Annotated in this window: 40 protein-coding genes; 14 read left to right on the top strand and 26 right to left on the bottom strand. The window is 69.8% G+C overall.

Features of this window, described 5'->3' with window-relative positions; translation table 11 throughout:
* The first annotated feature begins 147 nt into the window (after positions 1-147).
* On the top strand, positions 148-1890 hold the full coding sequence (gene polX / locus ACTIGN_RS26015; RefSeq protein WP_439629355.1) for a DNA polymerase/3'-5' exonuclease PolX: 1743 nt from the start codon (positions 148-150) through the stop codon (positions 1888-1890).
* A 286-nt stretch (positions 1891-2176) separates the two neighbouring features.
* On the opposite strand, the gene ACTIGN_RS26010 is transcribed toward polX, so the two are convergent.
* From ACTIGN_RS26010 to ACTIGN_RS25920, 19 genes are all read right to left on the bottom strand, one after another.
* Positions 2177-2785, bottom strand: coding sequence for a Uma2 family endonuclease (locus ACTIGN_RS26010; RefSeq protein ID WP_439629353.1), 609 nt, complete (start codon positions 2783-2785; stop codon positions 2177-2179).
* Positions 2786-2806: 21 nt separating this feature from the next.
* On the bottom strand, positions 2807-4057 hold the full coding sequence (locus ACTIGN_RS26005; protein WP_439629351.1) for a pyridoxal phosphate-dependent aminotransferase: 1251 nt from the start codon (positions 4055-4057) through the stop codon (positions 2807-2809).
* Between the two features lie 83 nt (positions 4058-4140).
* Positions 4141-4956, bottom strand: a complete 816-nt coding sequence (locus ACTIGN_RS26000; RefSeq protein ID WP_439629349.1) for a hypothetical protein — start codon at positions 4954-4956, stop codon at positions 4141-4143.
* A gap of 120 nt (positions 4957-5076) precedes the next feature.
* Positions 5077-5676 carry a hypothetical protein gene (locus ACTIGN_RS25995; protein ID WP_439629347.1) on the bottom strand — a complete coding sequence of 200 codons (600 nt, stop codon included), beginning with the start codon at positions 5674-5676 and terminating at the stop codon, positions 5077-5079.
* Positions 5677-5687: 11 nt separating this feature from the next.
* The gene (locus tag ACTIGN_RS25990; protein ID WP_439629345.1) at positions 5688-6431 is read right to left on the bottom strand and encodes a hypothetical protein; all 744 of its coding nucleotides are present in this window, start codon (positions 6429-6431) and stop codon (positions 5688-5690) included.
* A 243-nt stretch (positions 6432-6674) separates the two neighbouring features.
* On the bottom strand, positions 6675-6947 hold the full coding sequence (locus ACTIGN_RS25985) for a hypothetical protein (protein ID WP_439629343.1): 273 nt from the start codon (positions 6945-6947) through the stop codon (positions 6675-6677).
* Positions 6948-7070: 123 nt separating this feature from the next.
* On the bottom strand, positions 7071-7298 hold the full coding sequence (gene infA / locus ACTIGN_RS25980) for a translation initiation factor IF-1 (protein ID WP_144952313.1): 228 nt from the start codon (positions 7296-7298) through the stop codon (positions 7071-7073).
* Between the two features lie 149 nt (positions 7299-7447).
* Positions 7448-7864: an RNA recognition motif domain-containing protein gene (locus ACTIGN_RS25975; RefSeq protein WP_439629341.1), complete on the bottom strand. Its 417-nt coding sequence runs from the start codon at positions 7862-7864 to the stop codon at positions 7448-7450.
* 439 nt (positions 7865-8303) lie between these two features.
* Positions 8304-8591, bottom strand: coding sequence for a co-chaperone GroES (locus ACTIGN_RS25970; protein ID WP_439629339.1), 288 nt, complete (start codon positions 8589-8591; stop codon positions 8304-8306).
* 120 nt (positions 8592-8711) lie between these two features.
* Complete coding sequence (locus ACTIGN_RS25965) at positions 8712-9218, bottom strand: response regulator (RefSeq protein WP_439629337.1); 507 nt, start codon at positions 9216-9218, stop codon at positions 8712-8714.
* A gap of 487 nt (positions 9219-9705) precedes the next feature.
* On the bottom strand, positions 9706-10911 hold the full coding sequence (locus tag ACTIGN_RS25960) for a DUF1571 domain-containing protein (protein WP_439629335.1): 1206 nt from the start codon (positions 10909-10911) through the stop codon (positions 9706-9708).
* A 75-nt stretch (positions 10912-10986) separates the two neighbouring features.
* Positions 10987-12687 carry a GH3 auxin-responsive promoter family protein gene (locus ACTIGN_RS25955; protein ID WP_439629333.1) on the bottom strand — a complete coding sequence of 567 codons (1701 nt, stop codon included), beginning with the start codon at positions 12685-12687 and terminating at the stop codon, positions 10987-10989.
* Between the two features lie 66 nt (positions 12688-12753).
* On the bottom strand, positions 12754-13755 hold the full coding sequence (locus ACTIGN_RS25950) for an alpha/beta hydrolase (RefSeq protein WP_439629331.1): 1002 nt from the start codon (positions 13753-13755) through the stop codon (positions 12754-12756).
* Positions 13756-13800: 45 nt separating this feature from the next.
* On the bottom strand, positions 13801-15096 hold the full coding sequence (gene fabF, locus ACTIGN_RS25945) for a beta-ketoacyl-ACP synthase II (RefSeq protein ID WP_439629329.1): 1296 nt from the start codon (positions 15094-15096) through the stop codon (positions 13801-13803).
* A gap of 1 nt (position 15097) precedes the next feature.
* Positions 15098-16384 (bottom strand): beta-ketoacyl-[acyl-carrier-protein] synthase family protein, encoded by a 1287-nt coding sequence (locus ACTIGN_RS25940; protein ID WP_439629327.1) that lies wholly within the window; start codon positions 16382-16384, stop codon positions 15098-15100.
* Between the two features lie 248 nt (positions 16385-16632).
* The gene (locus ACTIGN_RS25935; RefSeq protein WP_439629325.1) at positions 16633-17124 is read right to left on the bottom strand and encodes a 3-hydroxyacyl-ACP dehydratase FabZ family protein; all 492 of its coding nucleotides are present in this window, start codon (positions 17122-17124) and stop codon (positions 16633-16635) included.
* Positions 17125-17167: 43 nt separating this feature from the next.
* Positions 17168-17557 carry an acyl carrier protein gene (locus ACTIGN_RS25930; protein WP_144952290.1) on the bottom strand — a complete coding sequence of 130 codons (390 nt, stop codon included), beginning with the start codon at positions 17555-17557 and terminating at the stop codon, positions 17168-17170.
* 26 nt (positions 17558-17583) lie between these two features.
* The gene (locus ACTIGN_RS25925; RefSeq protein ID WP_439629323.1) at positions 17584-18345 is read right to left on the bottom strand and encodes a 3-oxoacyl-ACP reductase family protein; all 762 of its coding nucleotides are present in this window, start codon (positions 18343-18345) and stop codon (positions 17584-17586) included.
* A gap of 9 nt (positions 18346-18354) precedes the next feature.
* Entirely contained in the window at positions 18355-18840 is a 486-nt protein-coding gene (locus ACTIGN_RS25920) for a hydroxymyristoyl-ACP dehydratase (protein ID WP_439629321.1), read from the bottom strand.
* Between the two features lie 379 nt (positions 18841-19219).
* On the opposite strand from ACTIGN_RS25920, the gene ACTIGN_RS25915 reads away from it, so the two are divergent.
* The gene (locus ACTIGN_RS25915; RefSeq protein WP_439629319.1) at positions 19220-20545 is read left to right on the top strand and encodes a patatin-like phospholipase family protein; all 1326 of its coding nucleotides are present in this window, start codon (positions 19220-19222) and stop codon (positions 20543-20545) included.
* Between the two features lie 41 nt (positions 20546-20586).
* Positions 20587-21936, top strand: coding sequence for a patatin-like phospholipase family protein (locus ACTIGN_RS25910; RefSeq protein ID WP_439629317.1), 1350 nt, complete (start codon positions 20587-20589; stop codon positions 21934-21936).
* Positions 21937-22252: 316 nt separating this feature from the next.
* Here the strand turns inward: ACTIGN_RS25910 and ACTIGN_RS25905 are convergent, their stop codons facing one another.
* On the bottom strand, positions 22253-22993 hold the full coding sequence (locus ACTIGN_RS25905) for an SDR family NAD(P)-dependent oxidoreductase (protein WP_439629315.1): 741 nt from the start codon (positions 22991-22993) through the stop codon (positions 22253-22255).
* 128 nt (positions 22994-23121) lie between these two features.
* Between ACTIGN_RS25905 and ACTIGN_RS25900 the strand changes: the two genes are divergently transcribed.
* Positions 23122-23586: a hypothetical protein gene (locus ACTIGN_RS25900; protein WP_439629313.1), complete on the top strand. Its 465-nt coding sequence runs from the start codon at positions 23122-23124 to the stop codon at positions 23584-23586.
* A 197-nt stretch (positions 23587-23783) separates the two neighbouring features.
* Here ACTIGN_RS25900 and hemF read toward each other — a convergent pair whose 3' ends face one another.
* Positions 23784-24662 (bottom strand): oxygen-dependent coproporphyrinogen oxidase, encoded by an 879-nt coding sequence (hemF, locus tag ACTIGN_RS25895; RefSeq protein WP_439629311.1) that lies wholly within the window; start codon positions 24660-24662, stop codon positions 23784-23786.
* A 125-nt stretch (positions 24663-24787) separates the two neighbouring features.
* On the opposite strand from hemF, the gene ACTIGN_RS25890 reads away from it, so the two are divergent.
* The 4 genes from ACTIGN_RS25890 (at position 24788) to ACTIGN_RS25875 (ending at position 30697) form a co-directional block, all read left to right on the top strand.
* Entirely contained in the window at positions 24788-26479 is a 1692-nt protein-coding gene (locus tag ACTIGN_RS25890; protein ID WP_439629309.1) for a hypothetical protein, read from the top strand.
* Between the two features lie 23 nt (positions 26480-26502).
* On the top strand, positions 26503-28197 hold the full coding sequence (locus tag ACTIGN_RS25885) for a hypothetical protein (protein WP_439629307.1): 1695 nt from the start codon (positions 26503-26505) through the stop codon (positions 28195-28197).
* A gap of 169 nt (positions 28198-28366) precedes the next feature.
* Entirely contained in the window at positions 28367-29101 is a 735-nt protein-coding gene (locus tag ACTIGN_RS25880; RefSeq protein WP_439629305.1) for a 3-keto-disaccharide hydrolase, read from the top strand.
* A gap of 138 nt (positions 29102-29239) precedes the next feature.
* Positions 29240-30697, top strand: coding sequence for an MATE family efflux transporter (locus ACTIGN_RS25875; RefSeq protein ID WP_439629303.1), 1458 nt, complete (start codon positions 29240-29242; stop codon positions 30695-30697).
* Between the two features lie 452 nt (positions 30698-31149).
* Here ACTIGN_RS25875 and ACTIGN_RS25870 read toward each other — a convergent pair whose 3' ends face one another.
* On the bottom strand, positions 31150-32001 hold the full coding sequence (locus ACTIGN_RS25870) for a tetratricopeptide repeat protein (protein ID WP_439629301.1): 852 nt from the start codon (positions 31999-32001) through the stop codon (positions 31150-31152).
* 252 nt (positions 32002-32253) lie between these two features.
* Between ACTIGN_RS25870 and ACTIGN_RS25865 the strand changes: the two genes are divergently transcribed.
* Complete coding sequence (locus ACTIGN_RS25865) at positions 32254-33192, top strand: FKBP-type peptidyl-prolyl cis-trans isomerase (RefSeq protein WP_439629299.1); 939 nt, start codon at positions 32254-32256, stop codon at positions 33190-33192.
* Positions 33193-33511: 319 nt separating this feature from the next.
* On the opposite strand, the gene ACTIGN_RS25860 is transcribed toward ACTIGN_RS25865, so the two are convergent.
* Positions 33512-34597, bottom strand: coding sequence for a sugar kinase (locus tag ACTIGN_RS25860; RefSeq protein WP_439629297.1), 1086 nt, complete (start codon positions 34595-34597; stop codon positions 33512-33514).
* A 405-nt stretch (positions 34598-35002) separates the two neighbouring features.
* Entirely contained in the window at positions 35003-37177 is a 2175-nt protein-coding gene (locus tag ACTIGN_RS25855) for a protein kinase domain-containing protein (protein ID WP_439629295.1), read from the bottom strand.
* A gap of 117 nt (positions 37178-37294) precedes the next feature.
* On the opposite strand from ACTIGN_RS25855, the gene gnd reads away from it, so the two are divergent.
* Positions 37295-38767 (top strand): decarboxylating NADP(+)-dependent phosphogluconate dehydrogenase, encoded by a 1473-nt coding sequence (gene gnd / locus ACTIGN_RS25850; RefSeq protein ID WP_439629357.1) that lies wholly within the window; start codon positions 37295-37297, stop codon positions 38765-38767.
* A gap of 12 nt (positions 38768-38779) precedes the next feature.
* Here the strand turns inward: gnd and ACTIGN_RS25845 are convergent, their stop codons facing one another.
* Together ACTIGN_RS25845 and ACTIGN_RS25840 are read right to left on the bottom strand one after the other, a co-directional pair.
* Entirely contained in the window at positions 38780-39247 is a 468-nt protein-coding gene (locus ACTIGN_RS25845; RefSeq protein ID WP_439629293.1) for a hypothetical protein, read from the bottom strand.
* Positions 39244-40080, bottom strand: a complete 837-nt coding sequence (locus ACTIGN_RS25840; protein WP_439629291.1) for a hypothetical protein — start codon at positions 40078-40080, stop codon at positions 39244-39246. The genes ACTIGN_RS25845 and ACTIGN_RS25840 overlap by 4 nt, the downstream gene beginning before the upstream one ends.
* An 86-nt stretch (positions 40081-40166) precedes the next feature.
* On the opposite strand from ACTIGN_RS25840, the gene ACTIGN_RS25835 reads away from it, so the two are divergent.
* From ACTIGN_RS25835 to ACTIGN_RS25820, 4 genes are all read left to right on the top strand, one after another.
* Complete coding sequence (locus ACTIGN_RS25835; protein ID WP_439629289.1) at positions 40167-40883, top strand: DUF6882 domain-containing protein; 717 nt, start codon at positions 40167-40169, stop codon at positions 40881-40883.
* 37 nt (positions 40884-40920) lie between these two features.
* Entirely contained in the window at positions 40921-41871 is a 951-nt protein-coding gene (locus ACTIGN_RS25830) for a DUF6882 domain-containing protein (RefSeq protein WP_439629287.1), read from the top strand.
* Positions 41871-42227 (top strand): YidH family protein, encoded by a 357-nt coding sequence (locus tag ACTIGN_RS25825; RefSeq protein ID WP_439629285.1) that lies wholly within the window; start codon positions 41871-41873, stop codon positions 42225-42227. The genes ACTIGN_RS25830 and ACTIGN_RS25825 overlap by 1 nt, the downstream gene beginning before the upstream one ends.
* 164 nt (positions 42228-42391) lie before the next feature.
* Positions 42392-45040: an AMP-binding protein gene (locus ACTIGN_RS25820; RefSeq protein ID WP_439629283.1), complete on the top strand. Its 2649-nt coding sequence runs from the start codon at positions 42392-42394 to the stop codon at positions 45038-45040.
* The last annotated feature ends 109 nt before the right edge of the window (positions 45041-45149 follow it).

The following is a 45149-nucleotide window of genomic DNA, read 5'->3' as shown; positions in this document are numbered from 1 at the left end:
CCTCACCCGCTCGCAAAGCCTCGCTGCCCTCTCCCGCAAGGGGAGAGGGCGAAGAACCACGACGCCCCGCTCGCCATTTCCCTCCGCACATTTCTCGCCCGCCCCGGCTCGGGTATCCTGACCAATACCAGCACCCGGAGCCACACCATGACGAAGGACGAAGTCGCTGCGGCGCTCGACGAAATGGGGACGCTGCTCGCGCTCAAGGGCGAGAACGCCTTCCGGTGCAACGCGTACCACAACGCGTCGCGCACCGTCTCTCAACTGGAGGGCGACCTGAAGCAGCTCGTCGCCGACGGCAAGCTGTCCGAGGTCCGCGGCATCGGCGACACGCTCCAGGAGAAGATCACCACGCTGGTGAAGACCGGCCGGCACAAGTTCCTCGACGAGCTGCGGGCGTCGGTCCCCGAGGGGCTGGTGCAGATGCTCCGGCTCCCGGGCATGGGGCCGAAGAAGGTGAAGGCGCTGCACGACGTGCTGGGCATCGACACGATCGCCAAGCTGAGGGCCGCGTGCGAAACGGACGAGGTCGCGAAACAGAAGGGGTTCGGCGCGAAGACGCAGCAGAAGATCCTCGAAGGGATCGCGTTCCTCGGCACCGTCGGGAACCGCGTCCGCGTCGACCTCGCGCTGCCGCTCGGGCTCGCGCTGCTGGAGCAGATCAAGGCGCTGCCGGGCGTGGTCCGCGGCGAGCTGTGCGGGAGCCTCCGCCGCCGGCGCGAGACCGCGAAGGACATCGACATCCTGGTGAGCAGCACGAACCCGCAGCCGATCATGGACGCCTTCGTGAAGCTCCCCGAGGTGGTGCAGGTCGTCGGGAGCGGGCCGACCAAGTCGAGCATCGTCGCCGCGATGCAACTCGACGGCACGAAGGTCACGCTCAACGCCGACCTGCGGGTGGTCGACGACGCGCAGTTCCCGTTCGCCCTGCTCTACTTCACCGGGAGCAAGGAGCACAACATCCGGCTCCGCCAGCGCGCGATCGAACGCGGGTGGACGCTCAACGAGTACGCCCTCGGGTCCGACGCGCACCAGGTGAAGGCGAAGACCGAGGCCGACGTCTACAAGGCTCTGGGGATGGAGTACGTCCCGCCCGAGATGCGCGAGGACACCGGCGAGATCGAGGTCGCCGAGGCGAAGAAGATCCCCGCGCTCGTGAGCGACGCCGACATCCGCGGCGTGTTCCACAACCACACGACGTACAGCGACGGGACCGCGTCGCTCGAGGAGATGGCCCTCGCAACGAAGGCGCTCGGGTGGGAGTACTTCGGCGTCGCGGACCACTCGCAGTCGCTCACCATCGCCCGCGGCCTGCCGCCCAGTGTTGTGCGGAAGCAGTGGGCCGAGATCGACCGCGTGAACGCGAAGCTCTCGGGCGTCACCATCATTAAAGGGACGGAGGTGGACATCCTCGCCGACGGCTCGCTCGACTACGACGACGAGCTGCTCGCGGGGTTCGACTACGTCGTCGCCAGCGTCCACTCGCTGTTCAACATGACGGAAGAGGAGATGACCGCCCGGGTGTGCAAGGCGCTGGCGCACCCCGCGGTGACGATGCTCGGCCACAGCACCGGCCGGCTGCTCCTGAAGCGCGACGGGTACCGCATCGACCTCGAGGCCGTGCTGAAGTGCGCCGCCGCGCACGGCAAGATGGTCGAGATCAACGCCCAGCCGTCGCGGCTCGACCTCGACTGGGTCCACGTCAAGCGGGCGAAGGCGCTCGGCGTTCCGATCGTCATCAACCCCGACGCGCACAGCCCCGGCGAACTCGCGCTCACCCGCTTCGGCGTCGACGTCGCCCGCCGCGGGTGGCTCACGACGGACGACGTGTTCAACACGCGGTCGCTGAAGGACGTGATGAAGGAGCTGAAGCGCCGGAAGGGAAAGTGAGACGGGTTCTGTTGGATTGGTATTGGTCCGAGCCCGAGCGCCGAGCGAGGGTCAGCGTGAACCCTCGCTCGGCGCTCGGGCTCGGACCGGTCCACCAAGGGTCCGGTTCCATCGGACCTGGTCCGAGTCGATCGCCCTCACCCGGTCGGCTTGAGCACGTCGTCGGGGTCGATGCCGAGTTCGCGGAGCTTGGCCGCCAACTGCTCCTTCATGGTGCGCTCTTGCTCGGCCCGCTCGTGCTCCTCCGCGGCGCGCTCGCGCTCCTCGTCGAGTTCACGCAGGGCACTCAGCGCTCGAACGCGACCGCGGTCTTGTGCAGTTCCGCCTGGATCTCCTCGACCCGCTCCTCGCGGGTGCGGAACTCGCGGCCGTCGGGGGCGAACAGGCGGACCTCGCCGTTCACGTCGAACCGCACGCCGAGCCGCGGGCTCACGAACCCCTTCATCGGGTACACCGGCTCCAGCTTACCCTCCTGCCGCACCCAGCCGAGGAGCTGGTCGCCGTAGGGGTCGATGAAGTAGTACTCCTCGACGCCGTGCCGGTCGTACCACCGCCGCTTCGCGTCCATCTCCTCGCGGGTGTTGCTCGGCGAGAGCACCTCGAACACCACCTGCGGGGCGACGCCGCCCTCTTCCCACTGCTTGTAGCTCCCGCGGTAGCCCGGGGGCCGGCCGAACGCGACGAGCGCGTCGGGTGCGGTGACGGTGCCGGGGTCGCCCTTCACCGGGTACCAGAACAGGTCGCCGGCGACGAACACCTCCCGCCCGGCGAACACCTCGCGGAGTTCGCCGACGATCTTGACCATCCAGTCCCACCGGAGCGTGTTGTCGGCCCTCGGCTTCCCGTCGCTCTCGGGGTAGACCACCGTGTCCGTCTCGGCCGCAGGCGTGCTCAAGGGTTGTCTCCTGAGACGCGCTCAGCTTAACCGGTACTCGGGCTTCGCGTCGAGGTACGCTTTGACGCGGGCGGTGCGGGTGACCGCGTCGGCGAAGAAGCGGACCGCTTCCACGAGCCGCTCGTCGGGCTCGGCGCAACTGAACCGCAGGAACCCGGCCCCCGCCGGGCCGAAGCACTCCCCGCCGAGGCACCCGACGCCGCGGCGGTCGTCGGCCCCTTCGAGCAGGTACATCGCCAGCCCGTGCGACGTGATCCCGAGCCGGCGGCAGATCGGCTCGACCTTCGGGAACACGTAGAAGGTGCCCTTCGGCACCAGCACGGTCACGTCGGGCACCGTGCGCAGCTCGGCGACGATCAGCTTCACCTTCTCGTGGAAGGCGCGCATCGCGGTGTCGCGCTCGGCGGCGTCGTGCTCGAGTGCCGCGAGGCCGGCGAGTTGCACGAACGGCGGCGCGCACGACAGCGACGTGTTGATCATCTTGCCGATCAGGTCCGCGTTCGTTGGCGACGCGACCGCGTACCCGCACCGCCACCCGCTCATGCTGTAGCTCTTCGAGAACGTGTACGCGGCGACGACATGGTCCATCATCCCCGGCTCGGCGAGCAGGCTGTGGTGCCGCCCCTCCCACACCATGTGGCAGTACGGCTCGTCGCTCAGCACCGCGATGTTTGTGCTACGCACGAGGTCGGCGATCGCCCTCAGGTCGTCCTTGGTCGCGACGCCGCCGGTCGGGTTGTGCGGCGAGTTGAGGAAGATCGCCTTCGCGCGTGGGGTCCACCGCACGAACTGCTCGATGGCGGCGAGGTCGGGCCGGAAGTCGTTCTCTTGCGTGAGCGGGCGGTACACTGGCACGGCGCCGCGGCGGAGGATGTTCGGCTCGTAGGTCGGGAACGCCGGCTGGAACACGAGGACCGCGTCGCCGGGTTCGAGGAACAGCTCGCAGAAGAACTGCTCGAACGGCTTCGCCCCCGGTGCGACGACAACATTCTCGGCCGTGGCGTGGATGCCGAACTCGGCGCTCACGGTCGCCGCGAGGGCGGCGCGAAACTCCGGCAACCCGAGCGACGGCGCGTACCGCGTGCGGCCGGCGTCGATGGCGGCCTTCCCCGCCGCGGCCGCCGATGCGGTCGTCGGGAACGGGCTGTCCCCGATCTGGAGCGAGATCACGTCCTTCCCCGCGGCCTGGAGCTTCCGTGCGAGGGCGAGCACGTCGAACGCCGCTTCCGTGGTCAAGCCGCGAGCGAACGCCGACAGCGTGGGGGAAAGCATGGATCCTGCTCACGGTGCGAGTTGGAGTTGGAGAAGTCGTCAAACGAAGTAGCGAAGTGCGTGGCCACACAGAAATTGGCACTTCACCAATCCTGCTTTGGCGGAGAGATCGGAAGATCAGTTCTGGCGAGAATGAGGTGAATCGCTGGGAGGACGTTTGGTTTGGAAGTCGATAACTTGAGGCAGGCGCGTTTTTCTCCATGAACCCATAGCCGAAACACCTCTTCTTCGATTCGCATGAGTCTGATGTCGGTCCAGCCCACCGACCGTTCCCCGTTGCGTCCGGAAATCAGCAAGCCTGTGCTCACCAAGGTGATGCCTCTTGCCAAGTCGATTGATTCCCCTCGTTCCAATGTGGTTTCCATTCGTGAGGCGATCAAGTGAGTGATTCGCTCCATAACCCGAAGCACCGTTTCGATTTCATCGGCAGAGCGAGAAGCACGGTAAAAAGTACAGTCGATGAGTGAATCATCACTCAGTATCAGTCGGAGTCGAACGATACCACCAACGGGAATGGTTGAATTATATCCTTGGTATACAATTAGATTACGGCATGACATTGTCTCGATATCTGAATACAAAGAGATGCTTATGTTTCCGCGGCGGTTTGATACAACCCCATGCTCATGAAAAGTGTGGACGACGCCGTAGGATTGCCAGAGTTCTTTGATCCCGAGGCAGAATGCGACTGAACACGCAGCAACCAAGGCGAAGCAAAGAACGACGTCACCACTCTTTGAGAAAATTTGGCCTGGTCGGAGTGGGACCAGAATCACAAACGAGACCATAAAGACGCTGATGCCGATGCAAATGAGACTATCGATAATTCTGACCTCTTGCTGGATAAACCGCTTGCCGAGTCCGGAGCTGTCTACTTTGTCGGAGTCAGAATTGCTCATTGCGTTGCCTCGGTGGAATTTGCCCCTGAGTGCCTTGACGTCAGGCCAAACGACGCAATCATGAAACAAACAACGCCTGCGGGCCGCCACCCGCGGGCGCTTCGGGAGCCTGCGGGACCGTCACCCGTTCGCGATGCCGACGAGGATGCCGAGGATCTTGGGCAACTCGCGGAGGTGGTACTCGGCGGTGTCGATGAACAGGGTGTTGCCTTCAAGTTTCAAAAACTGCCAGACCATGCCGGTCGTCACGCACCCGTATACGCACGGCCGGGGTGCTTGCTCTTTCTCATTGAAGAGGCGGATGGCGACCATCTCGGCCGCACACTGCCCAAAGCCCCCGACCAGATCTTCCCGCTTCCCCTCGACCACGGCGAGCAGTGGCGCGCGGACGAAGTAGAGTTCCGGCGAACCAGACACGAGGTAGTCGCACACGCCACTCAAGCCGCGGCCCTTGTCGACTTCAAAGGTCACACCCGGGAGCACGTTGAACGTGTTCTGCGCGAGCCGCCGCGCTTCTGCGAAGATCGGGGTGATGAGGTACTCGCTCCGCGCCTTCTCGGAACCGACGCCGACGGCGAGGCGGGCGTACTGATCCAGCCACCACCGGAGGTGCTCGCCCGGCTCGACCGGCGGGACGTCCGCGAACAGGTCCGTGGCCTCGCTCGTCACGAGGGAGAAGTCGATCAGCACGCGCTTCAGGTCGAAGTCGCTGTACTCCACCGGCCCGCTCCTCACTTCGCGCTGATGGTCTTCGCCAGCGGGTTGATGACGTTTGGGATCAGGTAGCTGTTCACCAGTTCGTCGAGGACGCGGCGCTGGTTGTGGTACGACTCGGTGTAGGTCTTGAACGGCTGCTTGCCCCAGAACTGCCGCACCGTGAAGTACACCGAGATCGGCGACTCGGAGTAGTTCCCGGTCCGCACCTGGTACGCGGTCGTGCGGGTCTCCACGCTGAGCCGGCACTGGAGCTGGCACGCGTCGTCGAGCGACATCATGAGGTTGGGCTGGTAGTGCAGTACGCGGGCCGCGGGCATCTGCGCGAGCCCCTCGAGGGGCGTGCCGGTCGCGAGCGCCTCGGCGACCACCTCGTCGTGGTTCCCCTGGTAGAGGAAGTCGAAGTAGTACAGCACGTCCATCGACTCGGTCTGCATCCCGGACAGGTCGAGGTGGAACGGGGCGAGTTCCAGGATGCGCTCGTTGTGCGCGTCGGCGTCCTCCAGGCTCGGCGGGTTCACGAACCCGGAGCACAGCCGCCGCTTGTCGAGCGACGCCCACCGGTAGCTCCCGGCGTCGCGGTCCTCTTCGAGCAGGTACTCCTCTTCCGTGCGCTTCTCGAAGTCCGTCATCTTCGGGAACGCCTTCTGGATCGCCTCGAAGAAGTGCAGCACGGTCTCCCGCGCGGTCGGCATCTCGAGCTTACTGTGGACGTACGTGGAGACCCCGAAGTCGTCGCACAGGGAGGCGTAGGAAGTCATGGTCTGGTCCTTCGTGTCGGCGCGCGGCCGGGCGTGATCGTGTCCCCTGACGCGGGCAGAGGGGGGACACGGCCCACGCACTCATTGTTCGGTTCGGGGGGGTGAGTTGCAAGCCCGGTGGGATGGGCGGGATGTGGCGGACGAACCGTTTCGAGTTTCGAGGTTCAATTTTCGAGTTCCACACGCCACACCGGGCGGCCGGAAACCCGAAACGTGAAACTCGAAACTCGAAATGGGTTTCGGTCAGGCGGCGAGGCGGACCTTGAGCGGCGTCGGCACCTTGAGGGTGTTCTTGAGCACCCACCGGCCGGCGTCCGGGGCCCCGCTCCACTGCTGGAGCTGGATCGCGGTGGTGTGCTCGCGCTCCTCGTCGTCGAGGAGCTCGTTGAACGCCTCGACGTACTCCTGGCGGACGTGGGTCGAGGAGCGGCCGACGAAGATCAGCGCGTCGGGGCGGTCGTCGAACACCGCCACCGCACGCCAGCCCTGAGCCTTGGATTCCGTTTGGATGAGCATCGAAGTGACCCTCCCTGGCCACGAGTGATTTGGGTGCCGCCCGTCCAAAGGCGACTGCTGAATAGATTGCCCGGCGGGGGGTCAAACGTCAACGAAAATCTCCGCGATTCGACCGACTTTGACTCAAGTCCCGAACCGGCCGCGGTAAACGATTCGACCCCGGGTGAGGTCGTACGGCGAGATCTCGACCTTCACGCGGTCGCCCGGGATGATGCGGATGAAGTTCTTCCGCATCTTGCCGGCGACGTGCGCGATCACCTCGCCGCCGATGTCCAGCTCGACGCGGAACTGCGTGTTGGCCAGGGCCTCCTTCACGCGACCTTCGACCTCGATTGCCTCTTCTTTGGCCATACTTTGCTGGGAACCTCCGCGAGAAAGAACAGTCAGGGCAAGTGCCGTGTTGTGCGACGCTCGGTAAGCAACAGCGCCCGGGCGGGTCGGGTGACCGCGGCCGGGCGCAGTGAATTGTATGCGAACGCGGGGGCAATGGTGCCGCGATCTCAGTAACGGTCGCCGCCGCCGCCGCCGTAACCCCCGCCGTAACCCCCGCCGTAGCCGCCGCCGTAGCCGCCGCCACCGCGGGGGCCGCCGCCGCCACCGCCGCCGCGACGGGCACCGCCGCCACCCCCGCCGCCGTACCCGCCGCCACCGGCACCGCCGCCGCCGCCCTCACGGGGCTTGGCGATGTTCACGGTCAGCGGGCGGCCGTTCATCGGCTGCTCGTTGAGCGCGGCGATGGCCGCGTTGGCCTCCGCCTCGTTCGGCATTTCGACGAACCCGAAGCCCCGCGACCGACCGGTCTCACGGTCCGTCACGACTTGGGCCCGGGTCACCGCTCCGTACTGCTGAAACATTGCGTACAGCTCGTCCGTCGTGGTGGACCAGGGGAGATTACCGACGTAGATGTTCGTGGCCATGCGAGAACCGAACTCATCGTGCCGTGTGCCGGCAGCTTCCCTGGCCCTGTCCGACCACTCGAACTGGTACTCACCGCGGGAAAGACCGAACACTTATAATCCCGGCCGTGGCAGGGAAAGTGGCTTCAATATAAACCCGGCAAGTGGCATCGCAAGAGTTTTTTCGCGCGAACGGCGCGGAATTCGGACGGGAACACCGTAAAGTGTTCGTGTGAAAGCAATTGAGTTGTCGTGATCCCACCACCCGCGGGTTCGGGGCGGCGTATGTGGTCGCGGTCGGAAACCGAGGTGAGGGCGAAACCACGACCCATCACAGGCATTTTATGCGTGGCGAGCGAAACGGCGACCCGCCGGCTTGATCCAACTTGGCGAACCCTGAGCGCCAGCGAGGGGGTAGGGTGCACCCCCTCGCTGGCGCTCAGGGTTCGCCAGGCCGCACTCAGCCCACGACCGCGAGGACGTCGTCCTCGGTCATGATGAGGTACTCCTTGCCGTCGTGGACGACCTCGTTGCCGCCGTAGGTCGTGAACAGGACGCGGTCGCCGACCTTCACCTGGAACGCGGCCCGCTTGCCCCCGTCGAGCGGCTTGCCCTCGCCCAGCGCCAGCACCTTGCCCTGCTTGGGCTTCTCCTTGGCGGCGTCGGGCAGGATGATCCCGCCGGCCGTCTTGTCGTCGGCTTCGAGGCGTTCCACGAGGATCTTGTCGTTCAGCGGGACGATGCTCATCGGTCGGTGCTCCTGAGAGTTCGAGTGGGAAAGTCAGAGGACAGAGGGCAGAGGTCAGCAGGGTACAAGAAGCCGATCCGACTTCTGACTGTCTGTCCTCCGACCTCTGCCCTCTGGTCTTCAGTCCGAGGTCCGGGGCTTGTCCCCGGGGTCTTCCGCCGGTGCGGGGGCCGCGGGCGGGTTCGCCACGGGCGGCCACTGCACGCCGTACACCTTGGCCAGCGCCCGCGACAGCGTGTTCAGCACGATGTTCTTGTTCACCGGCTTCGGGATCACGCTGAACACCTGGGCCTGGAACGCGCGGCGGATCAGGTCGTTGTTCGCGTCGGCCGTCATCAGGACGGCCGGCATGATCCGGTCGAGCGTCTGGCGGATGACGGCCATCGCCTCCAGCCCGGTGAGCCGGGGCATGTGCATGTCGAACATGACGAGGTGGATCAGCTCCACCCGGACGAGTTCGACCGCCCGCCCCCCGTCCTCGGCGAGAACGGTGCGGAACCCCTGGCTCTCGAGGACCTCGCCGAGCGCCTCGCGGTTCCCGCGGTCGTCGTCCGCAATGAGGACGGAGAACCGGTGGGTGTGCCCGGGGGCGTCGGCGTTATCGGGTTCGTGCGTGCTGGTGACCATACCGCCCTCCCGCGTCGCGGTGACGGTCGGATTCGGACCACACACGCAGCCAGCGGAGGCTATTCGGAAATTGGGAACTGCAAAGGAGGTGCCGGACCGGTGGGGAGCGACGGTTCGCGGCGGTAACCTATGAAGGATACGCCAGATGCGAGGGGGAAATCAAGCGCGACTTGCGACCGACCGAACCAATTCCGCCTGCCACGGGGTCAGACTCGGCTGACACCCTGGCAGGTAAGGCAATTGCAAGTGGTGATCCACTGCGGGGTGCTCAAATCGGAGCATTCGCGCCAGACAGAAGCGACTGGCGACACAGTTTATCGCACTTGAACGACACAATCTTGTCGGCGAAATAATGATTGCAGTCTCCAACTGCATCTGCACTTGTGTTAATCTGATACAAATTTGTCCGCAAGAATTAGGTTGATTTGGCGAAATTGAAGTTCATCGGGGACGGGTGGCGCACCTGCCCCGAACCAATGAGAACGGCTCACTTTTTCTTGTTGAGGCGGTCGGGGTTGAAGTCGGCTTCGGGGTACGGCGTGCCGAACTTCAGCTTCTCGAAGAGGTAGTACTCGACCGCCTTGCCGTCAGGCTCAGTCGCGATGATGAGCAGCGGGAGCCCGAACGACGGCGAGGCCTGGTCGCGGTCGAAGAACCACTGCCGGGTGCCGCCGTTGGGGAGGAGCGGGTCGTCGCCGGGGCGGAGCTTGAGCTGCACCCCCGCGACCGGCTTGGCGAACTCGGTGCGGTTGCCCATGCCGAGGTAGGTCATGGCGTCGGCGGGGAGCTTCCCGGCCTCGACCTTCGACACCCAGGTCGCCACGCGGTTGATCGGCGTGCCGTACCCGGCCTCGCGGATGCTGTACCGGCTCTTGTCCTTCACGAACGGGCTGTCGGGGGTCACCGCCGGGGCCTTCGAGCCGACCTTGAACAGCAGGTTCTCGTCCCCCTGGCCGACGATGGCGTAGATCTTGTCGCCGAACTGCTTCGGGTTGTACAGGATCTCGCGGCCCTTCCCCGACTCGCTGAGGTTGCGGATGTACACCGCCATCGGTTCCTTGCGGAACTGGTAGTGGACCACGTCCTCGGTCATCTTCCCGGACGGCGCCAACTCGCGCCGCGTCACCTGCGACTCGTAGGTGTCCACGGTGTTCCACTTCTCGGCCGCGGCGGCGTGCAGCTTCTTGATCTCGGCCAGGTGCTTCGCGGCCGCGACCTGCGGGGTCTCGGCGGCGGGTGCGGGTCCCGACGGGACCGGTGCGGGCCGGACCGGCGTGGACGGCAGCGGCAGCGGTTGCGCCTTTGCCTTGGTCTGGTCCTTCTCGAACGGCGACGGGAGTTCGCCGGGCTGCGGCTCGGGGCGGCGCTTGGGCGGGAACGCGGCCGCGTCGTCGGGCGGGAGCGCGCCGCCGGCCTGCTGCACCTCGCCGGCGGGCTCCGACTGGGGCCGCGCGACCGCCGGCTGACCGGTCCGCAGGGGCACCGCGAGGCCGTCGCCGGGCGGCGGGGGCGGCTCGGGCTGCGTGCTGGCGGGGAGGGCCAGCGGCGAATTGTTCGCGAGCGGGCCGGGCGGGATGGCCGCGAACGGGTCGGACTTGTGCTTGCGGCCGAACGGACCCTGGGCGCGGGTGCTGTACCTGGTGCAGCCGACGAGGAGGACCGAGAGAGCGACGAGAGCGATGGTGCGGTTCATGGCTGATCCCCTGCCGGGACGGCGTCCACAAGCACGGGGTCATAGCGTGACTGGGAAGTGCCGGCAAGCGGAGATTCAGACCGGGACGACCTCCCGCAGAACGGTCATCGAGTCGCGGAACGTCAGGTCCCCGATGAGGCACGGGTGCTTGTACTGCTCGGGCGAGCCGCCGGTCTGCGCGAGGCGGGAGCGGTCCCAGGCGGCCCAGGTGCCGTTCGGGACCAGCACCGCACGCACGTGGCCGAGCCGCCCGCCTTCTCGCTTGGCCGCGTACTCGATGTTCTCCTCGCCGAGCTGCCGGTCGAAGTCACCCAGGAACTGCCTCAGCCGAGGGGCGTCGGTCGCGTCGGCCTCCTCCAGGAACAGCCCGTAGTACGGCTGCCGCTCGTCCCACACCGGCGCGAGGCTGTACGCCGTCACCGGCTGCGTGCTGCGACGCGCCACCGCGTCCATCGCCTTCGTGACGTGGTACTCGCTCAGCTTCTCGCCGGTCATGTTGGCGAACCGGTGCCCCTTGCCGAGGAATTCGACGATCGGCGTGCGGCCGAAGAACCCCGTGACCCGCACGAGGTCCGAGATGTGGTAGCGGTACAGGCCGTAGGCGGTCGTCGGGATCAGGTAGTAGCTCTTCCCCTCGGCAAGTTCGTGCGCCCCGAGAACCGTCGGCTGCGGCGAGTCGATCTCCCCTTCCGGGACGAACTCGAAGTAGTGCGACCAGATGTCGAGCACGCCGCCGGGGGTCGCGTCCTGGAACGGGATGGTCATCCGGCCCTCGCTGGCGAGCAGCCCGAGGTCACGGATCGGCGGCTCGCCGAAGTATTGCGGCAACTGGCGCAGGTACGGCCCCATGCTCCCGCCGGTCCAGGTGTTGATGACCGTGCCTTCGACCGGCCACACGTCCAGCGGCAGCAACCGCCCGGCCTTGTCCGCGATTGCACCGAGGCGCGCCGCGAGCCCTGCGTCCCGCCCCAGGCCGCGGGTGATTTCGGCGCGGATTTCGGGAGCGATGTCGAGGTCGGCGCGGAGGGTGCCGTCGCGGAGGTCGCGGAGCAGGAGTTCCTTCTCGGCGTCGAGGGTGCGGGCGAACTGCACCAGCGTGCTCGGGTTCGCGGCCATGAACTGCGACACGTTCCGTGCGATCGAGCACCGCAGCGCGACGTAGTACCGGGCCTTCGGGTCCTTGATCTTCCCGGTGATGTAGGGGACCGCGTACATGCGGCGGATGAGCCGCTTCTGCACCATTGCGGTGTACCCGGACAGGTTCCCGCACGGGATGCCGGCCTCCGTGCGGAACTCCTCGGGGTCGCCGACCATCTGCACGATGGGCCGCATCGCGACCTTCCGCCCGCGGTTGTCGCGGTACATCTTCACGCCCCACATGTTCCACCCGCGCTTGTACGCCGCGAGGTAGTCGTCGGTCACCGGGATGAGCTTGCGGCTCGCGGTGGTGCCGGACGTGAGCGCGAACAGGTGGACCCGCTTCGCCGCGAGCAGCGCGCTCGTCTCACCCTTCTGGACGCGGTCGATGTACGGGCTGACGTATTCGTAGGGCGCGACCGGCACGGCGCGTCGGTATTCGGCGACGGTGCGCACGGCGGCGAACATGTGGTCGCGCCCGAACGCGGTGCCCTGCTGGGTGCGGAGGATGCGGAAGAGCAGTTCGCTCTGGACGGCTTCCGGTGTCTGGCACGCGACCTCGAACTGCCGCAGTTGCCGGCGGATCGGGTACGAGATGAGCCGCCCGACGCGAACGAGGAGGAACCGCTTCAGTGACATGGCGGGCACCTGCGCGTGAAAAAGCCCACCCGTGGTCGCGGGTGGGCTCGGGAGTTGTCGGGGCGCTCACCCCTCGTGGGCGACCGGGGCGGCCGGGGTGCCGGCGGCGAGGTGCGCGTCGAAGAAGGTGACCACCCGCGAGTGGTACTCGTCGCCGGCGACCGTCAGCGCCTGGTTGTGCTTCGCCTTCGGCACCACCCACAGTTCCTTCGGCCCGCGGGCCCGGGCGAACAGCGCCTTGGCCATCTCGGGGCGGATGTAGTTGTCGCCCTCGCCGTGGATCATGAGGAGCGGGCGGTTCAGGCGGCCGACGGCCTTCTCGACGCTCGGGTACGTGACCCCGCGGTTGCGGGCCACCTTCTTCGCCCCGACCATGCCGATGATCCCGTAGAACCACGTCGGCAGCACCCGCTGGATAATCTTGCGGTCGCTGTAGATCTGGATCCACCGCTTCAGGTACGGGATCATCGTCGTGTGCGTGCCGTACGCGCCGTCGGTGACGATGCACCGAACGGCCGGCTCGCCCGCGGCGGCCAGGAACCCGGTGCCGCCGCCCTTGCTGATGCCGAACAGGCCGATCCCCTTCGCGTCCGCGTCGGGCCGCGTGAGGAGGTAGCGGATCGCCGCCCGGGTGTCCGCGAGGTCGCGGTCGGTGACCCACTGGAGCGGCTCGTAGTTCGGGTCCTTGTCGCTGTCCCCCTGGCTCCGGGCCTCCACCGCGAACACGTCGTACCCGGCCCCCAGGAGCTTCTCGCAGTACGGCCGGCACGCCCACCGGTTCGAGCCGAACTCCAGCCCGAACAGGATCACGCCCTTGCGGGCCGGGGCGGTCGTCTTGAGGTAGCACCCGCGGAGCGTGAGGCCGTCGTCCGCCTTGAGCGAGACCTCCTCGCCGCCCGCGTCCTTCTCGCCCCGCGGGATGACGAACAGCGGCTTCTCCTGGAAGATCCGGGTCAGGTAGCCCATGTAGTTCCAGCGGACGTACAGGTACAGCGCCGCCATCACGAGCGCGTACGCCACCGGCGGGAAGGCCAGGACGGTGATCAGAACCCAGAACCAAAAAACCACCACGCACCTCCCGGGCGGAAGGACCAGAGTCACAGGGTGTCGGGCTCAGTCCGTGAACTTGGACGCGATCAGGGCGATGTTCTGCCCGCCGAAGCCGAAGCTGTTGCTCAGCACGTGCCGGAACCGGACCTCGCGGGCGGTGTTCGGCACGTAGTCGAGGTCGCACGCCGGGTCGGGCGTCTCATAGTTGATCGTCGGCGGCACCACGCCCTTGCGCATCGCCACCACACTTATGACCAATTCGACGACGCCGGCCGCGGCGATCAGGTGCCCGAGCATGCTCTTGGTGCTGGAGATCGGGACCTTCCTCGCGTGGTCCCCGAACACGCCCTTGATGGCGGCCGTCTCGGTCGAGTCGTTCGCCTGGGTGCTGGTCCCGTGCGCGTTGATGTACCCGACGTCGGTTGGCTTGATGCCCGCGTCGGCCAGTGCCTCGGCGATCGCCCGGATCGCCCCGCGGCCCTCGGGGTGCGGGTCGGTCATGCGGTACGCGTCGGCGGTCGTGCCGTACCCGGTCAGCTCGGCGTAGATGTGGGCGCCGCGCTTCTTGGCGTGCTCCAGCTCCTCGAGGACGACGAGCCCGGCCCCCTCGCCGATCACGAACCCGTCGCGGTTCAGGTCGAACGGGCGGCTCGCGGTCCGCGGGCTGTCGTTCCGCTGCGACAGCGCGGTGAGGCGGTTGAACCCGCTGACGCCGAGCGGGTGGATCATGCTGTGCGACCCGCCGGCGACCATCACGTCGGCGTCGCCCCAGCGGATGATGTCGAGCGCCTCGCCGATCGCCTGCGAGCTGGCGGCGCACGCGGTCTGGCACGCCTGGTTCGGGCCGTCGAGCGCGAACGTCTCGGCGATGTGCCCGGCCGGGGTGTGCATCTCCTGCTCGCCCTCGCGGGGACCGTCCATCCACCGGAGCATCACCCGGGTGAACTCGCCGGGGTCCACCGCCCCGGGGCCGCCCTTGGGGCTCGCGTGGGCCAGCCCGCGGACCAGCGCCGGGAACTCGTCGCTCCCCTCGCCGGAGCCGAGGTACACCCCCATCCGGGAGCGGTCGCCCTTGGCCGGGTCGAGCAGCCCCGCGTCCTCGATGGCGGTCTTGGCGGCGGCGAGGCCGAAGTGCGTGTTCAGCCCGCAGAACTCGAACCGGGCCGCGTCCCGGAGGAACCGGCCGAGGTCGAACCCCTTGATTTCGGAGGCGAAGGTGGTCGGGAACGTGCGCGCGTCGAACCGGGTGATCGGGCCGACGGCCGTGCGGCCCTCCACCTGGCTGGTGAACAGGTCGTCCACGGTCACCCCGAGCGGGGTGACGACGCCCATGCCGGTGATCACAACCCGTCTGCGCATCTCAGTCCACCCACTTGCGGATCACGACGACCGAACTCTGGCCGAGGTCCGTGTACGAGAGCTTCAGGGCGTAGGACTTGGTGACGGGCCGCGGCGCACCGGTGTGGACGGCAACGGGGCACGCGGGGTCGGGGTTCGCGTGGTTTAGCGTGCCCGGGAGCTGGCCGTGCTTCAGGGCCAGGACGCTGCACGCGAGTTCGGACAGCCCGGACGCGGCCCCCATGTTCCCGAACCGCGACAGCGGCGCGAACACCGGGACCGACTTGCCGAAGACTTCGCCGATGGCCCGCGCCTCGAAGGCGTCGCCGCGGACCGTGCCGAGCCCGTGCGCGTTGACGTGGTCCACGTCGCTCGGCGTGATGCCGGCGGCACTGAGTGCGTTGCGGATCAGCCGGGCCATTCCCGGGCCGGCCAGCCCGCGGTCGACCCCGCTGGCGACCGTCACGACCTCGGCGTAGATCTTCGCCTTGCGGGCGAGTGCGTGGTCGAGCGCCTCAAGCGTGAACGTCGCGGTCCCCTCGCCGGGGGCGGTGCCATCGCGGTCCCGGTCGAACGGGCGGATCGCCCCCTCGGGGTCGTGGTTCCGCTTCGAGAAGCTGGCGAACAGGTTGAACCGGCTCAGGCTCAGCGGGTGGACCTTGGCCTCGCTCCCGCCGACGAGCATGACGTCGGCCGCCCCGCGGCGGATGATCCGCAGCGCCTCGGCGAGCGCGACCGCGCCGGCGGTGTCGCCGGGGATCTGCGTGTTGCTCGGCCCCTGGATGTCGTAGAGGATCGTGGCGTGGCACGCGGGCATGTTCGGGAGGTACTTCAGCATCCACAGCGGCGGGACGTGGCTGAGCCCCTTGCGGCCCCACGCGTCCATGTCCGGGGCCTCGGCCTCCGGGGCGATCGAGTGCGTGCTGGCCGGGCCGAGGTCGTCGAGCTCCGTGGCCCCCATGACCGAGGCGAACTCGACCCCGATCCGGTGCGACGGGACGGTCCCCTTTGCCAGCCCCGCATCCTGCATCGCGAGCTGGCACCCGATGACGCCGAACTCGACGGTCCGGGCCATCGAGTTGAGGGTCCGCCGGTACGACTTCTCGATGAGCGCCTTGGCGGAGAACCCGCGGACCTCGCCGGCCATGCGGGACGGCAGGTGCTCCGGGTTGAGGTGCGTGATGGTGTGGACGCCGGGGGTGCCGGCCAGGAGGGCTTGCCAGAAGGCGTCCGGGCCGGTCCCGAGCGGGTTGATGACGCCGAACCCGGTCAGCACGGCGCGTCGTGAGTGGGTCGTGGTGTCCGTCACCCGTTTGTGCCTCGCGTTCGTCGGCGTCCCCGACAACTCAATTCCCCGGCTCCTTCCGGCCCGCAACGCGGCCGCCGGTCAGCGCCTCGGGCCGCGGAGAGGGGCGGGCCGGGCGGGGTTCTTCCGGGGCGCTCCCCCGTTCAACATTAGAACAGTGTATGGGGTCGGGGAACGAACGGCCGGCAGATCGGCCGTGAGAACCGAAGGTAGCGGTGGCAACGTCCGCTTTAACGGCGTGACCCGACCCGTCACGGGGCCGCCGCGGGGGGGGCGGTGGCCGCCTCGGCCATCTTCAGGAGGTACGCCAGTTCGCCGCTGAAGACGAACTTGGAGTCGGGCATTCCGGGGGGCAACTGGGCGGGGCTCACGTGGGCGAACATGATCTCGACCTCGACCACCAGCTCGCCGCCGGCGTGGACCGTGCCGGTCACCCGCGCCCCGGTGTCGTTCAGATCGAGGAGGGTGGTGGTGTAGGTGAGCTGCTCGCCGGGGGCGGTCTCGCGGTGGAACTTCGCCCCGGACATCTTGGCCAGGACGACGTTCTTCTCGAAGTTGTTGGCGTGCCCCACGAGGATGCCCCCGGTCTGGGCCAGCCCCTCGAGGATGAGCGTTCCGGGCATCACGGGGACGCCCGGGAAGTGGTCGGCGAAGTGGTCCTCGGCCAGGCTGAGGTTCTTGACCGCGACCGCCGACTTCTTCGGCTCGAAGGCGACGAACCGGTCGATCCACGTCCAGCGCATGCCTGGCCCCCGCGGCCCCGCCGCCGGGGCGGGGCCTGGTGTGTTACTTCGCGTTCACGCGCGACTGCAGGTAGTTGACGATCAGGTCGACCGTGAACAGGTCTTCCATCTTGTCGAGCCGCGGGTCCTTGCGGAACTCCGTCAGGTCGGCGTAGGGCATCCGGGTCTGGAGCTCGACGAGGCCGGGCTCGGTGATCTTCCCGCCGGCGACGAACTTCGGGTCGCCCTGGAAGATCGACTCCGGGAACAGGTCCTCGCGGGGGATGCTGAACCCGAACTGCCGCTCGAGGCGGAACACGATGTCGAGGAAGTCGATCGACTCGGCGTTCAGGTCGCCCTTGAGGCGGGCGGTCGGCGTGACCTCGTTGTCGTCGACGTTGAGGGCGTCGACGAGGGTGGCCCGGACCTTGGCGAAGATTTCGTCGTGCGTCATGGTTTCCTTCTCCGTCCCGGGGGGGTTCAGGATATTGCCCCGAGGCTGAGGCCGCCGTCCACAGTAATGACCTGCCCGGTAATGTACGCCGCCGCGGGGCCGGCCAGGAACACCACCACGCTGGCGATGTCTTCGGGCTTGCCCAGCCGCTTCACCGGGATGAGCTTCTTGAGGCTGTCCTCGCCGGCCATGTTCCGCACGGCCGCACTCATGTCCGTCTCGATGAACCCCGGGGCGACGGCGTTCACCAGCACGTTGCGGGAGCCGAGTTCGGCGGCCAGGACGCGGGTGAGGCTGTTCACCGCCCCCTTGCTGGCCGCGTAGTTCGACTGCCCCTTGTTCACGTGGTCCGCGGCGATGCTCGACACGTTGATGATCCGCCCCGACCGCTGCTTGAACACCATCTGCTTGGACACGGCCTTGCAGAAGGCGAACACGCCGTTGAGGTTGGTGTTGATCACCGTGTTCCAGTCGTCCGCCTCCAACTGCACGAACAACTTGTCGCGGATCACGCCCGCGTTGTTCACCAGGATATCAACCCGGCCCCAATCCGCCAGAACCGCCGCGACGACGCGGTCGCCCGCGGCGGGGTCGGCGACGTCGGCCTGGTGCGCCTTGGCGACCAACCCGGCAGCGGCCGCCTCGGCCTCGAGCGCCTGGGCCGCGTCGGTGCTCCCTTTATACACGAAGGCGACCTTCGCGCCCTCCCGGGCCAGGGCCAGCACGACGGCGCGGCCGATCCCGCGGCTCCCGCCCGTCACGATCGCGACTTGGTCCTTCAGCGTCATCGGCTCTCCTCAACCGCCCTTCAGCGCCCCGGTCAGCAGCCCCCAGTGGGCCCTCAGGTGTTCGAGCAACTTCGCCTCGGCGGCGGCCCCGGCCGGGCCGCGGGCCGCGAGGCCGTAGCCGCGGAGGGTGAACTGGGCGGCGACCGTCTGCTCGCCGGCGTCGTTCGTCCCCTTCGCCTTGAACGCGGCGGTCCCGTCCTCGACTTTCGTGAGTTCGGCCAGCACGTCCATCCGGCGGCCGGGCTGCATGAACGTCCCGTACTTGACCTGCTTGACCTCGCGGAGCACCACCACCGGGTGCCCGAAGTCCGTCGTCGCCCGCCACAGCCACGCCGCGGCCTCGACGCACGCCTGCAGCATCAGCACGCCGGGCATGATGGGGAAGCGGGGAAAGTGGTCCGCGAGGTACTCTTCGCCGAGGGCGAGAAACTTGGACGCCTTGAGGGACTTCCCGGGCTCCCAGGCCTCGACTCGGTCGATCAGGTGGAACCGCATCGAAGCGAGACCCAGGGGCCGGCCGGCGCTGCGGCCGCGGTCGTAAAGAGATGAAAGTATAGGCTCCCGGCCGCGAACGGACACCCCTGTCGCGAATTCCCGGGGGCGCGGGCCGCGGCGCGGCGGCGCAGTCTGGTCGGACCCGCCGGCCGCACCTAGAATCAGGATTTCCCACACGTTACCGGTCCGCACTCACACTTGGTAAGGAGACAACGATGGCGACCCGAGGGGGCAAGGGGCGGCGCAAGGTCGGGCGGAAGAAGCGGCGGATGCGGGCCCGGATCCGCCACCGCAAGTGACCAAGAATTGTCTTGCCAGGGGCGGCCCCTGACGGTATCCGGCCCGTTCGTATCGGGGGATACGGCCGGGGGAACACGTCATGGTTCGGTTGCCGCTGCGCCGCGGGGCGCTCGGAGCGGTCTGCGTCCTCGCCCTTGCCGGGTGCGTCGGGGGCGGCCGCGCGCCCGACGAACTGCGGGAGACCGCGGGCTGGGTCGACCCCGACTACCCGGCCGGGCACGACGGCCCCGGGTGGGACACGGCCGAACTCGCCAAGGTCGCCGAGGTGGTCCGGGCCAACCGGAAGCCGGTCGACGGCACGGTCCCGCGGAAGCGGAGCATCCTCGCCCTGTCCGGCGGCGGGTCGTTCGGCGCGTTCTCGGCCGGCGTCCTGTCCGGGTGGAGCGAGACCGGCACCCGGCCCACCTTCGACGTCGTGACCGGGATCAGCACGGGGGCGCTCATCGCGCCGCTCGCGTTCCTCGGCCCGGCCTACGACTGCCAGCTCAAGCAGTTCTACACCACGGTCACCAACGACGACATCTACAAGAAGCACCGGCCCGTCCGGGCGCTGTTCGCCGACTCGTTCGCGGACAACGCCCCGCTCCGCGGGCAGATCGAGAGGACGCTGACGCCCGAGGTGATGCAGGCGATCGCCGCCGAGCACCTCAAGGGCCGGCGGCTGTACGTCGGCACCACCGACCTGGAGGGCCGGCGGCCGGTCATCTGGGACGTCGGCGCGATCGCGGTCCGCGGCACCCCGGCCGACCGCAAGCTCGCCGTGGACGTGCTGCTCGCGTCGGCGGCGATCCCGGGGTTCTTCCCGCCGGTGCCGATCCACCTCACGGCGAACGGCCGGGCCACCACCGAGCGGCACGTCGACGGCGGGGTCAGCGCGTCGCTGTTCATGGTGCCCCCGTTCGTGCCGCACGCGGAGCGGGACGCCCACCCCCGGAGCTGGCTGTACGGGTCCGACCTGTACATGATCGTGGCCGGGAAGCTGTACGCCGACCCGGAGCCGGTCCCCGCGTACAGCCTGAAGATCGCCGGCAGCGCGATCTCGACGGTGCTGTACGCGCAGACCCGGGGCGACCTCCAGCGGATGTTCATGCTCACCATGCTCACCGGCATGAACTACCACCTCACGTCGATCCCCGAGGACTACGACGCGCCGACCTCGGCGACCGAGTTCGACCCGGTGAAGATGACGGCCATGTTCAACGAGGGGGCGGCCATGGTCCGGGCCGGGACCGCGTGGCGGGCCACCCCGCCCGGGGTCGACAAGAGCGAGGCGGTCCTGTTCCGCTCGAAGGCGGCGCTGACCCCGGGGCCGTGGCTCCGCAACCCCGTCGCCCAGCCGCCCGGGGCGTTCCCGCCGACGACGCCCGGGGGCATTCCGGTTCCGCCGCCGCCGGTGATGAAGTGACCCGCTCCGATCCGCCGGGCCGCACGCCGAGGGGGGTACGCATGCGCGCGACGCGCCGCACATCGAAGCTCGCGTTCGGGCTGGTCCTGGCCCTGGGGGCCGCGGCGCTCGGCTGCGCCGGGGGCGGCGACGGCGAGGGCCGCCGCGGGCCGTTCGCCCGGTTCCGCAAGGGGCCCGGCGAGGGCCGGCCGGACGAGGAGCTGAAGCGGGCCATCGGGTGGACCGACCGGGCCGAGCAGACCGCGGTCCGCAGCGTGCTGCCCCGCGGCGAGCTGGTGGCGTTCGGGACCCAGGCCCGGACCGCCCGCAAGCCCGCGGAGCCGTCGCCGCACAAGGACATCCTCGTGATCTCCGGCGGCGGCGTGTACGGCGCGCACCCCGCGGGGGTCCTCTACGGGTGGACCCAGGCCGGCACCCGGCCCACGTTCGACGTGGTCACCGGGATCAGCACCGGCGCGCTCGTCGCCGTGTTCGCGTTCATCGGGCCCAGCGTCGACTGCCAGTTGCGGGAGGCGTACACCACGATCACCGACGACGACGTGTTCAAGAAGCACCGGTTCCCGCGGTCGCTCCTATCCGAGTCGCTCGCCGACAACGCCCCCCTCGTGCGGCTCATCGCGAGGTACGCCACCGACGAGCGGATCGCCGAGATCGCCGCGGCGCACCAGGCGGGCCGCCGGCTGTACGTCGGCACCACCGACCTCGACGTGCGGCGCGGCATCTTCTGGGACATGGGCGCGATCGCGTCGGAGGGCACGCCGCAGTCGCGGGCGCTGTTCCGCAAGGTGCTGCTCGCGTCGGCCGCGATCCCGGGGTTCTTCCCGCCGGTCCCCATCGAGGTGACCGTGGACGGCCGCCGGTACGTCGAGCGGCACATCGACGGCGGGGTGTCGTCGTCCATGTTCTTCGCCCCGCCCTGGGTGCCGCCCGGGGAGCGGGCCGCGCTGCCGCTGTCGTGGCTCCACGGGTCGGACCTGTACGTCCTCGTCGCCGGGAAGATGTACCCGGACCCCACGCCGGTCAAGTCGCGGAGCCTGGCCATCGCCGGCAACGCCGTCTCGACGGTCCTCTTCGACCAGACCCGCAGCGACCTGCACAAGCTGTTCCTGCTGAGCATCGTGACCGGCATGAACTACAACGTGTCGGTGATCCCGAAGGAGCTCCAGTCCCCGACCGAGAGCACGTCGTTCAAGCCGGCCGAGATGACGGTGCTGTTCGAGGCCGGGGCCGAGTGGGCTCGGAACCACGGCAAGTGGCGCGACACCCCGCCCGGCAGCGAACCCGGCGAGGGCGGCCGCTACCGGGCCGGCACCGTGCTGACCGACAACGGCAACCGCGGCGTCATCGGCGGCGACGAGAACCTGATCCCGGCCGTGCCGCCGAAGAAGTGACACGCGCGAATGATTCCGGTCGGGGGGCACACCCCTCCTCCGGAACCATCCTGAAGTCCGGAATCAACCACACTTGACCGGAAGAAAGATTATTGGATCGGTATGGAATTTGGTAAGTACTGTGTGGGCTGGGTGTTGTGAGGAATCTGGGTGCGCGGGCCACCGGCGCACACCCGCTTGGAAGTCCGGAACCATCCGAATCACCAGGATTCGTTACTCTCTGGTGGGGCAGGCATTCCTGCCTGCCTCCGGACGCATCACGAGGCAGGCAGGAATGCCTGCCCCACCCAAGAACAACTGGTCCGCGCGAACGTGCTCACATCGTCCGGCCGCCGTCGACAACGAGCACCTGGCCCGTGGTGAGGGTCGTCCCGGTCGCGAGGTAGACGACCGCGTCGGCGATGTCGTCCGGGTCGGCGGCGCGGCCCAGCGGGGCCTGCTCCAGGAACTTGGCGATGTGCGCCTCCCTTCCGGCGAGCCAGCGGGTGTTGATCGGCCCTGGGGCGACCGCGTTCACCCGCACGTCCGGCCCGAACGCCTTCGCCAGCGATTGCGTCACGCAGTTGAGCGCCGCCTTGCTCGCGGCGTACGGGATCGAGCTCCCCTGCCCCGTGAGCCCGGCCACGCTCGTGACGTTCACCACGTTCCCCTTCGCGGCCCTGAGCAGCGGCAGCGCGGCCCGCACGCAGTAGAACGCCCCCTTCACGTTCACCTGGAAGATGTCGTCCCACACGTCTTCGGTGAGGGCGTCGAGGTCGGTGTGGGCGACGAAGTGGGTGGTGCCGGCGTTGTTCACGAGCACGTCGAGCCGGTCGAACGCGGCCTCGGTGGCCCCGACCATCTGCCGCACCTCGGTGTCGGACCCGACGTTGGCCTTGCACAGCAGCACGGGGACGCCGCACTCCTCGACGAGCCGCACGGTCTCCAGTGCCTCGGCCTCGGACCGCGAGTAGTTGACCGCAACGGCGAACCCGAGTCTGGCGAACCGAACGGCGCACGCCCGGCCGACGCCCGTGGCGCTACCGGTGACGAGGGCGACTTTCCGCGGCGTGGACATGCGAGGCGCTCCGTGGTGGGGTTGGGGTATTGTCCGACCGCGGCCGCGTCCGGGCCAGCGCGAACCAAGCTCGCGGCTCGGGCGACGAATCCCGTGGTAGGATGAGTTCGACCCCCGGGAGGTGTGCCGTGTCGAACCAACCGCAGCGCAACATTTCGCCGGACCGCGAGATCCTCTACTACGCCGGGATGGTACTCACGGCGGTCGGGGTGCTGTTATTCTTCTCGGTGTTCGTGACCGGGTGCATGAACTTCGGCAACTTCGACCACTTCGAGGAGCGCGCCCGCGGCGAGATGGCCCGTGCCCTCGGGGGCATGGTGCTCATGGCGATCGGCCAGGGGATGCGGGCACTCGGCGTTGCGGGGCTGGCCGGCTCGGGCGTGGTGCTCGACCCGCAGAAGGCCCGGAAGGACCTCGAACCGTGGAGCCGCTCGGCCGGCGGGATGCTCGCCGACGCACTCGACGAGACGGGCCTCGCGAAGCAGACCGACACCCCCGCCCCGCCGCCGGTGGTGAAGGTGCGCTGCCGCGGGTGCGCCGCACTCAACGACGAGCACGCCAAGTTCTGCAACCAGTGCGGCCAGCCGGTGTGAACGACCGGAGGTTGGCGGAAGGCGTGGCCGCCCAACACCCGCCGCGAGCGGTCTGGTCCGAGCCCGAGCGCCGAGCGAGGGGTGAGCGTGAACCCTCGCTCGGCGCTCGGGCTCGGACCAGACACGAACCAAATACCGGGGTGAGTCGTGACGTGCGCGCCCAGGGTACTCCGGTTGCCCCGCGAGCGCCCCGCACCTCACATGCCCGCCCAGTCCTTCGGCTTCAGCCAGTAGTCGGTGAGTTCGGCCTCGGGGGTGCCGGCCGGCGGGCGGTAGTCGTACAGGTAGCGGACCACCGGCGGGAGGCTCATCAGGATGCTCTCGGTGCGGCCGTCGGTCTTCAGACCGAAGATCGTGCCGCGGTCGTACACGAGGTTGAACTCGACGTACCGGCCCCGCCGCACCTCCTGGAAGAACCGCTGCTCCGGGGTCCACGGGAGCGCCTTGCGGCGGTCCACGATCGGGACGTACGACTCGACGAACGCCTCGGCGGCCTCGCGCACGAAGCCGAACGTCGCCTCCGATGCGTCGGCGTAGTCGAAGAAGATGCCGCCCACGCCGCGGGCCTCGCCGCGGTGCTTCAGGTGGAAGTAGTCGTCGCAGTCCCGCTTCATCTTGGCGTGGTCCGCGACCGGAGCGTGCGCGTCGCACACGCGCTTCCAGACTTTGTGGAAGTGGACCACGTCGTCCTTGAACGGGTAGTACGGCGTGAGGTCCGCGCCGCCGCCGAACCACGCCTTCGAGCCGTGCGTGAGGAACCGGAAGTTCGCGTGGACGGTCGGGACGAGCGGGCTCCGCGGGTGGATCACCAGCGACACGCCCGCGGCGGTGAACGCGAGCCCGTCCCCGGGCATTTGCTTGGCGAACTCGGGGCTGAACTCGCCGTGGACCTCGGAGAAGTTCACCCCGCCCTTCTCGATCACGCCGCCCTCGGCGATCACCCGCGACCGCCCGCCGCCGCCCCCGGGCCGCTCCCACACGTCCTGCCGAAATTTCCCGGAAGCATCCGCGGCTTCGAGCGTATTACAGATGCGGTCCTGCAGGCCCTTGAAGAAGTCCACGGCGCGGTCGTGCATCGGAGTCCCCCTGGCGGGCGCGTTCGCCAGGGGCGTTGTACCCGCCCGCGGGGTGTTTGCAACCGCCCGGCCGCCCCCGTATCCTTGGGGGGGCCACGTCCCGCTCCGTTCGGAGGAAGCCCGCCATGCGCCCCGGACCCCTCGCCCTCGTGCTGGCGCTGCTCGCGCCCGCCGCGGGCCTCGCCGCCGACCCGCCGCTGCCGCCGCTCACGTTCCAGACCGCGCCGCCGGGCCAGTTGTTCGACGCGCTCCGCACCGCAGGCGACCACGTCGGCGGCGAGGCGGGTGTGAAGGCGGTCACCAGGGGGCTCAAGGAGCTGTTCGGCGCAAAGGGGGTCGAGGGGATCGACCTGACCCGGCCGGTCCTCGGGTACGCCTACGGGGGCGCGGCGGTGGAGGACTTCACGCTCGTCGCCGTCCTGCCGGTCGTCGGCGAGAAGGAGTTTCTCGCGCTGTGCGACCGGCTCAATGCGGTCAAGGCGCGGGCCGACGAGAAGGACCAGGGGCTGTACCACCTGCCGCCGGCCGTGCGGGGGAACAAGGCGCTGCTGCGGTTCTCCGAGCGGTACGCGTACGTCGTGTACGGCAAGAAGCCCGAGCCGCACGCCGCGGCCGCAGCGCTGGTGCCGGTCGCGAGGCTGTACGACCCGGCCGACCGGGCGCTGGTCACCGGCCGGGTCCACTTCGACCGCGACCCGTACGCCGCCGCGGTCGCGAGCTGGGTCGGGGCGCGGCTCGTCGGCGACGTGTTCCGGGACGGCGGCCGCATGTTCTGGATCCCCGGCACCCGCGCGGTGGGCGCGTCGCTGGCGACCGGGTTCGAGAAGACGATGTTCCGGTTCCTCCTCACCGGCGGGGCAGAGACGTTCACCGCCCGGGTCGCGTCGCTCGACCCGCAGACCGGCGAGCTGGTGTTCGACGCGACGCTGACCCCGAAGGCCGGCACGCAACTGGCAAAGGACGTCGCCGCGTTCCGGCCGGCCCCGCACCGCTTCGCGGCGCTGCTCGACCACCCGGACACGGCCGCCGCGTTCCAGGGCCGGTTGCCGCTGTACACGTCGGAGATGCGCGGGGAAGTCGTCGGCATCTTGGGGGAGGCCCGGAAGGAGGTCGCCCGCGGCGACCCGCTCGGGAGGCCCACGTGGGACGAGCTGCTCAAGGCACTGGTCCGCACCACCAAGGGCGACGAGTTGGACGTGGCCGCGGCGCTCCGCGGCCCGGACAAGGCCGGCGCGTTCACCGCCGTCGCCGCGGTGGCGCTCGACGACACCGCCGCGCTGGAGAAGGAGGCCAGTGCGTTCTTCGATAAGATCGCGGCCGCCGACGTCAAGGAACTGGTGAAGTGGGACGCCGACAGGGCCGGCAAGGTCTCGATCCACACGCTCCGGATGAGCCACAACGAGCTCCGCACAATGGCCAACGTGTTCGGCGGGGAGAAGGCGACCGTGGCGTTCGCGTTCGCCCCGCACGGGGTCGTGGCGGTCGCCGGCCCGGACCCGGTGCCGGTGCTGAAAGACGTGCTGGCGCTGAAGCCGGTCGCCGCGCCGGTGGCGTCGGCCGTGGGGAACGCGGCCCGGGTCGTGAAGGCGATGGAGGCGGCCGCCACGCGGGGCCGCGAGGCGAACGAACTCGCCGGGATCCTGGGCCGCGACGACACGACGCTCCGGGCGTTCGCCCTCACGCTCGACGGCGGCAAGGAACTGAAGGCGACCGCGGCCGTGAACCTGCGGCTGATCCCACGGGCGGTGCTCGACCGCGACATCCGCCGCGCCAACCGGGACACGGACGCTCCGTTCCCGCCCCCCCTCCCGAAGTAGTCCACCCCAACAGGAGGTCCGCAATGCGCTCCCGCTTCCTTCACGCCCTGGCGGCCGTGCTCGCCCTCGGTGGCGCGGCGACGGCCGAGCCGCCCAAGCCGGCCGTCGTGATCCAGACCCAGCCAATGTCCCGCGTCCTGGCCGACGTCCGGGAGGCACTCCGACAGGTCGGCGGTGCCGCCCAGGGCGAGGCGATGGCCAAGGACTTCGAGAAGGGCTTGAAAGAGAGTCTCGGCGAGAAGGGGTTCGACGGGCTCGACATCAACCGCCCGGCCGCGGCCTACGCGGTCCTGAGGGACAAGCCCGAGGACTGCGGGCTCGTGGTGGTACTCCCGGTCACCGCGGAGAAGGACTTCGTCGCGTTCCTCGAGCGGGTCCACATCAAGGCCGACGCGGTGGACGGCAAGAAGGGCGTGTACGAACTCGACCTGCCCAACGACGAGCTGTTCCCGAAGGGGTCGCACCTCCAGTTCGTGCCGGGCGGGTGGGCGTACCTGACGCTCAACGACGGCGACCCGACCGACCCCAAGGAGCTCGTCGCGATCGGCGACCTGCTCGACAACGCCGACACGGCGCTGGTCTCGGTCCGCGTGTACCCCGGCCGCCTGCCGCCGAAGCTCGTGGCCGCCGGGCTCGACGGGATCGACCAGGCCGCCGGCACGTTCAAGATGTTCCTCGGCGGCGCGCCGGGGGCCGACACGAAGGGGGTGCTGGCGCTGCTCGAGGAGGGGCCGAAGCTGGTCCGCCGGTACGCCGGGACCGCGATGAAGGAGGCCGAGGAGGTCCGCGTGTCGCTCGGGTTCGACCCCGCGGGCGGCGAGGGCGCACTGGAACTGGTCGTCGTCCCGAAGCCCGGCACCGCGCTCGCCAAGGATCTCGCCGCGGTCGCGCCGACCACGAACCGGTTCGCCGCACTCGTGACCAAGGACGCGGCCGCCGCGGTGCTGTTCAAGGCCCCGCTGTTCGCCAAGGAGCTCCGCGACATCGCCGGCGCGCAGTACGACGGGTTCGCAGAGGCCGTGAAGGACGCGCCGCTGCCCGAGAAGCTGCGGCCGGTGGTCGCGGAGGGGGTGAAGGGCGTCGCCCGCGCGTTCAAGGCCGGGAGCGGCGACTGCGCGGTGGTGCTCAACGGGCCGAACGCCGACGGCAAGTTCACCGTGGTCGCGGCGCTCGCGTTCGACGACCCCGCGGCCCTCGACAAGGCCCTCCGCGAGCTGGCGAAGGACGCGGACCTCGGCAAGGAGATCGAACTCGACGCGGCAAAGGCCGTCGGCGGGAGCGTTCACAAGGTGCCGCTGCACCGGCTCCTCCCCGACGGGGGCGGCGAGGGCCTCGCGAAGGTGTTCGGCGACAAGCCGGCCGGCGCGGTCGCGGTCGGGAAGGACGCGGTGATCGTGGCGTTCGGCCCCGGCGCGGTCGAGGCGGCGAAGGCGGCGCTGGAGGCGAAGCCGGCGGCCGCGCCGGCGCTCGACGTGACCGCGAACATGAGCAAGCTGCACAAGCTCGTCGCGCTCACCGACCCGATGGGCGGGGGGACGTTCGCGAAGTTCATGGGGACCGCGGACAAGCCGGTCCCCGCGCTGCGGGTGACGGTCGCGGGCGGCGAGAAGCTGACCGTGCGGGTGACCCTGGGCGCGCAAATCCTCCCGCGGGTGTTCCTGGTCGGCGAGAGCTCCACGACCACGTTCGAGAAGGTCGGCGAGGCCGTCAAGCCGTGACGCCCGGCGGGCGGGGGGCGTGAGCCCCCCGAGTTCTTCGTTCGCGCTTCACTCGGGGGGCTCACGCCCCCCGCTCGCTTCCGCCCGTCCTCCATACAATTCCCCCGCACCACACCCCGGCCGCCTTCCCGGGCGGCCCCCTGCCCATTCCCGGACCCGGAGCCCACACATGCGTTGCCTCTCCGTTGCTGCCGCCCTCGCGTGCTCGGTCGCGCTCGTCGCTGCCGCCGACACCGACCCGTGGAAGCTCGACGACAAGCTCAAGATCGCGAGGCCCGAGGACACCAAGGACGCCGAGGGCACCAAGCCGCCCGAGGGGGCGGTCGTACTGTTCGACGGGAAGGACTTCTCGAAGTGGGTGAAGCGGGACGGGAAGAGCGAGGTGAAGCTGGCCATCAAGGACGGCGCTCTGGAGGGCGCGAAGGGCCACGGCGACATCATCACGAAGGACAAGTTCGGCGGCGCGTTCAAGCTGCACGTCGAGTTCCGCGTCCCCTACGAACCTGGCGGGGCCGGCCAGGGCCGTGGTAATAGTGGCGTGTACCTGCAGGGCCGGTACGAGGTGCAGGTGCTCGACAGCTACGGGCTCAAGAGCGGAAAGAACGACTGCGCCGCGATCTACAACGTCGCCGCCCCGAAGACGAACGAGTGCAAGGCCCCCACGGTCTGGCAGAGCTACGACATCGACTTCACCGCCCCGAAGTTCGAGAACGGGAAAAAGACCGAACCCGCCCGCATGACGGTGCATCATAACGGGGTGAAGGTCCACGAGAACGTCGAGATCCCCGTGGACAACACGACCGCCGGCCTCGGCGGCGACCCCGCGACCCCCGGCCCGATCCTGCTCCAGGACCACGGGCACCCGGTCCAGTACCGGAACATCTGGCTGCTGCCCGCGAAGTGACGGGCGGGCAGTGTGGACCAGGGGACAGAGCCCCAGAGGACAGACGGCAGAAGTCGAACGCGCCGCGTGTTCCCCTTGTGGCCGCTGCCGTCTGGGGCTCTGTCCCCTGATTTGAAGACCAGGAAGGGCGACAACCCGATGGCCGACCCGAACGCGACCTCTCCCGTGCTCCTGACGACGCCCGAGTCCGAGCCGGTCCCGACCGTTCCCGACGTCCCACTGCCCACCGCCGCCCCGGGGGGCTCCAAGGAACTCCTCAAGCTCGCGCTGCCGCTCGTCGTCAGCCAGAGCTTCATGACGGTGCAGGTGTTCGTGGACACCGTGCTCCTGTCGTGGCACGACCCGCTCGAAATGGCCGCGTCGTTCCCGGCCGTCATGTGGTACTGGCTGTTCTTCGGCGTCCTCCAGGTCACCGCCGGGTACACCTCGACGTTCGTCGCGCAGTACACCGGCGCGGGGCGGCCGGGGCGCGTCGGGCCGGCGGTGTGGCAGGGCATCCACTTCGCGGTCGTCGCCGGCGTGCTGTTCATGGCCGTCGCGCCGCTCGCCCCGTGGCTCATCTCGCTGGGCGACCACCCCGCCGGCATCCAGCCGCTCGAAGCGGTCTACCTCCGGTGCCTCGCGTTCGCGGCGCTGCCGATGCTCGTGATGTCGGCCGTGAACGGGTTCTTCTCGGGCCGCGGGCACACCTGGACGGTCCTCGGCATCGAGGCGTTCGGCACCGCGGTGAACGTCGCGCTCGCGTGCGTGCTCATCTTCGGCCGCTACGGGTTCCCCGAGATGGGGATCGAGGGTGCGGGCTGGGCGACGGTCGTCGGGTCGTGGGCCTCGGCGCTGCTCGCGGTCGGGCTCATGCTGCGGGGCCGCTACCGGGCCGAGTTCGGCACCGCGAGCGGGTGGAAGCCCGAGCGCGAGCTGTTCGGCCGGCTCATGAAGTACGGCGGGCCGGCCGGCGCGCAGGTGTTCCTCGACGTGCTCGTGTTCAACGTGTTCATCCAACTCGTCGGAAGGCTCGGCGACGCGGCCCTCGGCGCGACCACGCTCACCGTGCGGCTGAACATGATCGCGTTCCTGCCGATGATGGGGCTCGGGCAGGCGATCTGCATCCTCGTGGGCCAGCGGCTCGGCGAGAACCGGCCCGAGCTGGCGGAGCAGACCACCTACAACGGCCTGCGGTGGATGGTCGGGTACATGTGCGTCGTCGCGGCGGTGTACCTGGGCGTGCCGACGCTGCTGGTGTCGGTGTTCGAGGGGGACCGGGACCCGGAGACGTTCGCGGCGATCGCGGCCGTGGTGCCGACGCTCCTGATCTTCGTCGCCGTGTACTCGGTGGCCGACGCGGTGAACCTGTCGTTCGCGTTCGCGCTCCGCGGGGCCGGCGACACGAAGTTCGTCACGCTCCTGACGTTCGCGCTCGCGTGGCCGCTCATGGTCATCCCGACGGCGGTGACCGTGTGGCTCGGCGGCAGCGTGTACTGGTGCTGGGTGTTCGCCGCGGCGCACATCATCGGGATGAGCGTGTGCTTCTGGTTCCGGTTCCGCAGCGGGAAGTGGAAGTCGATGCGGGTGATCGAGGCCGCGCCGACGACGGCGTGAGGTTGGGATGGCCCGCTCCGTCGAGGTGCAGTGAGCGTTGGCGGCGGGGTTGAGGTGGTGCCCCTCACCCGCCGCTCGCAAAGCCGAGCGGCGACCTCTCCCCGTGGGAACGGGGCGAGGTGGGGCACTTGTGCCTCTCGACAGGGAGGCGGACAGGTGAGCCAGGAAGAAGCCCGGCGAGCCCCACCTCGCCCCCCGTCTGGGGGGAGAGGTCGCCGCGCTTCGCGGCGGGTGAGGGGGTGCCACGCGAACCCGTCACCGGCCGCGTTGGCCCGTCCGGAGCAGGGCTCACGCACGCCCCCTCACCCGCGACTCGCAGAGCCTCGTCGCGACCTCTCCCCCCGGACCGGGGGAGAGGTGGGGCCTCCTGCTCCTCTTTGTCGCTTCGCGGCGGGTGAGGGGAAGATACGCTGCGTGTTGACCCAGCACGATCCCAGCTCCACGGTGCGAGGTCACTTCTTCTCCTTCGACACCCGCAGGTGCGCGTCGGCCACGTCCCACATGTAGTGCCCGATCTTGTACTTCTCGACGGCCGCGGTCATGTGCTCCAGTGCCTTCTTCTCGTCGCCCTCGGCCTCGTAGTACAGCGCGACGTACAGGTTCGCGTAGAACCGGGCCTCCTTCAGAGCCTCGCCGCCGAGCTTGGCCTTCTCGGCCGCGTCGATCACGTCCTGCGGCTTGATCTTCCCGGCGTACAGTTCCAGCACCTGCTTCATCGGCACCCGGCTGTCCTCGCTGACCGGGATGAGGTCCTCGCGGGCCTTCTTCGGCGTGTTCGCGCGGGCGTTGCACAGGTAGTGCCACGCGGAGTTCTCGACGTCCTCGGGGTTCACCTTGCGGTGCAGGTCGAACTGCGCGACGCCGTCCTTGTACCGGCCCGCGTAGTACAGCGCGATGCCGCGGCGCCAGTGCTTGGGGGCGAACTCCGGGTTCGCCTCCAGGTACTTGTCGAAGTCCGCGACGGCCTCCTTGAACTTGCCCGACTTCAGCTCCGCGTCGCCGCGGCGGTCGTAGGCCGCGACCGCCTTCGGGTCGAGCGCAATCACCTGGGTGAACGCCTTGGCCGCGTCGCCGTTCTGCCGCAACTTCAGGTGCGCCGAGCCGAGAACGAAGAACGCCGCCGGGTTCTTCGCGTCGAGCGCGATCGCCTTCTTCGCGAGCGCCACCGCGTCGCCCGCGTTCTCGGCCTTGTACGCGGCCCCGGCCTCCTCGACGAGCTTCAGCGCCTTCTCGGCGTCGCCGTCCGCTGCGCGTGCGAACCCGGGCGATAGGGCAATCAGTGCGGCGAGAGCGAACACTCGCATGGGGAGTCCTCGTAGGAGTGGGTAGCTGAGTAGAGATCCCGTCGAGATCCGTGCCGGGCGGTTGGCGGGCCGCCACGGAGGGCGGCCCCTACAAGAGCCTTCGTCTTCGGTTTGTAGGGGCCGCCCTCCGTGGCGGCCCGCGTGAGGCGAACGATTTCTACCCGGCTCGGGATAAGGTGGTGATGATCGTACCCTGCGGCGGGCTCGTATAACACCCCGCACGTTTCACTCTTCCCGTTGCGGAGCCAGGACATGGCGCAGTCGAAGCCGAACACCCCGCCCCCGGGCGAGCCCGACCCGGCGCAGATCAAGAAGGTGCTCATCCCCGCGGTCGCCATCGGCGTCGTCATCGTGCTGGTCGCGGTCGTCACGAGCATGAGCAGCGGCAGCGGGCGGGACATGTCCGACGGCTCGAACGGCTCGGTCGACGACTCGGGGCTAAAGGAGGCGACGCCCGGGGTGAAGTACCGCGACGTGAAGGAGGGCGCGGGCGACGCCGTCGTGCCCGGGGCCAAGGTGAAGGTCCACTACACCGGGTGGCTGACCGACGGCACCGTGTTCGACACGAGCAAGGACAAGAAGAGCCCGGTCGAGTTCCCGCTCAACGGCGTGGTGAAGGGGTGGGGCGAGGGCATCCCCGGGATGAAGCCGGGCGGCGTCCGCAAGCTCGTGATCTCGCCCGAGAAGGGGTACGGCGACCGGGCGACCGGGAAGATCCCGGCCGGTAGCACGCTCATCTTCGAGGTCGAGCTGATCGAGGCGACCCCCGGCCCGCGGCCGCGCCGCGCCCCGGCCCCGACCGACCTGAGCAAGGCGTCCGACGGCACCTCGCCGATCGCCCCGGACCCCGGGCTCAAGCCGCTCGGCGCGGGCGGGCTCATGTACCGCGACGTGAAGGTCGGCGACGGCCCCGAGGCGCCGGCGGGTGCGGGCGTCGTGATGGACTACACGGGCTGGCTACTGAGCGACGGGTCGGTGTTCGATTCGAGCTGGAAGCAGGGCCGCGACCCGCTCGACATGTCGCTCGCGGACCTCATCAAGGGGTGGCAGCAGGGGGTGCCGGGGATGAAGGTGGGCGGCATCCGCAAGCTGGTGATCCCGGCCGATCTGGCCTACGGCGCGAAAAGCCAGCCCGGCATCCCGGCGAACAGCACGCTCGTGTTCGAGATCGAGCTGCTCGGGCTGAAGTAGTAGTGGTGGGCGGTGGGCGGTGGGCGGTTTGTAGCCGCAGATGCGGCGACCGACGGTAGCCAGGGGTGCGGCCCGCGTGCGGGCAAACCCCTGGTCCCCGGCGCGGTGCGGATCGTCCCGGGGTTCTGTCGCCCCTCCGGGGCTGCGATCTGCGTGTGCCTGGGACCAGGGGTTGCTCTCGAGGACTCGCTCCACCCCTGGCTACCGTCGGCCGCCGCTCCGCGGCTGACAAACCACTGCCCACTGCCCACTGCCCACTGCCCACTGCCCACTGCCCACTCCCCACTGCCCACTCCCCACTCCCCACTCCCCACTCGCGTCAGCGCTGCACCCGCGCGCCGCCGCCGGCCGCGAACGCCTCGACCTCGCCGAGGGTCGCCATCGTCGTGTCGCCGTGGTACGTCGTGAGCAGCGCGCCGTGGGCCCAGCCCAGGTTCAGCGCCTGCTGCGGGTCGCGGCCGGTGAGCAGGCCGTACACGCACCCCGACGCGAACCCGTCGCCGCCGCCGATCCGGTCGATCACGTCGAGCTGGCACGTCGGGCTCGTGTACCGCTGCCCGTCCTTCCACAGCACCGCGGCCCAGTCGTGCCGGTTCGTCGAGTGGACCTCGCGGAGCGTGGTCGCCACCATCTTCACGTTCGGGAACTCCTTCACGGTGTTCTCGATCATGCCGAAGAACACCTCGGAGTCGAGCTTCGAGTCGGTCTTCTTCGTGACCTCCGGCCCCTTGATCCCGAGCCCCTTCTGCATGTCCTCCTCGTTGCCCACGAGGCAGTCCACGTTGGCGACGATCTTTCGCATCACCTCGACGGCCTTCTTGTCGCCGCCGGCCGCCTTCCACAGCTTGGCCCGGAAGTTCAGGTCGAACGACACGACCGCGCCGGCCGCCTTCGCCGCCTGCATCCCCTCGATGATGAGTTCGGCCGTGGTGCCCGAGAGCGCCGCGAAGATGCCGCCCGAGTGGAACCACTTCACCCCCTGGGCGAAGATCGCCTTCCAGTCGAAGTCGCCGGGCTTGAGCATCGCGCCGGCCTCGTTCGAGCGGTTGTAGAACACGATCGGGGCGCGGACCCCGTGCCCGCGGTCGCTGTACACGGTGGCGATGTTCGGCCCCCGGACCCCGTCGTGCTCGAAGTGCTTGTAGAACGGGGTCACGCCCATCTCGCGGACCCGGCCCTGGATCAACTCGCCGATCGGGTAGTTGACCATCGCGGTCGCCACGGCGGTCTTCAGCCCGAAGCAGTCCGACAGGTTCGCGGCCACGTTGTACTCGCCGCCCGAGACGTGGACGTCGAAGCTGCGGGCCTTGCGGAACGGGACCGGGCCGGGGTCGAGGCGGTGGATCAGCGCCCCGAGGGAGAGGAAGTCGAACGCGCAGGCGTCGGTGCGGATGGACAGGGACACGGGAGGGTTCTCCGGGCAACGTGCAGCGGCCCGCCGTCACGCCGACGGCCGGGCACCGTGAAGTTGCTGTCGTTGTACGGAGAACCACCGCGGGTGGATGCTGGCGGAACGGGTCGCGTGATTGGGCCACGGTTCAGGTGGCCGCCCCTCACCCGCCGCTCGAAGACTCGCGGCGACCTCTCCCCGCAGAGCCGGGGCGAGGTGGGGCACCCGTGCCGCTCTGTAGCTCCGTGGTCGTGGGAGCGTGTCGTGGGACCGAGCGCCCCACCTCGCCCCCGGTCTCGGGGGAGAGGTCGCGACGAGGCTCTGCGAGTCGCGGGTGAGGGGGCGCGCCGATGTGAACCAGCCACCTTCGCACCGCTCCCCCGTGTCCGGGACGGCCGCATTATACCGCACCGGCCTGGGTCAGTCGCCGTGCGGGACGGTGTTCACCTCGCACCGCGGGAGCGCCGTGCAGAACGCCGCGACCGCGGCCGGCGACACCTTCGTCCCGGCGACCGACAGGTGCTCCAGCTTCTTGCACGCCCGGAGGGTCTTCAGCCCGGCGTCGGTCACCGACGTGCCGTCGAGGTGGAGCTGCTTCAGGTTCGGGATCTGGGCGACCGTTGCCATCCCCGCGTCGGTCACGGCGGTGTGGTGCAGGCCGAGGGCGAAGAGCTTCGGGAACCGCATCAGCTCGGGCAGGTCGGCGTCCGCGACCGTTGTCTTCCGCACGTAGAGTTGGTCGAGGGCGGGAAGATCGGGGAGCCCCTTCAACGCGCCGGGCTCCAGCGCCGCCGAGTCCAGGTCGAGCAGGTACAGGTGCCGGAGCGGGGCGAGGTGCTTCAACCCGTCCGCGGTGACACCGGCCCCGGGGCGGTCGTTCGAGTAGCCGCAGTAGAGTTGGTGCAGCCCCGTGGCCCCGGCAGCGGCGGCCAGCCACGCGTCGGTGATCGCGTGCCCGTGGACGCTGAGCGCTTCGAGGTGCGGGGCGGTGGCGACGGCGGCGACCCCCGTCGGAGTCAGCTTCGAGCCGGAGGCGTAGAACTCGCGGAGCGCCGGGTGCCGCGCGAACGCAGCCGCCCCGGCGTCCGTGACCCGCGGGCAGAACTTGATTGTCAGGTGCGCGAGGGCCGGAAGCCGGGCCAACTCGGCGAGCCCGGCGTCGGTCAGCCCCTTGCACGAATCGAACCGGGCGTCCTCCAGCCCCGAGAGCCCGCGGAGCGTGCCGCGGACCGCCTCGTCGGTCAGGTCAGTTTTGTAGGGCAGCGTGACGCGCGTGACACGGAGCTCGGCCGGGAGTTCGGCGGCCGACTGCGGCGTGAGCCGCGTCCCCCGCGCGTCGAGGACCTTGACCGTGCCGCCGCTGCGGAGCACCCACTCCGCGGCGCGGCGGTCGGCGCTCTCGGCCCTCGCGGGCGGCGACGGGTCGGGCGTCCGCGGTGGTGCGGCCGGGTGCGGCGCCGGTACCGGCTTCGGGCCGGGCCACAGCGCGAACCCCAGTGCGGTCGCGGCCCCGAGCACCGCGACCGCGAGGACCGCGACCCACGCCCACTTGCGCCGCGGCTTCGGGGCCGGGCGCGGGGCGGGCGGCGGGGCCAGGTCGACCGTCTGCATCAGCGCGGCGGTCAGCTCGGGCGACAGGAACGGGCCGAGCGCCGCGGCCAGGTCCTGGGCCGAGGCGAACCGGTCGTCCGGGGCCTTCGCCATCGCCTGCCGGCACACCGCGTCGAGCCCCGGCGGGACGCCCGGGGCGAGGGTGCTGGCGGGCGGCGGCGGTGCCGTCAGCACCCGCGCGATGACCTCGGCGACCGACCCGCCGGTGAACGGCAGCTTCCCCGTGAGCAGCTCGAACAGCATGACCCCGAGGGCGTACACGTCGCTCCGGGGGCCGACGGCGGCCGAGTCGCCCCGGGCCTGCTCGGGCGGCATGTACGACGGCGTGCCGGCCACGCCGGTGGTCGACTCCTTCGGGTCGTCGGGGTCGGTCACCCGGGCCAGGCCGAAGTCGCTGACGACGTACTCGCCGTGGTCCGGGTCGAACAGCACGTTCGCCGGCTTCAGGTCGCGGTGGACGACCCCGCGGTCGTGGGCCGCCTGCACCGCGAGCGCCAGCGACGCGACGATCCGGGCCGCCTCGTGCGTGGGGAACGGCCCGCCCCGCTCGGCGAGGATGTCGGCGAGGGTCTCGCCCGGGACGTACCCCATCACGATGAACGGGGTGCCGTCGGCCTCGCCGATCTCGAACACCGGGACGACGTGCGGGTGCCGGATCGTAGCGGCGGCGCGGGCCTCGGTCAGGAACCGGGCGCGGTCGCCCGGGGTGCGGAGCCGCTCGGCCCGCGGGAGCTTGATGGCGACCTCGCGGCGCAGGGTCGGGTCGAACGCGCGGTACACCCACCCGAACGCGCCGGCCCCGAGGCACGCCCGCACCTCGAACCGGCCGACCCGCTCGGGGAGCGGCCCCGCGGGCCGGGCCGGGGCGGTGTCGGCGGCGCGGCCCGTGGACCGGTACAGCGACGGGAGCCCGCTCGGGCCGGAGATCAGCCGGGTCTCGGTGGGCCCCGGCTCGGGGGCGTGTTCCGGCTGCTCGTCGGCCATTCGCACCTCGGGGGGGACCGTCAGAAGATTGTCTCAGTCCGTTCGGGCCGTGTCTACCCGCCCGGGGTTACTAGAATGCCGACGACCCGCGAACAGAACCACCCCAAGGGCACCCGCATGGCCACCGCCACCGCCGACATCGGCCTCATAGGCCTCGCCGTCATGGGCGAGAACCTCGTCCTCAACATGGAGTCGCACGGGTTCACCGTCGCCGTGTACAACCGGACCGCCGCCAAGGTGGACGAGTTCGTCAACGGACGGGGCAAGGGCAAGAAGTTCGTCGGGGCCAAGACCCCGCAGGAGTTCGTCGCCAGCATCAAGAAGCCCCGCAAGGTGATGATCCTGGTCAAGGCCGGGCAGGCCGTGGACGACACCATCGCCAGCGTGGTCCCGTACCTCGAGGCCGGCGACATCGTCATCGACGGGGGCAACACCCACTTCCCGGACACCACCCGGCGGATGAAGGCGCTCGCCGAGAAGGGGATCCGGTTCGTCGGCTCGGGCGTGAGCGGCGGCGAGGAGGGGGCGCTGAAGGGCCCGAGCATCATGCCCGGCGGCGACGCGACCGCGTGGCCCGAGATCAAGCCCATCTTCCAGGCGATCGCGGCCAAGGCCAAGGACCCCGCCGGCGGCGAGGTGCCGTGCTGCGACTGGGTCGGGCCCGAGGGCGCGGGCCACTTCGTCAAGATGGTCCACAACGGGATCGAGTACGGCGACATGCAGCTCATCTGCGAGTCGTACCAGCTCCTCAAGGACCTGCTCGGCCTCACCCCGGACGAGCTCCAGGGCGTGTTCACCCGGTGGAACAAGGGCGTCCTCGACAGCTACCTGATCGAGATCACCGCCGAGATCTTCGGGTACAAGGACCCCGAGAGCGGCAAGCCGCTGGTCGACTCGATCCTCGACACGGCCGGCCAGAAGGGCACCGGCAAGTGGACCGTGGACGCGGCGACCGACAACGGGAGCCCGCTGACGCTGGTCGCCGAGGCCGTGTTCAGCCGGTGCCTGTCGGCGCTGAAGGACGAGCGGGTCGCGGCCAGCGCGGTGCTCGCCGGGCCGACCCTCACGAAGCTCACGGACCGCGAGCAGTTCATCAACGACGTGGAGATGGCGCTCTACGCGAGCAAGATCATCTCGTACGCCCAGGGGTACGCCCTGATGCGGGCGCACGCGAAGGCGCACAAGTGGGAGCTGAACAACGGGGGCATCGCGCTCATGTGGCGGGGCGGGTGCATCATCCGCAGCGCGTTCCTGGGGAAGATCAAGGAGGCGTTCGACAAGGACCCGGCCCTGGTGAACCTGGTGGTGGACCCGTTCTTCGCGAACGAGCTGGGCCGGGCGCAGGCCGGGTGGCGGCGGGTCGTGGCGACGGCGGCCCTCAACGGGGTGCCGCTCCCGGCGATCGCCAGCGCGCTGTCGTACTACGACGGGTACCGCTCGGGCCGGCTCCCGGCGAACCTGCTCCAGGCCCAGCGGGACTACTTCGGGGCCCACACGTACGAGCGGCTCGACAAGCCCCGGGGCCAGTTCTTCCACACCAACTGGACCGGCCGCGGCGGCACCACCTCCAGCAGCACGTACAACGTGTGACGCGCCCGAGCGCTAGTCCGGGTTGAGCGGGCCGCCACGCGCGCCGCTCAACCCGGCCGCCATCCGCAGCTTGGCGACCTGTTCGCCGAGGGTCCGCTCCTGTTCCACCGCCTTGCGCAACTCGTTCGTCAACCGCAGGGCGTGGTGCAGGTGGATCTCGATCTCCCGCATCCGCAGGTTCACTTCGTCCTTGCCGGTAGCGTCGAGCGCGGAGTGCTCGGCCAGAAACGTGCCGCTCGACATGACCTTGGTCAGCGGCCTGCGGAGCAGTTCGCCCCGATCGATCAGCCACGCCGCCCGCCGGACGGTGTCCTCGTGGTGCAGGTTGTACAGCGCGTCGAGCAGGTCCGCGTTGAGGGCCGCGAGCTTGTCGGCGTACTCCTTGAGGAGCGCACACACCGACCGCGCCAGGGCCTCGGCGGCCCGGACCTTTTCCTCGTGACTGTACCCGTCCACCGCCTCGACTTCGGTCGCGTTCATCGTGTCTCCTCCCACTCGCGGAGCGAGTCCAACAGTTCAAACAGCCGGCGGACCGACTCGACCTGGTGTCTGTGGTCGTACCCTTCCGTGTTCTTGCGGAGCACCTCGCCCCGCCCGGTGGCGAAGTTGCAGATCACCAGGGACGCGGCGGTGAGCTCGTGCCGGAACTGAGACGCGCCCTTGACCCGCCCGGCCGCGGCCACGGCGTCCGCGTACCCGCCGCTGGTGTAGAACGCTCTCGCGGCTTTCGCGTCCCCGGTCCACAGGTCTTCTTTCGTGACGACGGTCGCGAGCCAGATCTTGGAGGGGCAGGTCGCTACAAGGTTCCCGACGCGGACGGCGACCGCGAGTTCGTCCGTCCGGCACGCCGCCAGGTACGCGGACAGGAACTCGTCTTTTGTCGCCGAAAACAGTGCGTGCTCCTTGTACCCGCGGTCGGCGAGCGTGTGGTACCCGTAGGCGGTGACCAGGACCACCCCGCGGTACGCCCCGGCGGCGAGTGCCCGCTCGACATCGCCCCAGGTCGAGTCCCTCCGGACGGCCTGGCCCGGTGGAACGACGACCCGGACGTTCGGATCGTCCTTGAGGGCGTACTCTTCGACCCCGAAGCTCTCCCCGTACCGCCACGGGTCATCAACGAGCCAATCGAACTCCCCGGACAGTAGCCGCGCCAGCGTGGTCTTCCCCACGCCGCCGGGGCCGATGATCAAAATGTCGCGACCGGGCGCGGACCGGAACCAGTCCCGGACCCGTGCCACCGCGTCCAAAATCTCGGCCCGGTTGGCCCACGCCCACCGGAGTCCGCCGAGCCAGCCCGATCCCCCGTCGGCCATGACCGTTCCCCCCTCCTTCCCGTATTATCCTCGGTGGGGTGCCGCGGTGTCTACACCGCACCCGCCCGAGTACCGGGGCCGCACCGATGGACGCGCAACTGGTCGCCCTCTACCACCGACACGTCGCGGCCGCGTACGACCGCCAGTTGCGGCTCGGCGACTTCCTCGAGCGCGAGGCCGGCGGGGCCGCGTGGCACTACCAGGCGTCCACCGCCGCCCTGTCGTTCGGGCCGGCCGTCAAGTTCCAGGCCCACGACCTCGGCGCGCACGCCGCCGCCGGCAACACCTGGCGGTGGAGCTGGCACGGCACCCAGGCCACGTTCTCGGCCGCGGCCCGCGACCTCCAGGGGGCCGTCGTGCGGCTCGGGGAGCGGCTCCGCGTCGCGGCGCTCTCGGCCCCCGGGGCGTTCGAGGTCGGCCCGGTGCTCGGCGACGAGCTCGCCCCCATCGCGGCCCACGTGTTCGGCCTGGTCGCCAGCGGCGAGCTCGGGTACCAGGGGTACTACACGATGCCGTACCAGAGCGGCCGGTACACCGTCCTGCTCCGCGACGACCGGCTCCGGGCCGAGGAGCCGAACCCGGTCGCCCGCGTCGCCGCGATCTTCCCGCAGGTGCTCACCGGGTTCCCGATCCTCGACCACCGCGCCGCCCTGCTCGGGTACCTCGCGTACTACGGCGTCGCCCCGACCACCGACGGCCCCGCCGTGGTGGCGGCCGGGAGCGGCACCGAGGCGCTCCGGGCCGAGTTCGACGACCTCAACCGCATGACCAACCTGACCGGGACGGTCCAGGGCCACGGGTGACGGACCGCACGCCTCGCACGCCTCCCCGGGGACCGCGATGGACGACCAACTTGTTGCACTGTTCAACCGCCACGTCGGCACCGCGTTCGACCGGCAACTGCGGTTCGGCGCGTTCCTCGACCGGAGGGGCGGGGGCGACGAGTGGGAGTACGACCACGAGGCCGCGACGCTGTCGTTCGGCAAGCTCAAGTTCGAGGCCCCGCTCGTCGGGTCGCACGCCCACAACAACCACTCGTGGCTCTGGGCGTGGTCGAACAAGCACATCAAGCTGACGCTCACGAACCGCGCCCTGGGCGACGCGGTCCGGGCGACGTGGCACCACCTCAACATCCACGGGCTCGGGGCCGCCGGGTTCGCGCTGGGGCCGGTGCTCGGCGACGTGCTCACCGAGTCGGCGGTCCACATCTTCGGCGTGGTCCTGAGCCGCGAGCTGGGGTACGACGCCTACTACGTCACCCCCTACGAGGGCGGCGAGGGGCTGGTGCTGATCCGCGACGAGCGGCTGAAGTTCACCGAGAAGCACCCGCTCGTCCGCGTCGCCACGATGTTCCCGCTGCTGCCCCGCGGGATGCCCGTGCCGGACCACCGGGCCGCACTCACCGCCTACGCCCGCGACTACGGGCTCACCGCGACCGAGCAGGACGGAACGCTGAAGATCACGGACGGCGGCAAGGACGTGCTGACGGCGACGTTCGACGGCATGGGCCGCGTGGCGTCGCTCGACGGGATCGCGCTCCCCGAGCCGGAACCCGAGCCGGAGCCGCCCGCGAAGCCCGTGAAGAAGAAGGCACCGGCCAAAAAGAAGTCGGCGGCGAAGAAGATGCCGGCCGCGAAGAAGGCGAAGACCGCGGCGAAGCCGATGCCGGCCGCGAAGAAGCCCGCCCGCCCCGCGGCGAAGAAGGCGACGAAACCGGCACCGGCCAAGAAGCCCGCGGCGAAGGCCGCGGCCGCGAAGAAGCCCGTCAAGAAGCCGGCGGGGAAGAAGTGATGCCCGAGGGCGACCCGCGGGTGTTCTTCGCCGCCGAGCGCACGCTTCTGGCCTGGGTCCGCACCGGGCTCGGGCTGGTCGGCATGGGGTTCGTGGTCGCCCGGTTCGGCCTGTTCGTTCGCATCGTCCGCCCGGACGCCGCCCACCACGAGCACCCGTGGACCGGCGGCATCGGCATCGCCCTCGCGCTCCTCGGCGCGGTGGCGTCGCTGTCGGCGACGTGGCAGCACCACCAGTTCTGCCGCACCCTGCCGCCCGCCGACCTGCCCCGCACCTACCGGCTCACCCCCGGCCTGCTCCTGGGGTTCGGCGTCGCGGTCGCCGGCCTCGTCCTCGCGGCCGTGCTGGTGGGGTGAGCCGAATGTGGAGTGCGGAACACGTCGAATGCGGAGTGCGGAACACGTCGAATGCGGAGTGCGGAACGCGGAGTGCGGAATAGAAAACAGGGGCGGCGGGCGCGGACCACGTTGTCGTCTGGATTCCGAATTCCGCACTCCGCGATCCGAATTCGGAGACGGTCATGCTCGTGAACGCCTTGATGTGGCCCGTGCGGTGGGCCATGTGGGCGCTGTTCCGCGTCCTCCTCGCGCAGCGGTACTGGCTCACCCTCAAGGGCAAGGACGAGGTGCTGAAGCGCCCCGGCCCGTACCTCATTCTGCCGAACCACCCGGCGCTCGTGGAGGCGCTGCTCCTCTACGTCCGCCTGTGGTCCACGTTCCGGATGCGGCCGCTGCTCCTCGAAACGAACTTCAGCAACCCGGTCATGGCCCCGTTCGGGTTCATCATGCGGGCGATCCGCATGCCCGAGATCGCGCGGGCCAGCGCCCGCGAGAAGGACCGGGCCGGGGCAGCCGTCGCGGAAGTCGTGGCGACGCTCCGGCGCGGCGAGAGCGTGATCCTGTGGCCGAGCGGGAAGCTCTCGCGGGACGGCTCGGAGCGGCTCGGCGGGGCGCGCACGGCCGCCGACGTGCTCGCCGCGGTGCCGGGCGTCACGGTCGTGCTGGTCCGCACCCGCGGGCTGTGGGGGAGCCGGTTCAGCTTCGCCGACCGCGAGCCGTTCGTGATGCACGGGCTGTTCACCGGGCTGGCGCTGTGGGCGAGCAACCTGTTCCTGTTCGCCCCGCGGCGGCGCGTGACGACGACCCTCGAAGCGTTCACCCCCGACCAGCGCCCGGAGCCGACGCGGGAGGCCGTGAACAGGTGGCTCGAAGCGTGGTACAACGCCGACGTGCCCCGCGAGACGCCGACGTTCGTGCCCCACCACTTCCTCTTCGGCCCGCGGACCCACGAGTTCCCGCCGCCCCCGGCCCCCAAGGAGTTCGACCTCGCGAGGGTGAAGCCCGAGACGAAGGCGGCCGTCGCCGAGTTCGTCGCGGCGAAGACCAAGCGGCCGCTCGCCGACGCCGAGAACCGCGCCGAGACGACCCTCGGCCAGCTCGGCCTGGACAGCCTCGACGCGATGGACGTGACCCTGAGCGTCGAGCAGCGGTTCGGGTTCAGCAGCGACGCGGTGCCGAAGACGCTTGGCGAACTGTGGGCGCTCGCCGAGGGGCTCCAGGAGAAGGCCCCGCCGCGCCCGGCCCCCCCGGGCTGGTTCGACCGGTCGCCCGGCGAGCCGCGGCTGAGCATTCTCGGCGAGACGGTCGCCGAGGCGTTCCTGAACCGCGCGCTCCTGAGCCCGAAGCAGGTGATCGTCGCCGACGACCTCGCCGGCGGCGTGACCTACGAGAAGCTGGTCGTCGGGGCCGCGGTGATGGCCGCCCGGTTCCGCGCGCTGCCGGCCGCGAACGTCGGGCTGATGCTGCCGGCGGCGGTGGCGTGCGACCTCGCGTTCCTCGGACTGCACCTCGCGGGGAAGGTGCCGGTGGTGCTGAACTGGACGACCGGCCCGGCGAACCTCGCCCACGCGGTGCGGGTCGCCGGGCTCACGCACGTCGTCACGTCGAAGGCGTTCGTGGACCGCGTTCAACCGCAGGTGCCGGGAGCCGAGTTCCTGTTCCTCGAAGACCTGCGCGCCGGCGTCGGCACGTTCGAGAAGTTGCGGCGGTTGCTCGGCGTGCGGTGGTTCGGCGGGCTCGTCCGCAAGAGCCTGCTGAGCGGCCTGTCGCACGACCCGAATGCGCCGGCGGTGGTGCTGTTCACGTCCGGGAGCGAGAAGGCCCCGAAAGCGGTGCCGCTGACGCACGCCAATATTATCGCCGACCAGCGCGGGTGCATCGACGCGCTGAACATCGGCCGCGACAACTCCGCGATCGGGTTCCTCCCGATGTTCCACAGCTTCGGCCTCACGGTGACGGGGCTGTTGCCGCTGTTCGTCGGCGTGCGGATCGTCCACCACCCGGACCCGACCGACGCCGGCGCGCTGGTCCGCAAAATCGCCGCGTACAAGCCGACGCTCCTCGCCGGCACGCCGACGTTCCTCGGGTTCATCCTGGAGCGCGCCAAGCCCGGCGACCTCGAATCGCTGCGGGTCATCATCGTCGGGGCCGAGAAGTGCCCCCCGTACGTCTTCGAGAAGACGAAGGAACTGGCCCCGCGGGCGGAGGTGCTTGAGGGGTACGGCATCACCGAGTGCTCGCCGGTCGTGTCTGTGAACCGCCCCGGCCGCGCCCGCCCCGGCACCATTGGCGAGCCGCTGCCGAACGTTGAGGTGCTGGTCACCGACCTGGAGACGAAGGAGCCGGTGCCGCAGGGGACGATGGGGATGCTGCACGTCGCCGGGCCGACGGTGTTCCCGGGCTACCTCGGGACCGACGCGCCGGACCCGTTCGCGGAGATCGGCGGGAAGAAGTGGTACGTCACCGGCGACCTGGCGGCGCTCGACGAGGCCGGGGCGATCGTGTTCCACGGGCGGCTGAAGCGGTTTCTGAAGGCCGGCGGGGAGATGGTCTCGCTGCCGGCGCTGGAGGAGCCGTTCGCGAAGAAGTACCCGCCGACCGACGCCGGCCCGCGGGTCGCCGTCGAGGGGGTGGAGACCGACCACGGCCGCCGCATCGTGCTATTCACGACCGAGGACGTCTCACTGGCCGACGCGAACGCCGTGCTCCAGGCCGAGGGGTTCCGCGGCGTGATGCGGCTCGACGACGTCAAGAAGCTTGAGGCGATCCCCGTGCTCGGCACCGGCAAGACCGACTACAAGGTGCTCCGCGGCATGATTGAGGCGAAGTGACGGTGGGGTGTCATTGACGGTGCGATCCCGGTCGGTGGCCCGCGTTCGCGGCACCCCCTCACCCGCGACTCGAAGACTCGTCGCGACCTCTCCCCGCAGAGCCGGGGCG

The sequence above is a fragment of the Gemmata sp. genome (genome assembly GCF_051859125.1).
GTDB lineage: Bacteria > Planctomycetota > Planctomycetia > Gemmatales > Gemmataceae > Gemmata.
The sequence above is the reverse complement of the archived record's forward strand: the minus strand, read 5'-3'. Positions and strand labels throughout refer to the sequence as shown.

Excerpts from the sequence above, each read along its gene's own strand:
- ACTIGN_RS26005 (WP_439629351.1), bottom strand. The coding sequence starts at position 4,057 with ATGCTTTCCCCCACGCTGTCGGCGTTCGCTCGCGGCTTGACCACGGAA.
- ACTIGN_RS25930 (WP_144952290.1), bottom strand. The coding sequence starts at position 17,557 with ATGACGCACGACGAAATCTTCGCCAAGGTCCGGGCCACCCTCGTCGAC.
- ACTIGN_RS25835 (WP_439629289.1), top strand. The coding sequence starts at position 40,167 with ATGGACGCGCAACTGGTCGCCCTCTACCACCGACACGTCGCGGCCGCG.
- ACTIGN_RS25855 (WP_439629295.1), bottom strand. The coding sequence starts at position 37,177 with ATGGCCGACGAGCAGCCGGAACACGCCCCCGAGCCGGGGCCCACCGAG.
- ACTIGN_RS25890 (WP_439629309.1), top strand. The coding sequence starts at position 24,788 with ATGCGCCCCGGACCCCTCGCCCTCGTGCTGGCGCTGCTCGCGCCCGCC.
- ACTIGN_RS25925 (WP_439629323.1), bottom strand. The coding sequence starts at position 18,345 with ATGACGCTGAAGGACCAAGTCGCGATCGTGACGGGCGGGAGCCGCGGG.
- ACTIGN_RS25915 (WP_439629319.1), top strand. The coding sequence starts at position 19,220 with ATGGTTCGGTTGCCGCTGCGCCGCGGGGCGCTCGGAGCGGTCTGCGTC.
- ACTIGN_RS25985 (WP_439629343.1), bottom strand. The coding sequence starts at position 6,947 with ATGCTCATCCAAACGGAATCCAAGGCTCAGGGCTGGCGTGCGGTGGCG.
- ACTIGN_RS25920 (WP_439629321.1), bottom strand. The coding sequence starts at position 18,840 with ATGCGGTTCCACCTGATCGACCGAGTCGAGGCCTGGGAGCCCGGGAAG.
- ACTIGN_RS25990 (WP_439629345.1), bottom strand. The coding sequence starts at position 6,431 with ATGACTTCCTACGCCTCCCTGTGCGACGACTTCGGGGTCTCCACGTAC.
- ACTIGN_RS25870 (WP_439629301.1), bottom strand. The coding sequence starts at position 32,001 with ATGCGAGTGTTCGCTCTCGCCGCACTGATTGCCCTATCGCCCGGGTTC.
- ACTIGN_RS25865 (WP_439629299.1), top strand. The coding sequence starts at position 32,254 with ATGGCGCAGTCGAAGCCGAACACCCCGCCCCCGGGCGAGCCCGACCCG.
- polX (WP_439629355.1), top strand. The coding sequence starts at position 148 with ATGACGAAGGACGAAGTCGCTGCGGCGCTCGACGAAATGGGGACGCTG.
- ACTIGN_RS25880 (WP_439629305.1), top strand. The coding sequence starts at position 28,367 with ATGCGTTGCCTCTCCGTTGCTGCCGCCCTCGCGTGCTCGGTCGCGCTC.
- ACTIGN_RS25960 (WP_439629335.1), bottom strand. The coding sequence starts at position 10,911 with ATGAACCGCACCATCGCTCTCGTCGCTCTCTCGGTCCTCCTCGTCGGC.
- ACTIGN_RS25975 (WP_439629341.1), bottom strand. The coding sequence starts at position 7,864 with ATGGCCACGAACATCTACGTCGGTAATCTCCCCTGGTCCACCACGACG.
- ACTIGN_RS25955 (WP_439629333.1), bottom strand. The coding sequence starts at position 12,687 with ATGTCACTGAAGCGGTTCCTCCTCGTTCGCGTCGGGCGGCTCATCTCG.
- ACTIGN_RS25885 (WP_439629307.1), top strand. The coding sequence starts at position 26,503 with ATGCGCTCCCGCTTCCTTCACGCCCTGGCGGCCGTGCTCGCCCTCGGT.
- gnd (WP_439629357.1), top strand. The coding sequence starts at position 37,295 with ATGGCCACCGCCACCGCCGACATCGGCCTCATAGGCCTCGCCGTCATG.
- ACTIGN_RS25845 (WP_439629293.1), bottom strand. The coding sequence starts at position 39,247 with ATGAACGCGACCGAAGTCGAGGCGGTGGACGGGTACAGTCACGAGGAA.
- ACTIGN_RS25825 (WP_439629285.1), top strand. The coding sequence starts at position 41,871 with ATGCCCGAGGGCGACCCGCGGGTGTTCTTCGCCGCCGAGCGCACGCTT.
- ACTIGN_RS25830 (WP_439629287.1), top strand. The coding sequence starts at position 40,921 with ATGGACGACCAACTTGTTGCACTGTTCAACCGCCACGTCGGCACCGCG.
- ACTIGN_RS25840 (WP_439629291.1), bottom strand. The coding sequence starts at position 40,080 with ATGGCCGACGGGGGATCGGGCTGGCTCGGCGGACTCCGGTGGGCGTGG.
- ACTIGN_RS25965 (WP_439629337.1), bottom strand. The coding sequence starts at position 9,218 with ATGGTCACCAGCACGCACGAACCCGATAACGCCGACGCCCCCGGGCAC.
- ACTIGN_RS25935 (WP_439629325.1), bottom strand. The coding sequence starts at position 17,124 with ATGCGCTGGACGTGGATCGACCGGTTCGTCGCCTTCGAGCCGAAGAAG.
- ACTIGN_RS25970 (WP_439629339.1), bottom strand. The coding sequence starts at position 8,591 with ATGAGCATCGTCCCGCTGAACGACAAGATCCTCGTGGAACGCCTCGAA.
- ACTIGN_RS25820 (WP_439629283.1), top strand. The coding sequence starts at position 42,392 with ATGCTCGTGAACGCCTTGATGTGGCCCGTGCGGTGGGCCATGTGGGCG.
- hemF (WP_439629311.1), bottom strand. The coding sequence starts at position 24,662 with ATGCACGACCGCGCCGTGGACTTCTTCAAGGGCCTGCAGGACCGCATC.
- fabF (WP_439629329.1), bottom strand. The coding sequence starts at position 15,096 with ATGCGCAGACGGGTTGTGATCACCGGCATGGGCGTCGTCACCCCGCTC.
- ACTIGN_RS26000 (WP_439629349.1), bottom strand. The coding sequence starts at position 4,956 with ATGAGCAATTCTGACTCCGACAAAGTAGACAGCTCCGGACTCGGCAAG.
- infA (WP_144952313.1), bottom strand. The coding sequence starts at position 7,298 with ATGGCCAAAGAAGAGGCAATCGAGGTCGAAGGTCGCGTGAAGGAGGCC.
- ACTIGN_RS25905 (WP_439629315.1), bottom strand. The coding sequence starts at position 22,993 with ATGTCCACGCCGCGGAAAGTCGCCCTCGTCACCGGTAGCGCCACGGGC.
- ACTIGN_RS25910 (WP_439629317.1), top strand. The coding sequence starts at position 20,587 with ATGCGCGCGACGCGCCGCACATCGAAGCTCGCGTTCGGGCTGGTCCTG.
- ACTIGN_RS25875 (WP_439629303.1), top strand. The coding sequence starts at position 29,240 with ATGGCCGACCCGAACGCGACCTCTCCCGTGCTCCTGACGACGCCCGAG.